Here is a 57,553-nt window from a genome sequence, read left to right as displayed (position 1 = left end):
CGGCGAGGGCCGTCGGAACGGCGAGGCGCCGGCGGTCACCGCCACACGTGCGGCCGGGAGGGACGTCGTCACGGTGCGCGGCAGGCCGGCCGTCGGCATGCCGGACCGGAATGCCCCGGCCGTACCGGCGTCGGGCCGGGCCTCGCCCGGTGCGTCCCGGGCGCCGGCGCGGTCCTGGTGCGCGTCGCGGAGCGGATCGGCCGGGGCCCGCCGACCCGAGATCGCCGTCGCGCCGGGGCGACGCCAGGCCGATCAGCCGCGCGCCCCCAGCGAGCCCCCGTTCATCTACGTGCCCCGGACAAGCGGTACGCGTCCAGGGCCAGGGTCATCTCGATCAGGTCGCGGGGGCGGGCCAGCGAGCGGAACGTAAGCTGCTCCAGCCGCCGCAGCCGGTTGAAGACCGTGTTGCGGTGGCAGTACAGCCGGCTCGCGGCCCGGCCGGCCGAGCCCTCGCAGGACAGCCATACGTCGAGGGTCTCCAGGAGCACGGCCCGGTCGGCGGGCTCCAGTTCGAGGAGCGCGCCGAACACGTCCGCCACCAGCCGGTCGGCGAGCTCCGGCTGACTCACCACCAGCGCCGTCGGCATCCGCTGGTCCAGCCGCACGACCGCGGTCGCGTCCGGCGGGCAGGTGCGCAGCGCCAACTCGGCCAGCCGCCGCGCCCGCCCCAGTTCGGCGAGCCCGGGCACGACCGGGCTGATGCCACCCGGACCCGAGCACCATCCGTCCAGCACACGCGCGACGCCGTCCAGGTCCTGATCGGGTGTGAGCGCCACGACCCCCACCTCACCGTCGGCGCGCATCCGCCAGATGAACCGGAACCCGGCGCCGCGCACCGGCCGTTCGGCCGCCTCCCGCCGCTCGGCCCGCAGCACCACCACCGCGTACGGCCCGTGCTCCGGCAGATCGAGACCCGCGGCCGCGCGGGCCGCCAGCCCGGGCGTGGCCTGCCCCTCCAGCAGCGCGTCGAGCAGTGCCTGCAACTGCTCGTCGGTGCGCCGTCGCAGTTCCGCCTCGGTGGCACGGTAGGCCTCGGACGCCGTCTGGGTCTGCGCGTCCACCGCCGACCACACCATCGTCGTCGAACGCATCAACGCCGCGAGCCGCTCGGGCTCCTGGCCCGCGGCCCCGTCGACGAGGGCGTCCCACAGCAGATAGCCGGCGTTCCGGTAGGCGTGCACCAGCAGGTCGAGCGGCAACCCCTGCCGGGCTCGGCGCCGCCCGGTGTGCTCGGCGTGCTCCAGGTCGCGGCGCGGCGAGTCCCGGGGCGCGTAGAGCGTCTCGATGCCGATCCGCATCGCCTCCTCCGCCTCCCGCCACTGCTGGTCCTGCGGGAGCACCTGCCCGTAGACGGAGGAGTACTCGGTGAGTTGCCGCAGATGCTCGTCGACGAGCAGCGGCAGCCGTTCCAGCAGAGCCTTGCAGGACTCCGCGAGCAGCTTCCAGTCATGACCGGTCCGCGGCCTTCGCCCTCCCATGGCCGGAGGATGCCATTGCAAAGGGGTCCCGCACAGGCCCCTGACACGCGGTCTTGTGCACGCGCACAACGCCCGGCCCGGCCCGCTGGGCACCCGCAGCGATTCCGCCGCGGGCCGTGGACGGGCGCGACCGTCGGTGCTGGGGTGAGCGCCACACCGAGTCGGAACAGGGGGTCGTCCATGGGCGGATCCGGACTGGTCGTCCACGACCTGTCAGTCGGATACGGACCTGTGCGGGCACTGCGCCGGGTGTCCCTCGAGGTGCCCGAGGGGGCGGTGGTGACGGTGCTCGGCGGCAACGGCGCCGGCAAGTCCACCCTGCTCAGGGCGATCAGCCGGACGCTGTCCTTCCACGGCGGCGCGGTGACCGAGGGCGGTGTGCGCCTCGGCGACCGCCGTCTCGACGCGCTGCCCCCGGACCGGGTGGTTGCCGCAGGGGTGTCCCAAGTGCCGGAAGGACGAAGGGTGTTCGCGCGGATGACGGTCGCCGACAATCTGCGCGCGGGCGCCCTCGGCGGAACCCGGTCGGGCCGGGCCGCGGCCCTGGAGCGCGTCCACGAGCTGTTTCCCGTGCTCGCCGAGCGCGCGGGGCAGCGGGCCGGTCTGCTCTCCGGAGGCGAACAGCAGATGCTGGCCGTCGCCCGCGCCCTGATGGCGGGTCCGAAGGTGCTGCTCCTGGACGAGCCGTCCCTCGGCCTCGCCCCCCTCATGGCCCGGCGGATCGCCGACACCGTACGGGAGATCAACGCGCAGGGAACCTCCGTGCTGCTCGTCGAGCAGAACGCCGCCCTCGCCCTGCGGCTCGCCACGCGCGCGTACGTCCTCGAGGTCGGCGAGGTCGCCCTGTCCGGCCCGGCCGACGAGCTGGCCGCCTCCGACGAGGTGCGCCGTCGCTACCTGGGCGTGGTCGACGAGGGCGCGGTCGCGGACGCCGAACAGGCCGGTGGCGCCCGGCGGACGCTGACCCGGTGGCAGGGAGAAGACGCGTGAACGGCCTCGCAGCGGGCGACGGGGCCCTCGAAGTGCGTGATCTCACCGTGCGGTTCGCCGGACTCACCGCGCTGGACGGTGTCGGCTTCACCGTCCGCCCCGGCACGGTGCACGCCCTCATCGGGCCCAACGGGGCGGGCAAGTCCACCTGTTTCAACGTGCTGTCAGGGGTCTACCGGGCGACCGCGGGCAGCGTCCGCTTCGGCACGCACGAGCTGACCGGGATGTCCGCGCACCGCATCGCCGGCCTCGGCGTCGCCCGCATCTTCCAGAACCTCGCGCTGCCACCGCGCGCCTCGGTCGAGGACTGCCTGCTGCTCGGCCGGTACCGGCTGACCCGGACGGGCTTCCTGGCCGCGGGGCTCGGCCTGCCCTCCGCGGCCCGCGAGGAACGGCGGCACCGTGAACGGGTGCGGGAGATCGCGGAGTTCGTCGGTATCGCCGACTGCCTCGGCCGCCCGGTGGGTTCGCTCCCGTACGGGCAGCAGAAACTCGCCGAGCTCGCCCGCGCCCTGTGCATGGAGCCGCGTCTGCTGCTTCTCGACGAGCCGGTCGCGGGCATGACCGCCGACGAACGGCGCCGCACCGCCGCCGTGATCGCGGGCGTCCGGGACGGGCTCGGCATCTCGATCGTGCTGGTGGAACACGACATGGGGGTGGTGATGCGGCTCGCGGACACGGTGACCGTACTGGACTTCGGGCGCCGGATCGCGGACGGCGCCCCCGCCGACGTACAGAACGATCCGGCCGTCGTCCGCGCCTACCTGGGAGCCGGTTCATGAGCACACTCGCCGAAATCCTCCTCAACGGACTCTCGTTGGGGTCCGTCTACGCACTCATCGCGCTCGGCTTCGTGGTCATCTTCCGGGCGACCGAGGTCGTCAACTTCGCCCACGCCTCGCTGCTGCTCGCCGGTGGCTACATCACCGCGACCCTCCACGACGACATCGGTTTCTGGCCCGCGCTCCTCGCCGGGATCGCGGGCGCAGCGCTGGTCGGGGCGGCCGTGGAGTTCCTGGTGATGCGGCGGTATCGGGGCAGCGACCACAGCGTGCTCGCCATCGTCACCATCGGGGTCGACATCCTGCTCACCACCGAACTGACCCGTCGCATCGGCACGGACGTGATCCCGTTGGGTGATCCGTGGGGCGACGCCGTGCTCAGGCTCGGGCCGGTCTCCCTCGCGCACACGCGGATCGCCGCCTTTGTAGCCGCGGTGCTGCTCATCGGCGCCTTCCTGCTCGCGTTCCGCTACACCTCGTGGGGGGTGGCGATGCGCGCGGCGGCGGAGAGCTCGGAGACCGCGGCGCTGATGGGTGTACGGCTCGGGCGGGTCTCGCTGAGCGCCTGGGCCGTGGCGGGGGGCCTGGCCGCCGTGGCCGCGCTGTTCCTCACCGTCTTCCCGACGCCGGGCCTGGAACGGGCCACCTCGCTGGCTGCGCTCAAGGCGTTCCCGGCGGCGATCCTCGGCGGACTCGACTCCACGACGGGCGCGCTGGTGGGCGGCCTGCTGGTAGGTGTCACCGAGTCGCTGGCCACCGGCTACCAGGGCGATCTGACGTTCCTCGGCCGCGGGCTCGGCGATCTCGCCCCCTATCTCGTCATGGTCGCGATTCTGCTCATCCGCCCCGCGGGGCTGTTCGGCACGAAGGAGCTCGCACGTGTCTGAGAACCCGGCCGTGCCGCAGCGGCCGACCGCGCCGGGCGGCCCCTTGCGGCCCGAGTCCGACGAGCCCGCCCCCGCCGGCCCCCGACCCCCGACCGGGACCCGGGTACCCGGCGGGAGGCGCGGTGCGCCCGCCCATCCCGGCCGGCGCGGCGCCCGGTTCACCGACCCCCGCACCTACGTCCGGGCCGTCGGAGTCGTACTGCTGCTCGCGTTCCCGTTCTACCTGGACCGATTCTGGCTCCAGGCGGGCCTGTTCGCGATGGCCGCCGCGATCGGCGCGATCGGCATCAACCTCCTCACCGGTGCGACCGGCCAGCTCTCCATGGGGCACGCCTTCTTCCTCGCCGTCGGCGCCTACGGCTACTGCGTGTTCGCGGCCGACGGGGGCGACGGGCTGACCGGGTTCGGCCTGCCGACCTGGCTCGCGGCCGTGCTCGCGGTGCTCGTCGCGGGTGTCGCGGGCGGCCTGTTCAGCCCCATCTCGGGCCGGCTCAGCGGTGCCTACCTGGGCATCGCCACCCTCGCGCTGGTCTTCATCGGTCAGCACGTCATGTTCAACGCCCATGACCTGACCGGCGGCGCCAACGGCCGTGACGTCCCGGCGCTGAACCTGTTCGGCCTCACCTTCGACGACCGTGAACTCGTCGTCGCCGACGTTCCGTTCGGCTCGGCCGAGAAGCTCTGGTACGCGGGTCTGCTCGCCCTGCTCGTCGGCGCCCTGTTCGCCCGCGGGGTGCTGCGCGGACGCCCGGGCCGGGCCATGAACGCGATCCGCGACCACCGCATCGCCGCGGGCGTGCTCGGCGTGCCCGTGGCCCGGCACCGCGCCGCCGTGTTCGTGCTGTCCTCGATGTACGCGGGCCTCGCGGGCGTTCTGCTCGCGCTGGTCTTCCAGCGGACGGTGCCCGACTACTTCGGCATCACGCTGTCCCTGGACTACCTCGCCATGATCGTCATCGGCGGGCTCGGCTCGGTCTCCGGCGCGGTGGCGGGCGCCGTGTTCGTCTCCCTGCTGCCACAGCTGCTGACCCGCTACAGCGATGCGCTGCCTTTCATCTCCGCCCCCGGCACGGGCGGGATCGCACCGGGCGAGGCGGCCCGGTACCTCTACGGCGCCGCCGTCGTGCTGGTGGTGCTGTTCCTGCCCGGCGGCCTGGCCAGGGTGGCCGCCCGGCGTCGCGTCAGAACCGAACCAGGGGAGCAATGATGAAGAGGACGTATGGGGCCAGGGCGGCGGCGGGTGCCCTCGCGGCACTGCTCGTGCTGGCCGGATGCAGTTCCAAGGCCAAGGACGACGGCGGCGGCGGTGACAAGTCGGCCGGTGGTGTGAAGACCGGGGAGGGCATCTCCGGCAAGACGATCACGCTGGGCGCGCTCACCGACCTGACCGGCGTGTACGCCACTCTCGGCAAGAGCGTCACCCAGGCCCAGCAGTTGTACGTGAAGCAGCTGAACGCGGCCGGCGGGGTCTGCGGCTACAAGGTGGCCCTCACGGTCCGAGACCACGGCTACGACCCGCAGAAGGCCGTCGCCGGGTACACCGAGCTGGAGCCGAAGGTGCTGGGTTTCGCCCAGTTCATCGGCTCCCCGTTCGTCGCCGCGGTCAAGAATCGCATCGACGGGCAGGACAAGGACCTCGTCCTGCCGCAGGCCTGGTCGTCGGCGCTCCTGGGCAGTTCGTACATCCGCGTCATCGGATCCACCTACGACATCGAGACGATCAACGCCGTCGACTTCCTGATCAACAAGAAGGGTCTGAAGAAGGGAGACAAGATCGGCCATGTCTACTTCGAGGGCGACTACGGCGAGAGCGCCCTTGTCGGCTCGAAGCACATCGCGCAGGAAGCGGGTCTGACGGTCGTCGAGCAGAAGATCAAACCGACCGACAACGACATGACGGCCCAGGTCGCCGCCCTCAAGCAGGCCGGTGTCAAGGCGATCGTCGTCAGCGCCGGCCCGCGCCAGGCCGCCTCGCTGGTCGGCGTCGCGGCGGCCGGCGGCTTCGACGTGCCGGTCATCGGCAACAACTCGGCCTTCGCGCCCCAGCTGCTGGCCACCCAGGCGGGCCCTGCCCTGATGAAGAACTACTACGTCGCCTCGCCCTCGCTGCCGATCGGCGCGGACACCCCGGAGGCGAAGAAGCTCGTCGCCAACTACAAGGCGGCCTATCCCTCGGACGCCCTCGACAACGGCATCGTCGCGGGCTGGACCGCCGCGTCGGCCTTCGGCGAGGCCCTGAAGAAGGCCTGCGCGAACAAGGACCTCACCCGGGAAGGGGTCGACAAGGCCCTGCTCACGATCGACTCCTTCGACATCGGCTTCGGCACCGTCCAGAACTTCACCGATCCCGCCGCCCCGTCCTCCCGGGAGAGCGTGATCCTCCAGCCGGACAAGAACGCGACCGGCGGTATGAAGGTCGTACAGGAGGCGGCCGTCTCGAAGGAAGCCGAGGCCTACACGCCTCAAGCCTGAGGAGGCCGGGAAACGGGCGCGACGGCCCGCCCAGGTCCGAGGGCCCGATCCGGAACCGGATCGGGCCCTCGGACGTGCCGCGGCGACAGGTACCACGGCGGCTGCGCCAGGCCGATGTCCCGCGTGGTGTCCGCGATCCGGCCGGCCCCCGGGAAACGGTGGGCGAGCCCGGTGCCTGCGGGGGCCGTGGCTGAAGGCGTGGGCGGTTCCGGACGTTCGTGCGCGGCCTTCCGGGGGCCGGACAGGGCATGGCGGCGGATGCACCCCTTGGTTATGGTCACAGCGGCGCGACCGCCTTGCCGTGCGCAAGGCATCAAGAGCAAGGGGTATGCAGGTGGCGGACGCAGCAGGGAACGACGTTCGGACGGCAGGGCGGGTTCTCGTCGCCGCGGACAAGTTCAAGGGGTCGCTCACGGCCGTGCAGGTCGCGGCACGGGTGACGGCGGGGTTGCGGCGGGTCGTGCCGGATCTCGACGTCGAGTCGCTGCCCGTGGCCGACGGCGGCGACGGGACCGTGGACGCGGCCGTCGCGGCCGGTTTCGAACGGCGCGAGGTGCGGGTCGCGGGTCCTCTCGGGCACGAGGTGACGGCCGCGTTCGCCCTGCGCGGCGACACCGCGGTCGTGGAGATGGCGGAGGCGAGCGGGCTCCAGCGGCTGCCGGACGGGGTCCTCGCGCCGCTGACGGCGTCCACGTACGGCTCGGGTGAGCTGCTGCGCGCCGCGCTGGACGCGGGGGCGCGGACGATCGTGTTCGGGGTCGGTGGAAGCGCGACCACGGACGGGGGCGCGGGCATGCTGTCCGCGCTCGGGGCGCGGTTCCTCGACGGGGCGGGGGATCCTGTACCGCCGGGCGGCGGGGGCCTCGCGGAACTCGCCCGTGCCGATCTCTCTGGACTGGACCCGCGTCTGGCCATGGTGGACCTGGTGCTCGCGAGTGACGTCGACAACCCGCTGACCGGGCCCAAGGGAGCACCGGCGGTGTACGGGCCGCAGAAGGGTGCCTCGCCGGACGACGTGACGGCGCTGGACGCGGCCCTCGTGCACTACGCGAAGGTGCTGGAGCAGGCGATCGGCCCACGGGTGGCGGAGCACGCCGCCTCGCCGGGCGCGGGCGCGGCGGGCGGCATCGGATACGGCGCCCTCGTCCTGGGAGCCCGCTTCCGGCCCGGTATCGAGGTCATGCTGGACGTCCTGGGCTTCGCGCCGGCTCTGGAGCGGGTCTCGCTGGTGATCACAGGTGAGGGTTCGCTGGACACGCAGACGCTGCACGGCAAGGCTCCGGCGGGGGTCGCCGCGGCGGCGAGGGCGGCCGGCAAGGAGGTCGTCGCGGTCTGCGGCCGGCTGGCGCTGCCGCCCGAGACACTGGGCCGCGCGGGGATCCGCAGGGCGTATCCGCTGACGGAGCTCGAGCCGGACGTCGCGAAGTGCATCGCGGACGCGGGACCGATCCTGCAGCGGGTGGCGGAGAACATCGCGCGGGACTTCCTGGTCTGACCCGTCCCATCCCGGCCGCGGGGACCCACGGATGCGGACCCGCGCCCTCGCACCACCACCGAAGCGACCGCGCACCCGCATCACAGGCGAAGGGCCCCGGACCGATCCGGTCCGGGGCCCTTCGTGAGTGTGCTGCCTACGGCAGCTGCGCGGCGCGCGCCTCGCGGCGGTTGTCGCGGAAGTTGTTCACCCGGCGGGCCGTGGCGAACAGCGGGATCACGGCGCCCATCACCAGCTGAAGGGCGCAGCCCGTCTGGAGAAGGAGCTGACCGCTGGGTGCGTCGAAGGCCCAGGCCGCGAGGAGGCCGATCGACAGGACGATCCACGACAGCATGGCCGCCGCCAGACGGCCCCGCGGCTTCGGGTACTCCACGCGGCTCACCATCAGCCACGCCGTGCCCAGGATCGCCAGCAGCGTGGCGAAGAACGGCAGCTCGAGCAGCACGATCGAGACGACCGTGAGCGCACCGAACGGCGAGGGCATGCCCTGGAACATGCCGTTCGTCGGCGTCACGCACGAGAAGCGCGCAAGGCGGAGCACGACCGCCAGCAGCACCACGATCGCTCCGACCGCGGCCACTCTCTGGTGCGCGTCGTCCGCCACCATGCCGTAGACCAGGACGAAGTACGCCGGTGCCAGGCCGAAGCTGATCAGGTCGGAGAGGTTGTCCAGTTCCGCGCCCATGGGGGAGGAGCGCAGTTTCCTGGCGACCAGACCGTCGAACAGGTCGAAGACCGCCGCACACAGCATCAGGATCACGGCCGTGGCCGCGCTGTGCCGGGCCATGCCCGCCGATTCGTCGTTGCCCGTCAGGTGCGGGATCAGAATGCCCGTGGTGGTGAAGTACACCGCCATGAAGCCGCACGTGGCGTTGCCGAGGGTGAGCGTGTCCGCTATTGAGAGGCGGAGCGAGAGGGGCATCTCCTCCTGGTCGTCCACCTCGTCCTCCGGCACCCAGCCGGACTTGGTATCGGGATCAATCACGGTCAAGACGAGTCACCCCAGCCACGGTCTTCTGGCCGACCTCGACCGCGACCTCCACGCCCTCCGGCAGATAGAGGTCGACACGCGAGCCGAAGCGGATCAGCCCGATGCGGTCACCCTGCTCGACCTTCGTGCCCTGCGGGATGTAGGGGACGATGCGGCGGGCCACCGCGCCGGCGATCTGGATCATCTCGATGTCGCCGAGTTCGGTGTCGAAATGCCAGACTACGCGCTCGTTGTTCTCGCTCTCCTTGTTGAAAGCGGGAACAAAGCCGCCCGGGATGTGCTCGACCGACGTGACCGTGCCGGACAGCGGCGCCCGGTTCACATGGACATTGAGCGGGCTCATGAAGATCGCGACGCGGGTGCGTCCGTCCTTCCACGGCATGATGCTCTGCACCACACCGTCGGCGGGCGAGATGACCCGGCCCTGAGCGATCTCGCGCTCGGGGTCGCGGAAGAACCACAGCATGCCCGCCGCCAGCGCGGTGGCGGGCACGGCCACGGCCTTGGCGGCGCCGGAGCGGCGCGCGCGGGCGAGGCTGAGGGCTGCGGTGGCAACGGTCGGGAGTAGCCACGGCGATGCTCCGCGCGCGAGGCGGACCCGGCCGCGTGGTGCAGAGGTTTGGCTGTGGGGCATGGATGACCTTCGTAGCGGATGATGCCGCGCTTCAACGGGGGACGGCGGCTTTCCGGCGATCGTACCGGTCGGGGGCCGCAACTGGGCAAGCCAGGAAGCCGAGTCGGCGGCCCGGGAGCGTTGACGGGGTGTGATCTTCTTCGCGATGAAAACACCCCGTATCAGGATATCTAGCCTTGGAGTCGATACTCTTCGAGCAGCCGGCGACCGATGATCATTTTCTGGATCTCGGCGGTTCCCTCGCCGATCAGCAGCATCGGGGCCTCTCGGTACAGGCGCTCGATCTCGTACTCCTTGGAGAAGCCGTAGCCGCCGTGGATGCGGAAGGCGTCCTCCACGACCTCCTTGCAGTACTCGGAGGCGAGGTACTTCGCCATCCCGGCCTCGAGGTCGTTTCGCTGGCCGGAGTCCTTTTTGCGTGCCGCGTTCACCATCATGGCGTGTGCGGCCTCGACCTTGGTGGCCATTTCGGCCAGTTTGAATTGGATGGCCTGATGCTGGGCGATCGGCCTGCCGAAGGTGTGCCGCTGCTGGGCGTAGGAGACGCCCAGCTCGAAGGCACGCTGAGCGACGCCGCAGCCACGGGCCGCGACGTTCACGCGGCCCACCTCGACTCCGTCCATCATTTGGTAAAACCCTCGGCCGGTGGTCCCGCCGAGCACCCGATCGGCCGGAATGCGCAGTCCGTCCATGATGAGCTCCGTGGTGTCGACCCCCTTGTAGCCCATCTTGTCGATCTTCCCGGGGATGGTGAGCCCGGGGCGCACCTCGCCGAAGCCGGGCTCCTTCTCGACCAGGAAGGTCGTCATCGACCTGTGGGGCGCCGTGCCCTCGGGGTGGCCTTCGTCACTGCGGACGAGCACCGCGACGAGCGTGGACGTGCCGCCGTTGGTCAGCCACATCTTCTGGCCGTTCAGGACGTACTCGTCCCCGTCCCTGACCGCCTTCGACGTGATCGCCGACACGTCGGAGCCGAGACCCGGCTCCGACATCGAGAAGGCGCCGCGGATCTCGCCCAGCGCCATCTTCGGCAGGAAGTAGTCCTTCTGCTCCTGTGTGCCGTGCTGCTTGAGCATGTACGCCACGATGAAGTGCGTGTTGATGATGCCGGACACCGACATCCAGCCGCGCGCGATCTCCTCCACGCACAGCGCGTAGGTCAGCAGCGACTCGCCCAGACCCCCGTACTCCTCGGGGATCATCAGACCGAACAGACCCAGTTCCTTGAGGCCGTCCACGATTCTCTGCGGGTACTCGTCGCGGTGCTCGAGCTCGGTCGCGACCGGGATGATCTCCTTGTCCACGAAGTCGCGGACGGTGGAGAGGATCTCCTGCTGGACGTCTGTCAGACCGTGGGTCTGGGCGAGGCGGCTCATCACTTCTCCTGGGTCCTGAGCTCAGGGCGGCCGGGCTGCTCGCCGCCGCGCTCCTTGATGTACGTCTCGGTGGGGACCATCACCTTGCGGCGGAAGGTGCACACCAGCGTGCCGTCCTGCTTGTAGCCCCTCGTCTCGACATGGACGATGCCGCGGTCGTTCTTCGACTTCGAGGGCCACTTGTCGAGCACGGTCGTCTCGCCGTAGATCGTGTCCCCGTGGAACGTGGGCGCCACGTGCTTGAGCGACTCGATCTCCAGGTTGGCGATCGCCTTGCCGGAGACGTCCGGCACGGACATGCCGAGCAGCAGTGAGTAGATGTAGTTGCCCACGACGACGTTCCTGCCGAAGTCCGTCGTGCTCTCCGCATAGTTCGCGTCCATGTGGAGCGGGTGGTGGTTCATGGTGAGGAGGCAGAACAGGTGGTCGTCGTACTCCGTGACCGTCTTGCCGGGCCAGTGCTTGTACGTCGCCCCGACCTCGAACTCCTCGTAGGTGCGTCCGAACTGCATGGCGCTCAGGCCTCCGGGATCTCGAACGAGCTGGTGCGCTGCATGCCGGCGGCCCGGCCCTTGCCCGCGATGACCAGGGCCATCTTGCGGCTGGCCTCGTCGATCATCTCGTCGCCGAGCATCGCGGAGCCCTTCTTGCCGCCCGCCTCGGACGTGCAGTACTCGTACGCGTCCAGGATCAGCTCCGCGTGGTCGTAGTCCTCCTGGGAGGGCGAGAACACCTCGTTCGCGGCGTCCACCTGACCCGGGTGCAGCACCCACTTGCCGTCGAAGCCCAGCGCTGCGGCCCGGCCCGCCACCTCGCGGAAGCCGTCGACGTTGCGGATCTGCAGGTAGGGCCCGTCGATCGCCTGGAGGTTGTTGGCGCGGGCGGCCATCAGGATCTTCATCAGGATGTAGTGGTAGGCGTCCGCCGGATAGCCGGGCGGCTGCTCGCCCACGACCAGCGACTTCATGTTGATGGAGGCCATGAAGTCGGCCGGGCCGAAGATGATCGTCTCGACGCGCGGGGAGGCCTGCGCGATCTCGTTGACGTTGTTGAGCCCCTGGGCGTTCTCGATCTGCGCCTCGATGCCGATACGCCCGACCTCGAAGCCCATGGTCTTCTCGATCTGGGTCAGGAGCAGGTCCAGCGCCACGATCTGCCGGGCGTCCTGCACCTTGGGCAGCATGATGCAGTCGAGGTTCGGACCAGCGCCCTCGACCACCGTCACGACGTCGCGGTACGTCCACTCGGTCGTCCAGTCGTTGACGCGCACGACCCGCGTCTTGCCCGTCCAGTCGCCCTCGTTCAGGAACTTGACGATGGTGTGCCGCGCCTCGGGCTTGGCCAGCGGCGCACATGCGTCCTCCAGGTCCAGGAAGACCTGGTCCGCGGGGAGGCCCTGTGCCTTCTCCAGGAAGCGGGGGTTGCTCCCGGGGACCGCGAGGCAGGAGCGCCGCGGACGAAGGCGGTCGACAGCAGGAAGGGGCGCGGCGGAGCCGCTCGCTGCGAGGGTGGCGGCGGGCGACGGATGGGCGGTCATGCGGGGACCTCCAGAGGGTCGAGCTTGTTCGCTGTGCGGATCTCGTCGACGATACGGCCGATGATCCCGGTGATGTCGAAGTCCTTCGGGGTGAAGACGGCGGCCACTCCAGCGGCCCTGAGCTGCTCGGCGTCGCCGCTCGGGATGATGCCGCCGGCGATCACCGGGATGTCGTTGGCACCGGCCTCGCGCAGCCGCTCCAGCACGTCGGGCACCAGCTGCGCGTGCGAACCGGACAGGATGGACAGACCGACAGCGTGCACGTCCTCGGCGAGAGCCGCGTCCACGATCTGTTCGGGCGTCAGCCGGATGCCCTGGTAGACCACCTCGAAGCCGGCGTCCCGGGCTCGTACGGCGATCTGCTCGGCGCCGTTGGAGTGCCCGTCGAGGCCCGGCTTGCCCACGAGGAAGCGGAGCTTGCCGACGCCGAGGTCGCGGGCCGTCAGATCCACCTTGCGGCGCACCCGGGCCAGCGCCGTGCCCTCCTCGGCGGTCACCGCGACGGGCGCGGACGACACGCCCGTGGGCGCACGGAACTCGCCGAACACCTCGCGCAGGGCCCCGGCCCACTCGCCGGTGGTGACCCCGGCGCGGGCACACTCCAGCGTGGCCTCCATGAGGTTGCCGGTGCCCTTGGCGGCCTCCTTCAGCCGCTCCAGGGCCTTGCAGGGGCGCGGATGGTTGAACGGCGGCTGGTAGCGGGTGTCGCGCCAGTTCCGCAGTGAGGCGACGACGCGCGCCTCGACCTCCGGGTCGACCGTCTGGATCGCGGTGTCCAGGTCGGCGGTGAGCGGGTTGGGCTCGGTCGTCTCGAAGATGTTGACGCCGACGATCTTCTCCTCGCCGGACTCGATGCGCGCCCGGCGTTCGGCGTGGGACGCGACGAGCTGCGACTTCAGGTAGCCGGACTCGACGGCCGCCATGGCGCCGCCCATCTCCTGGATCCGCTCGATCTCGGCGAGCGACTCGTCGACCAGCCGGCCCACCTCGGCCTCGACGACCTTCGAGCCCTCGAAGATGTCGTCGTACTCGAGCAGGTCGCTCTCGTGTGCGAGCACCTGCTGGATACGCAGTGACCACTGCTGGTCCCAGGGCCGGGGCAGGCCCAGCGCCTCGTTCCAGGCCGGGAGCTGCACGGCGCGCGCGCGTGCGTCCTTGGAGAGGGTCACGGCCAGCATCTCGAGCACGATGCGCTGGACGTTGTTCTCCGGCTGGGCCTCCGTCAGCCCGAGGGAGTTGACCTGGACGCCGTAGCGGAAGCGGCGGTGCTTGGGGTTCTCGATGCCGTACCGCTCGCGGGTGATCCGGTCCCAGATCCGGCCGAACGCCCGCATCTTGCACATCTCCTCGACGAAGCGGACGCCCGCGTTCACGAAGAAGGAGATACGGCCGACGACATCACCCATGCGCTCCTGCGGCACCTGGCCGCCGGCGCGGACCGCGTCGAGGACGGCGATCGCCGTGGACATCGCGTACGCGATCTCCTGCACCGGCGTGGCGCCCGCCTCCTGAAGGTGGTAGCTGCAGATGTTGATGGGGTTCCACTTGGGCAGGTGGGACACGGTGTACGCGATCATGTCCGTCGTCAGCCGGAGCGAGGGTCCCGGCGGGAAGACGTGCGTGCCGCGCGACAGGTACTCCTTGACGATGTCGTTCTGGGTGGTGCCCTGGAGCTTGGTGATGTCGGCGCCCTGCTCCTCCGCGACGACCTGGTAGAGCGCCAGCAGCCACATGGCGGTGGCGTTGATGGTCATCGAGGTGTTCATCTGCTCCAGGGGTATGTCCTGGAACAGCCGGCGCATGTCACCGAGGTGCGCGACCGGCACACCGACCCGGCCGACCTCGCCGCGGGCGAGGACGTGGTCGGAGTCGTACCCGGTCTGCGTCGGCAGGTCGAACGCCACCGACAGGCCCGTCTGGCCCTTGGCGAGATTGCGCCGGTACAGCTCGTTGGACGCCTCGGCCGTGGAGTGACCGGCGTACGTGCGCATGAGCCACGGCCGGTCCTTCTGCCTCCGGTCCCCGGAGGGCTGACGCTCAGTCATCTATGACCTCCGGTGCCTCAGATGTTCCGGAACCGGTTGATGGCGTCGACGTGCTCGGCGCGCTTCTCCTTGTCGCGCACACCCAGGCCCTCCTGGGGGGCGAGGCACAGCACACCGACCTTGCCCTGGTGGAGGTTGCGATGGACGTCGTAGGCGGCCTGGCCGGTCTCCTCCAGCGGGTAGACCTTCGACAGCGTCGGGTGGATCTTGCCCTTCGCGATGAGCCGGTTGGCCTCCCAGGCCTCGCGGTAGTTGGCGAAGTGCGAGCCGATGATCCGCTTCAGCGACATCCACAGGTAGCGGTTGTCGTACTCGTGGTTGTAGCCGGAGGTCGAGGCGCAGGTGACGATGGTGCCGCCCTTGCGCGTGACGTACACGGAGGCGCCGAAGGTCTCGCGGCCCGGGTGCTCGAAGACGATGTCCACGTCCTCGCCGTCGGTCAGTTCGCGGATGCGCTTGCCGAAGCGCTTCCACTCCTTCGGGTCCTGGGTGTGCTCGTCCTTCCAGAACTTGTAGTCCTCGGCGGTGCGGTCGATGATCGCCTCGGCGCCCATCGCGCGGCAGATCTCCGCCTTGGCGGGCGAGGAGACGACACAGATGGGGTTGGCGCCGCCGGCGAGCGCGAACTGGGTGGCGTACGAGCCGAGTCCGCCGCTCGCGCCCCAGATGAGCACGTTGTCGCCCTGCTTCATCTGGGCGCCGTTGCGGGAGACGAGCTGCCGGTAGGCGGTGGAGTTGACCAGGCCGGGGGCGGCGGCCTCCTCCCAGCTGAGGTGGCCCGGCTTGGGCATCAGCTGGTTGGACTTGACGAGGGCGATCTCCGCCAGGCCGCCGAAGTTGGTCTCGAAGCCCCAGATGCGCTGCTCGGGGTCGAGCATCGTGTCGTTGTGGCCGTCGGAGGACTCCAGCTCCACCGAGAGGCAGTGGGCGACGACCTCGTCGCCCGGCCTCCAGGCGTTGACGCCGGGGCCGGTGCGCAGGACCACGCCGGCGAGGTCGGAGCCGATGATGTGGTACGGCAGGTCGTGGCGCCTGGTGAGCTCGGAGAGCTTGCCGTAGCGCTCGAGGAACCCGAAGGTCGACAGCGGCTCGAAGATCGAGGTCCACACCGAGTTGTAGTTGACCGAGGATGCCATGACGGCCACGAGGGCCTCGCCCGGACCGAGCTCGGGCAGAGGCACGTCGTCGACGTGCAGGGACTTGCGGGGGTCCTTGTCGCGGGTGGTGAGACCGGCGAATATCTCCGTCTCGTCCTTGTGCACGGTGACCGCGCGGTACGACTCGGGGAGCGGAAGAGCGGCGAAATCGGCGGACGTTGCCGTCCCCGACTGAATCGCGTCCAGGATGTCCTTCACGGTGTTGCCTCCGGCGAATGGCGTCTTGAGGGCAGACGCTGAGGGTCACGTCGGTGTGCTGCTGGTGTGAGGGGTGCCGTCGGTTCGGCTCAGTGGTGCTCTGGCAGCGCTTTGTGGCGCGGGAGGGTGCCTGTGACGCAGGCGTCCGGGCGCGCTCGTCCGAGAAGGGCTTGCGGGGACAGCCGGCGTGCGCGTTGGTCTCCGCACGCCGGCCGCCCGGACATGAACAACGTATGGCACGGCGTGTCACCTTGCAAGGCACTGGGTGCCAGATATTGCTCTCAGATGAAATCTTTACGTAACAAATGAGCGATGATCGATCAAAGTTGCCGATGGAACGGCCGCAAACGGAAGCGGGCCGGCGGCGGCACTGAGTGCCGCCGCCGGCCCGCGATGATGGGTCCGATCGGGTGAACGGCTAGGAGCGCTCCTTGAGCGCCTGTTCGATGGTGCGCATGACCTCGTCCAGGGGCATGTCGGTCCTGGCGACCGTCACCAGCACCTCGCCCTGGGTGGTCACGGCGGCCGGCGCGGTCCGGGGCGCGGCCCCGCGCCCGGCCCCGATACCCGTGCCGAAGGTCCTCCGTACGATTGCGAAGGCGTGGTCGAGCTGCGTCTCGACGTCTCCCTGTCCTCCGGCCCTGAGCCAGCGCCGCAGGACGTGGTTGTGTGCGGTGACGACCGCGGAGGCGGCGACCTCGGCGAGCAGCGGATCGTCGTTCGCGTCGTCGTCGTGCGCGTGCTCGTCGAAGTGGCCGAGCAGATAGCGGGTGAAGAGCCGCTCGTAGCGGGCGACCGAGGCGATCTCCGCCTCGCGCAGCGTCGGCACCTCGCGCGTCAGCTTGTAGCGCTGGACCGAGATCTCCGGCTGGGCCGCGTACATCCGCATGACTTCCTTGATGCCGCGGCACACGGTGTCCAGTGGATGCTCGTGTGCGGGAGCTGCGTTGAGCACCGCCTCGGCCCGCACGAGGGTGTCGTCGTGGTCCGGGAAGATCGCCTCTTCCTTGGAGCGGAAGTGGCGGAAGAACGTGCGCCGGGCGACCCCGGCGGCCGCCGCGATCTCGTCGACCGTGGTCGCTTCGTAGCCTTTCGTGGCGAACAGCTCCATCGCCGCGGCCGCCAGTTCCCGGCGCATCTTGAGCCGCTGGGCGGCGGCGCGACTGCCCGCGGCGCTCTCGGGCGGGTCGGTCGCGGCTGGTGTACGTGAGGACTTGGCGGGCTGGGACATGACCCGAACGTACTGCATGTCCGCAGGATGATGCGCATGTCCCGGATCACCCCCGCCCCGGGAGGGCGGGGGGGCGCCGGTCGGATCGAGCAGTCCGCCCCAGCCGGCGCCGCCGGGAAGCCGGCCGCCGCGTCGGTCAGCGCTTGGCATATTCGCGGAAGCCGCGGCCGGTCTTACGGCCGAGGCAGCCCGCGGCCACCAGGTGTTCCAGGAGCGGTGCGGGGGCCAGGCCCGGGTCGCGGAACTCCCGGTGCAGGACCTTCTCGATGGCCAGGGAGACGTCCAGGCCGACGACGTCCAGCAGTTCGAACGGCCCCACCGGGTAGCCGCCGCCCAGCTTCATCGCCGCGTCGATGTCGTCGAGGGACGCGTAGTGCTCCTGCACCATCTTGACCGCGTTGTTGAGGTACGGGAACAGCAGGGCGTTCACGATGAACCCGGCGCGGTCGCCGCAGTCGACGGGGTGCTTCCTGACCGACGCGCACACCTCACGGACCGTCGCGTGCACATCGTCCCCGGTCAGCACCGTGCGCACGACCTCGACCAGCTTCATGGCCGGTGCCGGGTTGAAGAAGTGCATGCCGATCACGTCCTGCGGGCGCATGGTGGCCCGGGCGCAGGCGACGACCGGCAGCGAGGAGGTGGTGGTGGCGAGGACGGCACCGGGCTTGCAGACCTTGTCGAACGTGGCGAACAGCTGCTGCTTGACCTCCAGGTCCTCGGCCACGGCCTCCAGCGCCAGGTCGACGTCGGCGAAGTCGTCGTAGGAGCCCGTCGGGCGGATCCGGTCCAGCGCCTGGGCGGCCGCCTCCGTCGTCATCCGGCCCTTGTCGACCGAGCGCGCGAGCGACTTTCCGATCCGGGCCTTCGCGCCCCGGGCCTTCTCCTCGGTGCGGGCGGCGATGACGACCTCGTACCCGGCCTTGGCGAAGACCTCGGCGATACCGGAGGCCATGGTGCCCGATCCGGCGACGCCGACCGAGCGGACGGGCCGGCCGGAGACCGGTCCGGCGTCCTCCGGCGGCGTGGCCGCGTCCCGCACGACGACCGGGCTGCCCGGCGCCTCGTAGGTGTAGAAGCCGCGCCCCGACTTGCGGCCGGTCAGACCCGCCTCGCTGAGCTGCTTGAGGATCGGTGCGGGCGCGTGGAGCCGGTCGTGGGAGGCGGCGTACATGGCCTCCAGGACCGTGCGGGCGGTGTCGATGCCGATCAGGTCCAGCAGGGCGAGCGGCCCCATGGGCAGCCCGCAGCCCAGCCTCATCGCGGCGTCGATGTCCTCGCGCGAGGCGTACTTCGCCTCGTACATCGCGGCGGCCTGGTTGAGGTAGCCGAACAGCAGCCCGTCGGCGACGAAGCCGGGGCGGTCGCCCACGGCGACGGGCTCCTTGCCGAGGTCGAGGGCGAGGTTGGTGACGGCGGTGACGGCGGCGGGGGCGGTCAGCACGGACGAGACCACCTCGACCAGCTTCATGGCCGGTGCCGGGTTGAAGAAGTGCAGTCCGAGGACCCGTTCGGGGCGGGCCGAGTCGGCCGCGAGCCGGGTGACGGAGAGGGCGTTGGTGCCGGTGGCGAGGACGGTGTCCGGGCGCACTATGCCGTCGAGGGCCCGGAGGACCTGCTGCTTGATGTCGTACGACTCCGGCACCACCTCGATGACGAGATCGGCGTCGGCCGCGGCCCGCAGGTCGGTGAAGGTGCGGAAACGGGCCAGGGTGTCGTCGCGCTCCTGCTCGGTCAGGCGTCCCCGGTCCACCGCGCGGGCGGTGGCGGCGTCCAGGGCGGCGACGGCCTTGGTGGCCGCGGCTTCGTCGATGTCGATGCCGACGACCTCGCGGCCGGCCCGGGCCAGCACTTCGGCGATGCCGGTGCCCATGGTGCCGAGGCCGACGACGGCAATGGTCTTGAGCGGGGACAGAGAGGTGTCGGAGAGGGGAGCGGCCATCGCGGACTCCAGAAATGAGGTGACGACTGAGGGGCGGGCCGGGATACGCCGACGGGCGCACACGGCGCGGAGGTTGCGGGTGTCTGCCGGGCTGACGAGCGCACACGCCCGGTGCCGTCCGCAGACGTGCATACGTCCGCCGAACGGTGATCCGACCGGCCCTGTCCCGGAGCCGGGTCGTGCTGAGGTACTCGATGTACCGAACCGACCGGCGCCCCACTGCCTTACGGGGTGGGAGCCCCTTGCGACGGCTGCGTCACCAGGCCGCCGCAAGTCAGTGCGAGTGGGTAACTCGCTCGATTGAGCTTAACCGGCCGGTAACGAGCGCGCCAGTCCCCAGGTTTGTGATGTAGGTCCCCGGGCTCCGCACGGGCCCTTAGTCTCGGCGCCATGAACGAAGCGTTGCGATTGCTCACGGAGCGTTTGCGGGACGAGTCCGGAGGCTCTCCGGAGTGCGAGCGGCTGCTGACGACGGACGATCTTGACGAGCTGGCCGGTGTGCTGGCGGAGCCCGGCCGGCCCCTGTGGGCGCGGGAGGCGGCGGCCTTCCGGCTGGGGGCGGCGGGGGACCGGCGGGCGTTCGAGGCGCTTGTGCTGCTGCTCAACCACCGCGATCCGCAACGCTGCGCGTCCGCCGCGCACGCCCTGGCCCGGCTCGGCGACCCGCGCACCGCCCGGGCCGCGGCCGCCCTCGCCACGAACGAACTCCGAGTCGCCTACGCCCTCCACCCCGTCCGCCTGCTCGTCGAGCTGCGGGCCCCCGAGGCCGTACCCGCGCTGATCACCACGTTGCAGCGCAGACTGCGGCCGCACGATCCCTACCACAGGGTGGCGCTCGCCTGTGTGGAGGGGCTCGGGGCGCTCGGCGACAAACGCGCAGGGCCCGTGCTCAACGAGGCTCTGGCGCACCCGGCGCTCGCGGAGGCGGCCGTACACGCGCTGGCGCGCCTTCCCGGGCCCCGTTGAGCTCTCAGGAGGTCAGGTCCTTCACGTACCGCACCTCGGGCACGGCGACCCCGTCCACGTCGAAGGGCTCCTCGGCGCCGTCCGCGCGGAACCCCGCACGCTCGTAGAACCGCCGGGCGCGGACGTTCTCCTCCAGGACCCAGAGGAACATGCGTGCGTGCATCGGTGCGCACTGCTGCACCGCTTCCTCCAGCAGCGCCCGCCCGATCCCGCTGCCGACGTGCGCGGGATCGATGTAGATCGCGTACAACTCGGAGTCGGAGGTGCGTACTTCGCCGTCGCGGTACGGGCCGTGCGCCGCCCAGCCGACGATCTCGCCGTCCCGCTCGGCCACCAGGTTCACCACGCGGGTGTCACCGCCGTGGAAACGGGCGCGACGTCGCTCGGCGTCCTCGGCGACGCTGAGTGCGTCGAGGTAGGGCTGCGGCATGAGCCCGCGGTAGGCGCTCTGCCAGCCCCGGATGCGGATCTCCGAGACACGGCCGCAGTCGGCCAGGGTCATCAGGCGTATGTGGGGTGATCGGTGGTCCATGGCGGAACCTTAGGCAGGATTGGGCGGGGACGGCTTCCGGATTATCCGCCCACGACCGCGTACGCCTCGATCTCCATGAGGAACTCCGGGCGCACGAGCGCCGCCACCTGCACCGCCGAGGCGGCCGTCAACCGGTCGTCCGGTATGTGCTCGGCGCGGGCCGCGCGGATCGCCGGCATGTGCGCCATGTCCGTGACGAAGAAGGTCAGTTTGACGACGTGGTCGAAGGTCGCCCCGGCGGCGGCCAGACAGCGGCGGAGATTCTCGAAGACCTGCCGGGCCTGTGCCGCCGGGTCGCCCGCGCCGACGAGACGCCCGTCCTCGTCCAGCGCGAGCTGGCCGGAGATCGCGACGAAGCGGCCCGTGCCCATGACGACATGGGTGTAGGCGGTGGCGGGGGCGACCCCGTCGGGGGCGGGAATCCTGGTCGGCTCACTCATGGGTCCATGGTGGACCACGGGTGTGACAGCGCCCCCGACGGGCCGGAGGGGTCGCTCAGCCGCGGGAGCCGAGCAGACCGTGCAGCGTCGCGCCGCGGTCCTCGACCGACGCCGACTTGGTCTTCGCCGGTGTGGGGTCGGGCAGTTTCGGGCACACGGCGTCGATGTCGCCGGTGCCGTGCGGCACGGTGCCCTTGTCCAGATAGGCCACCAGGTACTTGTCCAGGCAGGCGTTGCCGCTCAGCGAGATGCCGTGATTGCCTCCGCCGTCCTCCACCACCAGGCTCGAGCCGCGCAGCAGATGATGGACCGTCACTCCGCCCTGGTACGGGGTGGCGGCGTCGTCGGTCGCCTGGAACAGCAGGGCCGGGGGCAGCGCGTCGTTCGACACGTCGACCGGCCGCAGGGAGGACGTGGGCCAGAAGGCGCACGGTGCGTTGTACCAGGCGTTGCTCCAGACCATGAACGGTGCCTTCGCGTAGGCCGCCCAGTTGTCCTTGCGCCACTGGGCCCAGTCGCGCGGCCAGGAGGCGTCACGGCACTGCACCGCGGCGTAGATGCTGTAGCCGTTGTCCCCGGAGGCGTCGACCGCGCCGAGGGCCTTGTACGCCGCCACGAGAGGGCCGGAGTTCCCGTTGTTCGCATACGCGGCGAACGCCTCCGCGAGCCGGGGCCAGCGGCCGTTGTAGTAGCCGCCGGGGATGTAGGTGTCCTCCAGTTCGGAGGCGCCCACCGTCTTCTGGGCGGGCCGCTTGGCCAGCGCCGACCGCATCGCGTACCACTTGGCCTCGACCAGGGCCGGGTCGGTGCCGAGCCGGTACGTCGCGTCGTGCTCGGCGACCCAGGCGAGGAACGCCCGGTGCCGGTCGTTGAAGGCGTAGTCCTGCTGGATGTTGTCCTCGTACCAGACGCCCGTGGGGTCGACCATGGAGTCGAGCACCAGACGGCGCACCCGCTGCGGGAACAGCTTCGCGTAGACGGCGCCGAGGTAGGTGCCGTACGAGTAGCTGTAGTAGTTGAGCCGCTGGGCACCGAGCGCCTGACGGATCGCGTCCATGTCGCGCACGGCGCTGACCGTGTCGATGAACGGCAGCACGCCCGCGTACTTGGCGGCGCACGCCTTGGCGAACGAGGCGACGCGGGAGAGGTTGGCCCTCTCCAGGGACGGCAGGCGGGGCACCGTGTCCGGGCGGACCGGTTCGAAGTACCCGGGCTTGCAGTTCAGGGCGGGCTTGCTCTTGCCAACGCCCCGCGGATCGAAGCCGATCACGTCGTACTGCGACGCCACCGCCTTGGGCAGCGCGGAGGCGACGAATCCGGCGAGCGTCAGACCGCTTCCGCCGGGCCCGCCCGGGTTGACCAGCAGCGGCCCCTGATAGGTCGGCGCGGTGTGGGGGACCCGGGACAGCGCCAGCGTGATCTGCTGTCCGCGCGGGTTCGCGTAGTCGAGCGGCACCGTCACGGACCCGCACTGGAGCGTCGGGTACTTGGTGGTGCCGCATTTCTTCCAGATGGGCTGCGCCCCTTGTGCGGTGTGCGATGCGCTGGCGTCGGCCGGGACGGCGGTGAGCATCCCGGCCACCACGACGGCGGCGCCGCACAGCACGGCTGCGCGTTGTCTCATGTCAGGCCTCCCAGGACGGATGGGATAGGACCACGAATGCCTGGTCCCTGCCGCATCGTCCCGGATTGCCCGGCAGAAAGAACATGATCGGGCAAGAGTTGACCCGATTGGGCCGCGTGATGCGCTCGCATGCCCCTGAAGCACCGTCAGGAGCCGTGCGGCCGCGCGAGCGTACGGTCGCGTCCCTACGTCCGCCGCGCACGGGTGGGCCGGACGTCAGATGAGCGACAACTGGGTGGGCCCTGGCTGCATCACCGCTTCCGGCGCGAGGGGTTCGGGCTCGGGTCGGCTGATCCTGCGCGGCATCCCGGGGCGCGTCGGTCCGATGCCGTACTCCTGGGCCAGTTCGTGCACCTGGCGGGTGACTCGGCGCTGGTACCACTTCGGCGCGTATGCGCCCTCCGCGTACAGCCGTTCGTAGCGGCGCACGAGGTAGGGGTGGTGCTGTTCGAGCCAGGCCATGAACCACTCGCGTGCTCCCGGGCGCAGATGGAGCACCAGCGGGGTCACCGAGGTCGCCCCGGCGGCGGCGATCGCCCGTACCGTGGCGCGCAGTTGGGCCGGCTCGTCGCCGAGGAACGGAATCACCGGGGCCATCAGGACACCGCAGCCGATGCCCTGATCGGCCAGGGCGCGCACGACGTCCAGCCGGCGCTCCGGTGCCGGGGTGCCCGGTTCGACGGTGCGCCACAACTCGTGGTCGACGAAGCCGACGGAGACGGAGATGCCGACGTCCGTGACCTGTGAGGCCTGTTTCAGCAGGTCGAGGTCGCGCAGGATCAGCGTGCCCTTGGTGAGGATGGAGAACGGATTCGCGTGGTCGCGCAGGGCCGAGATGATGCCGGGCATCAGCCGGTAGCGGCCCTCGGCCCGCTGGTAGCAGTCGACGTTGGTGCCCATCGCGATGTGCTCTCCGTGCCAGCGCCGGGAGCCGAGGTGGGAACGCAGCAACTCCGGTGCGTTGACCTTCACCACGATCTGGGAGTCGAAGCCGAGTCCCGTGTCGAGGTCCAGGTAGCTGTGCGTCTTGCGTGCGAAGCAGTACACGCACGCGTGCGTGCAGCCCCGATAGGGGTTGACCGTCCATTCGAACGGCATACGCGAGGCTCCCGGTACCCGGTTCACGATCGAGCGGGCTCTGACCTCGTGGAAGGTGATGCCGCGGAACTCCGGCGTGTCGAAGGTGCGGGTCGTCACCGCGTCCGCGTCGAACAGTGCGGCGTTGCGGGCCGCGGCGGGGTTCTCGGCCAGATGGTCCCAGCGCATGGGGCGCCTCCTCGGTAGCACTGGACTCAGAATAGAACACCTGTTCCCTTGATCGCGATGTGGATTCGGTTACTCGTTCGATTTTATGGAGAGTCGCGCCTGACCTGCGTCTCCTCGTCCGTCCGGTCTGTGCTCCGAGCGGTGTGCTCGAGAGCCGGGGGGTCGGCGCGTCCGGCGCCGTCACGCCGGCCTGTGGGACATAAAGGATGTATGCGACCCAGCAGAGTGGTGGAGCAACCGAAACCGCCGCAACCCCTGTCCGCGGGGGTGCGCCGACTGACCCTTCAGGCCGGGGACGTGACCCTGTCCTGTCTGCTCGCCGAGCCGCCGGACGGGCGGCCGCGCGCCACCGTGGTCGCCCTGCACGGTGGCGGCATGTCGGCCGGGTACTTCGACGGTCAGGCCCATCCCGACCTGTCCCTGCTCACGCTGGGGGCACGCCTGGGCTTCACGGTGCTCGCCGTGGACCGACCCGGCTACGGACTGTCCGCGGAGCAGCTGCCCGGCGGGCAGACCCTCGCCGAGCAGGCCGACGTGCTGGAGTCGGCCATGGAGCGGTTCGCCGGGCAGCACGCCACGGGAGCCGGCTTCTTCCTGCTGGCGCACTCCTACGGGGGCAAGCTGGCCCTGGTGGCGGCCGCACGCGGGGCCGGTCCGCTCGCCCTGGACGTGTCCGGCTGCGGGCACCGCTACGACCCGGGGGCGGCCGGACTGCTGCGGATGCCGACCAGCGCCGACCGGCACCGCAACTGGGGGCCGCTGCGGCTGTATCCGCCGGACACCTTCCGTTCGATCGGCTCGACGGTGGTACCCATGCCGGAACGTGAGGCGGCCGAAGTCGCCCGCTGGCCGGGGACGTTCGACGAACTCGCGCCGCGGGTGCGGGTCCCGGTCCGGCTGACCTTCGCCGAGCACGAGGCGTGGTGGCGGCACGACGAGAGCGACATCGCCGATCTCACCGCACGCCTGACGGCGGCCCCCGTCGTCCGTGTCGAGCGTCAACCGGACGCGGGCCACAACATCAGCCTGGGCCGGACGGCGCGTGCCTACCACCTGCGCGCCCTCGCCTTCTTCGAGGAACGGCTCGCCCTTCAGGCGGGTTCTCCCAGGCAATGAGCGGTACCGGCCGGGGAGTGCGCCTCCCGGAGCGGATGTCCCGTCAGAAGCCGTGTGCCGGGTGTGATGGGATGGCGCACGCCCCCCATCACACGTACAGGAAGAGGAAAGTCATGGCGCAGGTCGAGGCCACGACGGAGCGGATCATCGCGGCGGACGCCGAGACGGTGTTCGACGCACTCGCCGACTACAGCGGCACCCGCTCGAAGCTGCTCCCCGAGCAGTTCAGCGAGTACGAGGTGCGCGAGGGCGGCGACGGCGAGGGCACCCTCGTGCACTGGAAGCTCCAGGCCACCAGCAAGCGCGTCCGTGACTGCCTTCTGGAGGTGACCGAGCCGACCGAGGGCGAACTCGTCGAAAAGGACCGCAACTCCTCCATGGTCACCACCTGGCGGGTCACCCCGGCCGGCGAGGGCCGGTCCCGTGTCGTCGCGACCAGCACCTGGAAGGGTGCGGGCGGCATCGGCGGCTTCTTCGAGAAGACCTTCGCGCCCAAGGGCCTCGGCCGGATCTACGGCGCGGTGCTCGCCAGGCTGGCCACCGAAGTGGAGAAGTGACACCCGGGAGGGCGCCGGCCGCTCACGGCACGGAGCCGTGGGCGCCGTCATGACTCCCTGCGCGCTCCGGGGCGCGGAACTCGCGTTCCGAGCCTCCGGGGCGCGTTTCCGCGGTCGCCGGGCTGACGTCCGCGCTCACCGTTTCGAGTGGTTTTCCGTGTGACGCGGTTGTACGCCGTAGGGCTTCCGACCGGCGGATACCCGTTCACGACGCACCTCACGGGTGACTCGTCGCGCTTGATCCCAGTTGTTGCGCAATGCGAGAAATGGGCGGCGCAGGCGCGACGAGGGGAGCGGTTAGGTGGGCGGGACGACTGCGGTGCACGTGGACAGCGAACGGGTCGTACGGCCCGTGGTCCCGGACGCGCCCCGTGCTCCGGTCGAGGCATCACCCGTGGGACCCGTGGAGGCGCTCAGCCCTCGCCGGGTGCGGCTGGTGTTCGTCGGGCTCATGCTCGCACTGCTGCTGGCCGCCCTCGACCAGATGATCGTGGCCACCGCCCTCCCGAAGATCGTCGGTGAGCTGCACGGCCTCGACCGGATGTCCTGGGCGATCACCGCGTACCTGCTGACCTCCACCGTGGGGCTGCCGGTCTACGGCAAGTGCGGCGACCTCTTCGGCCGCAAGGGGGTCTTCCAGTTCGCGATCGGCGTCTTCGTCGTCGGCTCGGCACTCGCGGGGCGGGCGCAGAGCATGGATCAGCTGATCGCCTTCCGCGCCGTCCAGGGTGTCGGCGCGGGGGGACTGATGATCGGCGTGCAGGCGATCATGGCCGACATCGTGCCGCCCCGCGAACGCGGCCGCTTCATGGGCATCATCGGTGCGGCCTTCGGTCTCGCGTCCGTGGCCGGGCCCCTTCTCGGCGGCTACTTCACCGACCACCTCTCATGGCGCTGGTGCTTCTACGTCAACGTGCCCTTCGGCCTTGTCACCCTGGCCGTGGTCGCCGTCGTGCTGAGACTGCCGAAACCCACCACGAAGGCCCGTCTCGACATCATCGGCACACTGCTGCTGGCCGCCGCCTCGACCTGTCTGGTGCTGCTGAGCAGCTGGGGCGGGACCGAGTATGCCTGGGGGTCCCGGGTCATCCTGGGTCTGGGCGCCGGTGCGGCCCTCGCGAGCGTCCTCTTCCTGATCACCGAGAGGTTCGCCGTCGAACCCCTCATCCCGCTGCGGCTGTTCCGGGACTCCGTCTTCAACATCACCGCCCTGGTGGGGTTGGTCGTCGGCGTCGCGCTGTTCGGCGCGGCCAGTTATCTGCCCACCTTCCTGCAGATGGTCGACGGGGCGAGCGCCACCGAGTCCGGGCTGCTGATGCTGCCGATGATGGCCGGGATCGTCGGGGCCTCGATCGTCTGCGGCCAACTCATCAGCCGCACCGGCCGCTACAGGGTGTTCCCGCTCCTCGGCAGCGCCCTGGCCGCCGTCGGCATGTGGCTGCTGTCCCTGCTGGAGATCGGCACACCGCGCTGGCAGTACAGCATCTGGATGGCGGTCCTCGGCACCGGCATCGGCATGGTGATGCCGGTGCTGATCCTCGCCGTGCAGAACTCCGTGAGTCCCGCCGACCTCGGCACCGCGACCAGCGCCAACAACTACTTCCGGCAGATCGGCGGCAGTGTCGGTGCCGCCGTCTTCGGCACCCTGTTCGCGGGCCGACTCTCCGACGCGCTGGAGGACCGCCTCACTCCGCGGGCCGGGGCGGGGCTGCCCGATCCCGACTCCATCACCCCGCAGCTCGTCCACGCACTCCCGCCGGCCGTGCGCGACGTGTACATCGCCGCATACGCCGACGCCATGCCGAGGATCTTCCTCTACCTCGTGCCGGTGATCGTCCTCGGCCTGCTCATCGCCTTCTTCCTCAAGGAGAAACCACTGGTGTCCCACAACGCCCCCGCCGACCAGCAGCCCGCGGCCCAGGTCCCGCAGGCACGTTCGCCGTACGCCGCCGGAGTGCCCGTGTGCGGCACGGTCCAGCACCCCGACGGCACCGTCGTGCCGCGCGCCGCGCTCACTCTCATCGACGTCGCGGGAGTGCAGATCGGACGCGGTGCGAGCGGCGAGGACGGCCGGTACGCGCTGTCCACGCCCGGAGCGGGCTCGTACGTCCTGATCGCGGCCGCGGGCGGCCACCAGCCGCAGGCGGTCTCCGTGACCGTCGGGGAGCGCCCGGTCGAACTGGACGTCGTGCTCGGTGGCGCGGGACGGCTCGCGGGCAGTGTGCTCACGGCCGACGGCTCGCCCGTGCGCGATGCCGCGGTCACGCTCACCAACGTGCACGGAGAGGTGGTCGCGAGCACCCGCAGCGGGCGTGAGGGCGGGTACGTCATCAGCGAGCTGGTGGCCGGCGAGTACACCCTCGCCGCCAGCGCGCCCGCGTTCCGCCCGGCCGCGCTGCCCGTCACCGTGCAGGCCTCGCGCGAGACCCGGCAGGACGTCGAACTCGCGGGCGGCGCCGTGCTGCGCGGCACGGTACGGGCGGGAGACGGGCGGCCGGTCGAGGACGCCCGGGTGACCCTGCTGGACGCGGCGGGCAACGTCGTCGACACGATGACGACCGGAGCCGACGGGACGTTCCGTTTTGTCGATCTGTCGTCCGGTGAGTACACGGTGATCGCCGCGGGCTATCCGCCGGTGGCCACGGTGTTGCAGGTCGCCGGGGGCGGTCGCACCGAGCGGGACCTCCAGCTGGGCCACGAGGACTGAGGGCCACGAGGACCGAGGGGCGCGGGCGGCGGGACCGGGCGACGGCGACCGGTCCCGCCGCCCGGTGCCTCCGAGCGCGCCCCGCTCCCGCGCCCCCTCGAACGCGCCCGCGGCGCCCGGCTTCAATTCGCGCAATGCCACACATCGCAACCGGACTGCGCCGTACCGTGGTCGGGCGGTACAGATCTTGCGGACGCGGGGGAGAGAGGGCGCGGGCCATGGACCACGGCGCCGACACGGATGCGGTTCCCGTCCCGCCGGCCGGGGACGAGGCGGCGGAGCACGCCGCACCCGGCCGAATACCCCTGGCCGTGGTCGTGGTGGACCGCGAAGGCCTCGTGTCGCACTGGAGCCGTGGTGCCCGGCGGTTGTTCGGCACGGCCCGGCAGGACGCGGTCGGGCGGCCCGCCGTCGATCTGCTCCCCGTCTCCGGCGCCCTGCCCGAGACCGGCGGGAGAGACGCGTACACGGCGTACGACGGACTCGATCCCGGCCTCGAGGCATCGCTCGACGGGCGGCTGTCCTACCCGGCCGCGGGACGGGCCCGCCTCTTCGTGCCCGAGGGCGGGCGAAGCGCCACGGAGACCCGGCCCGGCGCGGGACGGGACCGAGCGGATGTGCTGTGGTGGGCCTACCCGTTGGTGGGGCCAGGACCCGAACGGCTCTTGGTGCTGGCCGCCGACGCGGACGCGCTGCACCAGGAAGGCGGAGCGGCGGTCGAGTCCATCGCCCCGGGATTCGCCCTGCACACCGAGTTCCCCGGTGCCGAGGAACTCGCCCGCAGACTGCCCGAGATCATGCCCAGCATGAGCGTCGGCGAGAGCGCCCGCATCGTCGCCCAGGTCCTCGAACTGGGCTACCCGGTGCTGGAGTTCAGCAGGCACGACCGGGTGCCCGTCACCCCCGACTGGGGTGTGCCCCGGCGCGCGGAGCGCAGGGCGCGCCGTGCGGAGGCCGCCCGCGTCGCGGCGTCCGGGCGGCCGGTACCGGAGGATCTTCTGCACGACGGCGAGGATCTCGAGTACGTCGCGGTGCGCGAGCGCCTCGAGTTCCTCAACGAGGTCAGCGGGCGAATAGGCACCTCGCTCGATCTGGCGCAGACGATCACCGAGGTCAGCAGGGCCGTCGTGCCCCGCTTCACCGATGTGGCGGGCACGTATCTGAGAGAACAGGTCGTCGCCGGCGAGGGGTTCGCCGAGGGAGTGCCGGACACGACCACCATGTGGCACCGGGTCGCCGTGGAGCACACCGACGAGCCGGGCCGCTGGGACGACGTCGTGCCGGTCGGCGAGGCCATGCCGTTCCCGGCGCACACACCCTTCTTCCAGTGCATGACCACCGGCGAGCCCGTCCTCGTGCCGCGTATCGGCGAGGAACTGGGCCATGCAATCGCCGCGCAGTTCGAGAAGCGCGACATACGCCCCCTCATCACCGGCCGCTCCATGCTGGTCGTGCCGCTCAAGGCACGCCATGTGGTGCTCGGCTTCATGATCCTGCTGCGTCATCCCGAGCGCGCCGAGTTCAACGACATGGACCGGGTGACCGGGGCCGAACTCGCCGCCCGGGCCGGCCTCGTACTCGACAACGCGCGTATGTACACGTACCAGGAGAGCGTCGCCGAGACCCTCCAGGACAGCATGCTGCCCCACATCGCGCCGCACATGGCCGGCTGCGACATCGCCACCCGGTATCTGCCCGGCACCCTGCTCGGACGGGTCGGGGGCGACTGGTTCGACTCGGTGAAGCTCCCCGGTGCCCGTACCGCGCTGGTCGTCGGGGACGTGATGGGTCACGGTCTCAACTCGGCCGCCATGATGGGCCAGTTGCGAACGGCCGTGCAGACCATGGCGGCCCTCGACCTGCCGCCGGCCCAGCTGCTGCGCAATCTCGACGACCTCGCCCAGCGGCTCGGCGACACCTATCTCGCGACCTGTCTGTACGCCGTCTACGACCCGATCGCGAGCGAACTGCACATCGCCAACGCCGGCCACATCCCACCGGTGCTCGTCCGTGCCGTCGACGGACGCAGCGAACTGCTCGAACTGCCGACTGGCGCCCCGATCGGGGTCGGTGGGGTGCCGTTCGAGTCCGCCCGCGTACCGGTGGCCCCCGGTGATCGGCTGGTGATGTGCACCGACGGCCTGGTCGAGGTGCGCGGCGAGGACATCGGGGTCGGCCTCGCCACGCTGTGCGAGTCCGCCGCACACCCCGCCGCCTCCATGGACGACGCCTGCGACACGATCATCCGCGCCCTCAACACCTGCGGCGGCCGCAAGGACGACGTGGCACTGCTGATGGCCCGGCTCAACGGCATAGCCCCGCGGGACGTCGCCGTGTGGGGGTTCGCCGCCGAACCCGCCGAGGCGGGCAGGGCCCGTGCGGTGGTCCGGGAACAGCTCCACGAGTGGCGGCTCGACGGGCTGGCGGACCACGTCGAGCTGCTGGCCGACGAACTCGTCACCAACGCCGTGCGGCACGCCCGCGGCCGGCGCATCCAACTGCGTCTGGTGCGCGGCGACACGCTGCTGTGCGAGGTCGACGACGACGATCCCACCCTGCCCACGCTGCTCGGCGTGGGAGCCGACGACGAGTTCGGACGCGGGCTGCGGGTGGTGAGCACGCTGGCCCGGGAGTGGGGGACCACGCGTACCGGCCCGGGCAAGACGGTGTGGTTCGAACTGACACTGCCACGCCGCTGAGCCGCCGGGGCGGTCTGCCCGGGCGTGGTGCGGGCGGGACCCGAGCGCGCAGACGACTCGAAGGCGCGGTGAAGGAAGGCGCCGCACGCTTGTCCCCGGGCTCCGGGCGCGGTAGACCGATCTCGCCCGTCGTCGCGGCGGGTTGCACGTCGTACCCGGGAGTTGGTCATGAGCGTGACGAGTCGGTACAGACAGGCCTGGGAGGACTTCTGGCGGGAGGCCCCCGACGAACCGGGCGCGGTCTTCTGGGATGCCGAACCGGCCCTGACCGCCGGCGTCCACCTCACCCTGTTCGCACCGCTGCTGGCCGACCCCGCCCTGCCCGTCGTCGACCTCGGCTGCGGCAACGGCACTCAGACGCGTTTCCTGGCGGACCACTTCCGTCATGTCGTCGGCGCCGACCTGTCGCCCTCGGCGCTCGATCACGCCCGCCGTGCCGACCCCGCGGGCCAGGCCGGCTACCGCCTGCTGGACGCCGCCGAGAAGAGCGAGACGGAGACGTTGCACGCCGAACTCGGCGACACCAACGTCTATGTGCGTGGTGTCCTCCACCAGTGCGAGCCCGACGACCGGCAGTCGCTCGTGGACGGCATCGCGACCCTGGTGGGGGAGCGCGGCCGGGTCTTCCTCGTCGAACTCGCCGAAGCGGCCGGACATGTGCTCAAGGGTCTGGCCCGGAGCGCCGAGGGGCCGCCCGCCAAGCTCGCCCCCGTCTTCCGGCACGGCATCGCGCCCGGAGAGGTGGCCGATGCGGCGGTGCCGGAGTATCTGCGCTCGGCCGGTCTCGATGTTCTGGCGAGCGGTGACCTTCCGCTGGTCACCACGGAGCGCTCGGGAGACGGCACACGCATCGAGCTGCCGTCGAAGTGGATCGTCGCGGGTCGGCAGGCCTGAGCCGGGGAGCTGCCGACCGGACACGGCGTCCGGGACAAGGCGGAGGGGCCACGCAGCGCCCACCCCGCCCGCGGGCTTCGTCAGGCCCCCGTCCCCGGTGCCGCCGTCGTGCCCCTGATCTCCAGGGAGGGGGGCCTGAGCACCAGTTCGGCCGGGCGTGCGGGGTCGGTGATGCGGTCGAGCAGGCACTGGGCGGCGCGGCGCCCGACGTCGTGACTGCCGTTGTCCACCGTGGTGAGCCACAGGTGGCGCAGGCGGGAGAGATAGGTGTTGTCGTACCCGACGAGGGAGAGGTCGCGCGGTACCCGGAGTCCGAGCTCCTCGGCGGCGGACAGGGCGCCGACACACGCTATGTCGTTGAACGCGAGGACGGCGGTGGGGCGTTCACGGCCGCCGAGGAGGCGCACCGCGGCCCGGTAGCCGCCCTCCTCCGTCAGATCGCCCTGCTCGACCACGGCCGTGTCCGCGAGACCGTGCTCACGCATGACACCCTCGAAGCCGCGCCGCCGCAGTGCGCCGACCACCCCCTGCCCGGCGATGTGCGCGATCCGGCGGTGCCCGAGGCCGATGAGGTGCTCGGTGGCGAGACGGGCGCCGCGCTCGTCGTCGCCCGCGACGATGTCGACCGACGGCAGCTCCGGCTCGCGGGCGCCCGCGACGACCGTGGGGACACGGGCCGCCGCCGTGCGCAGTGCCTCGGAGGGCGGGAGCGTGCCGACGGCGATCAGTCCGTCGACCCTCAGGTCGGTGAAGGTGCGGGTGAGGTCCTCGCCGAGACGCCGGTTGAGATGCCCGTCGGCCAGCAGGGTGTGCAGACCGGAGTCGTGCAGCAGGGAGTTGAGGCCGTCGAGCAGTTCCACGAACCAGGGGTTGCGCATGTCGTTCAGCAGGACGCCGACGGTGCGGGTGCGCCGTTCGCTGAGGCTGCGCGCGGCGGCGTTGGGGCGGTAGCCCAGTTCCTCGACGGCGGCCAGCACGGCCCGCCGCTTCTCCGGGCGTACCTGGTCGGAGCCGCGCAGCACCAGGGAGACCAGCGACTTGGACACCCCGGCCCGTTCGGCCACATCGCGGATGGTCGGCGGTCTCATTTCTGGACCGTTCCATATGGCTCCTGTGCTTGTCAAAGGCGTTGACAAGTGCAGAGATGGCCACCAGTGTGAGGGAATAGGTTCCTGGACCGGTCCAAAGAAGGGCAGTCATGGTGAGCAGGCTCGGCGTCGCCGTCGTGGGATTCGGCTGGATGGGGCGGGTGCACACCCAGGCCTACGTCCGTGTGCCGCACCACTTCCCGCAGCTGTCCCTGCGGCCCGAACTGGTCGCCGTCGCCGACGACGTGCCCGGTCGCGCCGAGGAGGCCGCCGGCCGCTACGGCTTCGCGACGGCCGTCCGGGACTGGCGCGAGATCGCCGCCGACCCGCGGGTGCATGCGGTGAGCATCGCCGCGCCGAACTTCCTGCACCGCGAGATCGGCGTCGCCATGGCCGAGGCCGGCAAGCACATCTGGATCGAGAAGCCCGTCGGCCTCACCGTCGAGGACGCCCGCGCCGTCGCGGGCGCCGTGACGAAGGCCGGTGTCCGGGGCACGGTGGGCTTCAACTACCGCAATGCGCCGGCCGTCGCCGCCGCTCGCGAGCTGATCGCCTCCGGTGACATCGGCACCGTCACCCATGTGCGCATCCGTCTCCTCAGCGACTACGCGGCACACCCCGAGGGTGCCCTGACCTGGCGTTACGAGCGCGAGCGCGGCGGTGGCGGGGTCCTTGGCGACCTCGCTTCGCACGGGGTGGACCTGGCCCGGTTCCTGGTCGGCGAGATCGAGTCGCTGGCCACGGACACCGCCGTCTTCATTCCCGAACGCGCCCGCCCCACGAGCGCCACCGCGGGCCACACCCGGGCCACCGGTGGGGCCCCGGGACCTGTGGAGAACGAGGACTACGTCAACTGCCTGCTGCGCTTCGCCTCCGGCGCCCGCGGTGTCCTGGAGGCCTGCCGGGTCTCGGTCGGCGAGCAGAACAACTACGGCTTCGAGATCCACGGCACCCGCGGCGCGGTGTTCTGGGACTTCCGGCGCATGGGGGAACTCCGCATCAGCCGCGGCACCACCTATCAGGACCAGCCCGTCAGCACCCTCCACGTCGGGCCGGGCCACGGTGAGTACGCCGCTTTCCAGCCCGGCGCGGCGAACGCGATGGGCTACGACGACCTGAAGGTCATCGAGGCGTACCACTTCCTGCGGTCGGTCGAGGAGGGCACCGCGTACGGTCCGACCCTCGACGACGCCGTGCACAGCGCCGCGGCGCTGGACGCCATGAGCGGTTCGGCCGAGCGGCGCGGGTGGGTCAGTCCGGTGGTGTGAACGGGTGTGTGCGCCCGCTCCGGGAACCGGCCCGGCGGGACGATGACCCGCCGGGCCGCTGCCGGGTTGGCGGGAGCCCCCGTGCGCCCGGCGTCTTCCCGCCCGGCGCACGCTGTCAGGGCCTGACGAGGAGCTGGAAGTCGAAGGCGTAGCGCGAGGCGCGGTAGATGTGGGTGCCGTACTCGACGGCCCGGCCCGTGTCGTCGTAGGCCGTGCGCTGCATGGTGAGCAGGGCGGCGCCCTCCGGTTCGCCCAGTCGCTCGGCCTCCTCGGGTGTGGCGCAGCGGGCGCCGACGGACTGCCTGGCGCTGTGCAGGGTGATGCCGACGCCACGCATCATGCGGTATAGGCCCGTCGCCTCCAGCCTCTCCGTGTCGAGGTCCAGAAGGGCCACCGGCACGTAATTGGACAGATAGGCCATCGGCTGGCCGTGGGCCAGCCGAAGCCGCTCGATATGGCGTACGTCGTCGCCCTCGGCGATGCCCAGAGCGGCGGCGACCTCCGCCGACGCCTGCACCACCTCGTTGCGCACCACCCGTGTCGCGGGCTTCTGCCCGGCGGACTCGAGGTCGTCGTAGAGGCTGCTGAGTTCCAGCGGGCGCTTGACCTGGCTGTGCACGACCTGGGTGCCCACGCCCCGGCGGCGGACCAGCAGCCCCTTGTCCACCAGCGACTGGATGGCCTGGCGGACCGTGGGGCGGGAGAGCCCCAGCCGCCCGGCGAGCTCGATCTCGTTGCCCAGCAGGCTGCCCGGGCCCAGTGCGCCGTGCTCGATCGCCGCCTCGAGCTGCTGGGCCAGCTGGTAGTAGAGCGGGACCGGGCTGCTGCGGTCGAGGGTGAAGTCGAGGGTCGCGGGGCTGGAAGTGCTCACGGGGAGAGGATAGGCGGGGGACTGGTTGACAGGAACCCTTGTCATCACATTGTCCTGACAATAGATCCGGAGGTGGCCGGTGAGGGAGGGTGTACCGCCCTTCCCGCACCGGCCACCGCATGCCTCAGGAGTTGCTCGGGAAGCCGAGGTTGATACCGCCGTCGGCCGGGTCGGGCCACCGTGTGGTGATCACCTTGCCCTGGGTGTAGAAGGCGATGCCGTCGTTGCCGTAGACGTGCAGATCGCCGAAGAGCGAGTTCTTCCAGCCGCCGAAGGAGTGGTAGCCGACGGGCACCGGGATCGGCACGTTGACGCCGACCATGCCCGCCTGGACCTCCAGCTGGAAGCGGCGCGCGGCGCCGCCGTCCCTGGTGAAGATCGCGGTGCCGTTGCCCCAGCGGGAGGCGTTGATCAGCTCGACGGCGGCGTCGTAGGTCTCGGCGCGCACCACGCACAGCACCGGGCCGAAGATCTCGTCCCGGTACGCGTCCGCCGTCACCGGCACCCTGTCCAGCAGCGAGACGCCGATGAAGAAGCCGTCCTCGTGGCCCTGAACCGAGTAGCCCGTGCCGTCGACCACGACCTCGGCCCCCTGATCGGCCGCGCTCGCCACGTACGAGGCCACCTTGTCGCGGTGCTCACGCGTGATGAGAGGGCCCATCTCCGACGCCGGGTCGTCTCCGGGGCCGATGCGCAGGCTCTTCGCCCGCTCGGCGATCCTGCCGACCAGCTCGTCACCGGTGTCTCCGACCGCCACCACGACCGAGACGGCCATGCAGCGCTCGCCGGCCGAACCGTAGGCAGCGTTGATGGCCTGGTCGGCCGCGAAGTCCAGGTCGGCGTCCGGCAGGACCAGCATGTGGTTCTTGGCGCCGCCGAGGGCCTGCACGCGCTTGTCGTGCTCGACCGCCTTGAGCTGGATGTACTTGGCGATCGGGGTGGAGCCGACGAAGGAGACCGCGGCCACGTCCGGGTGCTCGAGGAGCCGGTCGACGGCCACCTTGTCACCCTGCACGATGTTGAAGACCCCGTCCGGCAGGCCCGCCTCGGCCAGCAGCTCGGCGAGCCGGAAGGAGGCGGACGGGTCCTTCTCGCTGGGCTTCAGCACGAAGGTGTTGCCGGTCGCGATGGCCAGCGGGAACATCCACATCGGCACCATCGCGGGGAAGTTGAACGGCGTGATGCCCGCGACCACGCCGAGTGGCTGGCGGATCGAGGCGACGTCCACACGGGTGGAGACCTGGGTGGACAGCTCGCCCTTCAGCTTCTCGGAGATTCCGCAGGCCAGTTCGACGATCTCCATGCCCCGCGCGACCTCGCCGAGAGCGTCCGAGTGCACCTTGCCGTGCTCGGCCGTGATCAGCTCGGCGATCTCGTCGCGGTGCGCGTCCAGCAGTTCGCGGAACTTGAACAGGATCGCCGTGCGCTTGGCGAGCGAGGACTGTCCCCAGCTCTCGAAGGCCGCCCTCGCGGCGGCGACGGCGGCGTCGACCTCGTCCACGGTGGCGAAGGCGATCTGCTTCTCCCGGGCGCCGGTGGCCGGGTTGTAGACGGGACCGAAGCGGTCCGAGGTGCCCTCGACGGGCTTGCCGCCGATCCAGTGGCTGATGGTCTTCATGGTGCGGGGGCCTTTCGTGAGCGGGGGTCAGAGGTGGTGCCGGCGGCCGGCGGTGTGCCGGTCGTACCGCTCGCGGGCGGCCAGGGCGGCCGGGCGGGAGGCGACCTCGGCGACGGGCACGTCCCACCAGGCCTCGGCGCCGGGCGCGGTGGGCGCCGGGTCGGTCTCGACGTAGACACAGGTGGGCCGGTCGGATGCGCGCGCCGCGGCCAGCGCGTCACGCAGTTCCCGCACGGTCTTGGCACGCAGCACGTCCATACCGAGGCTTCCGGCGTTGGCGGCGAGGTCCACCGGCAGCGGGGCCCCGGTGAAGGTCCCGTCGGCGGCGCGGTGGCGATAGGCGGTTCCGAAGCGTTCGCCGCCTGTCTCCTCGGACAGGCCCCCGATGGAGGCGTAGCCGTGGTTCTGGATGAGGACCAGATTGACCGGCAGGCCCTCCTGGACGGCGGTGACGATCTCGGTGGGCATCATCAGATAGGTGCCGTCGCCGACCAGCGACCACACCGGCGTACCCGGCGCGGCCTGCTGGACACCGATCCCGGCCGGGATCTCGTAACCCATGCAGGAGTAGCCGTACTCGAGGTGGTACTGGCGGGGCGAGCGGGCCCGCCACAGCTTGTGCAGGTCGCCGGGGAGCGAGCCGGCCGCGTTGATCACCACGTCGTCGTCGCCCACGACCGAGTCCAGGGCGCCGAGGACCTGGGTCTGGGTCGGTACGGCGTTGTCGTCGTCCGCGCGGAAGGCGGCCTCTACGACCTGTTCCCAGCGCTCCTTGCCCGCACGGTACTCGGCCACGTACGCGTCGCTCACGTGATGGCCGGCAAGGCCGTCGGACAGTGCCTCCAGACCCGACCGTGCGTCGGCCACCAGGGTGCGGCCGGCGAGCTTGTGGGCGTCGAAGGCGGTGATGTTGAGGTTGACGAACCGGACGCCGGGGTTCTGGAACAGCGTGCGGGACGCGGTGGTGAAGTCGCTGTAGCGGGTGCCGACCCCGATGACCAGGTCGGCGGTGCGCGCGAGGTCGTCGCAGACGGCGGTGCCGGTGTGCCCGATGCCGCCGAGGTCGGCCGGGTGGTCGTGGCGCAGCGAACCCTTGCCCGCCTGGGTGGAGGCGACCGGGATGCCGGTGGCGTCCACCAGCGACTTCAGCGCCTCCTCGGCCTCGCTGTGGTGGACGCCGCCGCCTGCCACGATCAACGGCCGTTCGGCCGCGCGGATCGCGCGGACGGCCTCCGTCAGCTCCGTGCGGTCGGGTGCGGGACGGCGCACGTGCCAGACGCGCTCGGCGAAGAACTCCTCCGGCCAGTCGTACCCCTCCGCCTGCACGTCCTGCGGCAGGGCGAGGGTGACCGCGCCGGTCTCGGCCGGGTCGGTCAGCACCCTCATGGCGTTCAGCGCCGACGGGATCAGCATCTCGGGGCGCGTGATCCGGTCGAAGCAGCGGGAGACGGGGCGGAGCGTGTCGTTGACGGACACGTCTGCCTCGACGGGGTGTTCCAGTTGCTGGAGCAGCGGGTCGGCCGGGCGCGCGGCGAAGTAGTCGCCGGGCAGCAGCAGGACCGGGAGACGGTTGATGGTGGCGAGCGCGGCTCCGGTGACCAGGTTGGTGGCGCCGGGCCCGATGGAGGTGGTGACGGCCTGCGTGGAGAGCCGGCCCCGCTGGCGGGCGTAGCCGACGGCGGCGTGCACCATCGCCTGTTCGTTGCGGCCCTGGTGGAAGGGCATGGCCTCCTCGCCGGCCTCGAGCAGCGCCTGGCCGATCCCGGCGACGTTCCCGTGGCCGAAGATGCCCCAGGTGCCGGCGATCAGCCGGTGCCGTACGCCGTCGCGCTCGCTGTACTGCGCGGACAGGAACTGCACCAGTGCCTGGGCGACGGTCAGGCGGCGCACTGACTGGTTCGGGTGGCTCATCGGGACCTCATTCGGACGGCTTCGTACGCGAAGGACTTCACTGGGCGGGGGCGGCGTAGAGCGGGAGGCGGGGGTCGACGGGCTGCTCGGGCCAGGTGTCGCGGATCCATGCGTGGTCGGGGTGGTCGCAGATCAGCCAGGCGCGGTCGGGGTCGGGTCCGGCCATGACGTTCAGGTAGTACATGTCGTGGCCGGGCACGGCCATCGACGGGCCGTGCCAGCCGTCCGGGATGAGGACGACGTCACCGTCACGCACCTCCGCCAGCACGTCCGTCCCCCCGGCGTGACCGGAGGGGGAGACCCGCTGGTAGCCGAGCCCGGGTGTGCCGTCGTGGGCGGCGAACTCGAAGTAGTAGATCTCCTCCAGTTCGGACTCCTCCCCGGGCCGGCGCTCGTCGTGCTTGTGCGGCGGGAAGGAGGACCAGTTGCCGCCCGGTGTGATCACCTCGACGGCGATCAGCCGGTCGCACTCGAACACCCCGGCGGCTCCGAAGTTGTTGACCTGGCGCGAGCAGTTGCCGGTGCCGCGCAGTTCGACCGGGACGGAGGAGGCGGGGCCGTAGCGCGCGGGCAGCCGGCGCTCGCAGCGGGCGCCGGTGAGCGCGAACCGGCCGCCCTCGTGGGTCGTGATCGCCACCTGTGCGTCGCGCGGCACATAGGCGAAGTCGCTGACGCCGCTGAACACGCTCGCGCGGCCGTGCAGCCGGAAGGTGTCGTCACCGACGGCCACGGTGCAGGAGCCCGACAGGGGGAGCACGATCCACTCGCTGTCGCCGGTGTCGAAGGAGTGCCGGCCCTCCGGCGGCAGTTCGAGCACCCGCAGGCTGGAGTAGCCCCATCCGGCGGATTCGGGGGAGACGTCGACGGTGTGGTCGCCGGTGGCGGCCCTGCCCGCGGGAAGGTGGTGCGTGGTGGTCATGATGCCCTTCGTCGTTGCGGTGTCACAGCAGGCCGACCGCGGTGTCGACCGCGGTCTCCACACTGCCCTCGGCGGGATACAGCAGGGATCGGCCGACGACCATGCCCTGCACGGTGGGCAGGCGCAGCGCCTTGCGCCACTTCTCGTACGCACCCTCCTGGTCCTTGCCGACCTCGCCGCCGAGCAGCACGGCGGGCAGGGTGGACGTCTCCAGAGCCTCCGCGGTCTCGTCGGGGTCGTCGGTGACGGGCAGCTTGAGCCAGGTGTAGGCGGAGGTGCCGCCGAGCCCCGAGGCGATGGCTATGGAGCGGGACACGGCCTCGGCGCCCAGGTCGTTGCGCACCCTGCCGTCGATCCTGCGGGACAGGAACGGCTCGACGAACAGCGGCAGCCTCCGCGCGGCCATGTCGTCGACCGCGCGGGCGGCGGACTCCAGGGTGCGCAGGGAGCCGGGGTCCTCGTAGTCGATGCGCAGCAGTAGTTTTCCGGCGTCGAAGCGCAGCCGCTCGATGTCCTCGGGGCGGTGGCCGGTGAAGCGGTCGTCCATCTCGAAGGCGGCGCCCGCGAGTCCGCCGCGGTTCATGGAACCCATGACGACCTTGTCGTCCAGAACGCCGAGGAGCAGGAGGTCCTCCAGGATGTCGGCCGTGGCCAGCACCCCGTCCACACCGGGCCGGGCCAGCGCGACGCACAGGCGCTCCAGCAGATCGGCCCGGTTGGCCATGGCCAACCGGTGGTCTCCGACGCCGAGAGCCCCACGGGCCGGATGGTCGGCGGCCACGATCATGATCCGGCCGCTGTCGCCGATCAGCGGTCTGCGCACCCGGCGTGCCGCGGCCTCGGCGATGGCCTCCGGGTGACGGGCGCGCACCGTGGCGAGGTCGGGGATGCTGATGGTCAAGACAGGCTCCGTTCAGGGGTGGCGGCCGTCGGCCGCGTGCGAGAGGCCTCGGCGGGACGGTCAGTCGCGTGCGAGGAGGCCGGCGACCTCCGGTTCGGTCGGCATCGCGGAGGAGCAGGCGAGACGGGAGGCGACCAGCGCCCCGGCCGCGTTGGCGTGGCGCATGGTCTTCTCCAACGGCCAGCCCGAGAGCAGTCCGTGGCAGAGCGAGCCGCCGAACGCGTCACCGGCGCCGAGTCCGTTGACCACCTCGACGGGTACGGGCGGCACCTCGGCCGTCGTGCCGTCGCGGTGCACGGCGAGCACACCCTTGGGTCCCTGCTTGACGACCGCCAGTTCCACGCCGGCGTCCAGCAGCGCCCGCGCACAGGCCTGCGGTTCGCGTACGCCGGTTGCGATCTCGCATTCGTCGAGGTTGCCGACGGCCACGGTGGCGTGGCGCAGTGCCTGCGCGTAGTAGGGCCGCGCCGAGGCGGGGTCGCTCCAGAACATGGGGCGCCAGTCGAGGTCGAAGACCGTGATGCCGGCCTTGTCCCGGGCCGCGAGGGCGGCGAGCGTGGCCGAACGGCTCGGCTCCTCGCTCAGACCGGTGCCGGTCATCCAGAAGATGCGGGTCGAACGGATGGCGTCGAAGTCCAGTTCGTCGGCGTGGATCTCGAGGTCGGGTGCCTTGGGCCGGCGGTAGAAGTACAGGGGGAAGTCGTCCGGCGGGAAGATCTCGCAGAACGTGATCGGGGTCGGATGGGCCGCCACGGGTGTGACGAACCGGTCGTCCACGCCGAACTCCCCCAGCTGCTGGTGCAGATAGGTCCCGAAGGGGTCGTCGCCGGTCCGGGTGATCACCGCCGTGTTGCGGCCGAGCCGCGCCGCCGCCACCGCCACGTTGGCCGCGGAGCCGCCGAGGAACTTTCCGAAGGATTCGACCTGGGGGAGCGGCACACCGGTCTGCAGCGGGTAGAGATCCACACCTATGCGCCCCATGGTGATGAGATCGAAATGTTCGGCAGGCTCAGGCATGAGCGTCGCTCCTCGTACAGGGATGCGGGGTCGGATGTCCGCAAGGCGGGACATCGGGGCCCGGATGCCTCACAGGTGTAGGCCGCACGGGTTGCCCCTGTCAAGACTTTGTTCTTACATTCGGACCTGCTTCTGAAATGATGTCTTAACAAAGTATTGACAGGCGGGTGTCGCAGGGGTTTGTATCCCGTCCCAGCGAATCCGCCGGTTCACCCGGTACCTACCCGGACATCCCGTCCGGACCCGGGCGGGACATCCCGTCCGGCGTCGTCCCTCCCGTCCCCTTTCCCCCCGGTCGCACAGTGAGGTGCAGGAAAGATGGATCGCACGTTTCACCCCCGCCGTTCCCTCAGGGTCGCCCCGCTCGTCGCGATAGCGGCGGCGTCGGCGCTGCTCGTCGCCGGCTGCTCCAGCAGCTCGGGTGGAAAGAAGGCGGAGGAAAGCAGCTCCGGCGCCGCCGCGGGCAAGGCGGACACACCCCGTATGACGGTCGCGCTGGTCACCCACCAGGCGCCGGGCGACACCTTCTGGGACATCGTCCGCAAGGGCGCCGAGGCGGCCGCCGCCAAGGACAACATCAAGCTCGTCTACTCCGCCGACCCGAACGCCGGCAACCAGGCCAACCTGGTCCAGAACGCGGTCGACCAGAAGGTCGACGGCATCGCGATCACCCTGGCCAAGCCGGACGCGATGAAGGACGTCGTGGGCAAGGCCAAGTCCGCGGGCATCCCGGTCGTGGGCCTCAACTCGGGGGTGAGCGACTGGCAGAAGCTCGGCCTGATGGAGTTCTTCGGGCAGGACGAGAGCGTGGCGGGCGAGGCGCTCGGCAAGAAGCTGAACGAGGTCGGCGCGAAGAGCACCGTCTGCGTGATCCAGGAGCAGGGCAACATCGGGCTCTCCCAGCGCTGCGACGGTGTGAAGAAGACGTTCAGCGGCAAGACCCAGATCCTCTACGTCAACGGCACCGACATGCCGTCGGTGAAGTCGACGATCACGGCAAAGCTCAAGCAGGACAGCTCGGTCGACTACGTCGTCACGCTCGGCGCGCCGTTCGCGCTGACGGCTGTGCAGTCGCTGGCCGACGCGGGCAGCAAGGCGAAGGTCGCCACGTTCGACCTCAACAAGGACCTGACCAGCGCCATCAAGAAGGGCGACATCCAGTTCGCCGTCGACCAGCAGCCCTACCTCCAGGGTTACCTCGCGGTCGACTCCCTGTGGCTGTACAAGAACAACGGCAACTACAGCGGCGGCGGTGAGCAGCCGGTGCTGACCGGCCCGGCCTTCGTCGACAAGTCGAACGTCGACACCATCGCCACCTTCGCCGCGAAGGGCACCAGGTGATGACCATGTCCCAGCAGGCTGCGCCGGCGGTGACCTCACCGCCGGCCTCCGGCCCCAAGGAGCGCGACGGCCGGACGGCACAGCGCTCCCTCGTGCTGCGGCTGCTGGCCCGGCCCGAGGTCGGCGTCTTCCTCGGCGCCGTCGCGGTGTTCGTCTTCTTCTTCGCCATGGCACCCACGTTCCGCTCGGGCAGCGCCATGGCCACCGTCCTCTACCAGTCGTCCACCATCGGGATCATGGCGCTGCCCGTGGCCCTGCTGATGATCGGCGGCGAGTTCGACCTGTCGGCCGGCGTCGCGGTGATCACCTCCGCGCTGACCGCCAGCATGGTGAGCTTCCAACTCACCATGAACGTCTGGGTGGGCGTGATCGTCGCGCTCGTCGTCTCGCTCGCCGTCGGAGCGTTCAACGGGTGGATGATGGTGCGCACCGGGCTGCCCAGCTTCCTGGTCACCCTCGGCACCTTCCTGGGTCTGCAGGGCATCAACCTCGCGGTCACCAAGCTGATCACGGGCAATGTGGCGACCGACGACATCAGCGACATGGACGGCTTCGACCAGGCCAAGGCGGTCTTCTCGTCGTCGTTCACCGTCGGGGGCGTCCAGTTCAAGGTCACCGTCCTGTGGTGGCTGTTCTTCGCGGCCCTGGCGACCTGGGTGCTGCTGCGCACCAAGTACGGCAACTGGATCTTCGCGGTGGGCGGCAACAAGGACAGCGCACGGGCCGTCGGCGTGCCCGTGAAGTTCACCAAGATCTCGCTGTTCATGCTGGTCGGCTTCGGCGCCTGGTTCGTGGGCATGCACCAGCTGTTCGCCTTCAACACCGTGCAGTCGGGTGAGGGCGTCGGCCAGGAGCTGATCTACATCGCCGCCGCGGTGATCGGCGGCTGTCTGCTGACCGGTGGTTACGGCTCCGCGATCGGCCCGGTGTTCGGCGCCTTCATGTTCGGCATGGTGAGCCAGGGCATCGTCTACGCCGGCTGGAACCCCGACTGGTTCAAGGCCTTCCTCGGCGTGATGCTCCTCGGCGCCACGCTCATCAATCTGTGGGTCCAGAAGTCTGCGACCCGGAGGTGACCCCCATGACGACCGCTGACACCGGCAAGAACAACGACCAGGCCACCGCGGCCGACGGGACTCCCGTCGTCGAACTGCGCGGCACGGGCAAGTCGTACGGCAACATCCGCGCCCTGCACGGAGTCGACCTCGCCGTCCACCCCGGCAAGGTCACCTGCGTCCTCGGCGACAACGGCGCCGGCAAGTCCACCCTGATCAAGATCATTTCCGGTCTGCACCAGCACACCGAGGGCGAGTTCCTCGTCGACGGCGAGGCCGTGCGCTTCAGCACCCCGCGCGAGGCCCTGGACCGGGGCATCGCCACCGTCTACCAGGACCTGGCCACCGTGCCGCTCATGCCGGTCTGGCGCAACTTCTTCCTCGGCTCCGAGATGACGAAGGGCCCCTGGCCGGTCCGCCGTCTCGACATCGCCCGGATGAAAAAGACCGCGGACGAAGAGCTGCGGAACATGGGGATCGTGCTGGACGACCTCGAACAGCCCATCGGGACGCTGTCCGGCGGCCAGCGCCAGTGCGTCGCCATCGCACGCGCCGTCTACTTCGGTGCTCGTGTCCTGATCCTCGACGAGCCCACGGCCGCGCTCGGGGTCAAGCAGTCCGGTGTCGTCCTGAAGTACATCGCCGCCGCCCGCGACCGCGGCCTCGGCGTCATCTTCATCACCCACAACCCCCACCACGCATACATGGTCGGCGACCACTTCAACGTACTGCGCCTCGGCACCCTTGAACTCAGCGCCGACCGCAGCGAGGTCAGCCTAGAGGAGCTGACCAACCACATGGCAGGCGGCGCCGAACTCGCCGCCCTCAAGCACGAGTTGGCGCAGGTCCGCGGCGTCGACGTCGAGGAGCTCCCCGAAGCGAAGGACCTCCAGGCACCCATGGCGGCATCCTCCGAAGGGAATTCCTGACATGACGCAAGCCCTGGACCGCATCCGGGTCGGCTCGGCACCCGACTCCTGGGGCGTCTGGTTCCCCGACGACCCGCAGCAGGTGCCCTGGGAACGCTTCCTGGACGAGGTCGCCGACGCCGGGTACTCCTGGATCGAGCTCGGCCCGTACGGCTACCTGCCGACCGACCCGGCACGTCTGACGGACGAGGTGGCCAAGCGGGACCTGAAGGTGTCGGCCGGCACGGTCTTCACCTCCCTGCACCGCGGACCGTCCGTGTGGGAGTCCACCTGGAAGCACGTCGGCCAGGTCGCCGCGCTCACCCAGGCGATGGGCGCGAAACACCTCGTGGTCATCCCCTCCTTCTGGCGGGACGACAAGACCGCCGAGATCATCGAGCCGTCGGAGCTCACCACCGAGCAGTGGGCACACCTCACCAAGGGCATGGAACGGCTCGGTCACGAGGTCAAGGAGACCTTCGGCCTGGACATCGTCGTGCACCCGCACGCCGACACCCACATCGACACCGAGGCCCACGTCGAGCGCTTCCTCGACTCGACCGACTCCGACCTCGTCAACCTCTGCCTGGACACCGGGCACTACGCCTACTGCGGCGGCGACAGCGTCAAGCTCATCGAGACCTACGGCGAGCGCATCGGCTATCTGCACCTCAAGCAGGTGGACCCGGAGATCCTCGCCGACGTCGTCTCGAACGGAGTGCCCTTCGGCCCCGCCGTCCAGCGCGGAGTGATGTGCGAGCCCCCCGCGGGCGTTCCGGCGCTCGAGCCCGTCCTCGCCGCCGCCCAGGGACTCGGCGTCGACCTCTTCGCCATCGTCGAGCAGGACATGTACCCCTGCGCGCCGGACAAGCCGCTGCCCATCGCCGTACGCACCCGCGCGTTCCTCCGCTCCTGCGGCGCCTGATCACCCCCGAAGGGACGAACGACCACCATGACCCAGCGTGGAACGCTCGGAGTCGCCGTCATCGGTACCGGGCGGATGGGCGCCGACCATGTGCGCCGCATCAGCGAGGTGATCAGCGGGGCCCGGGTGGCCGCCGTCGTGGACGTGGACGCGGAACGCGCCAAGAACGTCGCGGCGGGCGTCGAGGGCTGCACGGCCTACACCGAACCGGCCGCGGCGATGGCCGCCGCCGACGTCGACGCGGTACTGATCGCCTCTCCCGGCCCCGCGCACGAGTCGGCGCTGCTCGCCGCCTTCGAACGCGACCTGCCCGTCCTGTGCGAGAAGCCGCTCACCCCCGACGCGGCCTCCGCGCTCAGAGTCCTCGAGGCCGAGCAACGGCTTGGCCACCGCCGGGTCCAGGTGGGCTTCATGCGGCGCTACGACGCCGAGTACGTGAAGCTCAAGGCGCTGCTGGACAGCGGACAGCTGGGCCGCCCGCTCATGCTGCACAACCGGCACCGCAACGCGTCGAGCCCGCCCGGCTTCACGGACGCGATGCTCATCAACGACTCCGTCGTGCACGAGATGGACGTCACGCGCTGGCTGCTCGGGCAGGAGATCACGGCGGTGACGGTGCTGCGCCCGACACCCTCGGACGTCGCTCCGGAGGGCCTCGCCGACCCGCAGTTCGTCGTCCTGGAGACCGACGGCGGCGCCCTCGTCGACGTCGAGATCTTCGTCAACTGCGGCTTCGGCTACCAGGTGCAGGCCGAGGCGGTCTGCGAGCGCGGCACCGCCCGGATCGGGGACGGGCACGCCATGGTCACCAACGCGGCGGGGCGCTGGGGCGGGACCATCGCCCAGGACTTCGTGGAGCGCTTCGAGGAGGCGTACGACCGCGAGGTGCAGGCCTGGGTCGACGCCACCCGGCGCGGTGAGGTGACCGGGCCCGGCGTCTGGGACGGTTACGCCGCGGCGGCGGTCTGCGAGGCGGGGGTGCGCGCCCAGACGGAGGGGCGCCGCACGGAGGTCGAACTGATCGAGCGCCCTGCGCTGTACCGCTGAGACGTGCGTCGTGCGCGGCCGGTCGCGGACCGGTCGTGCACGACGTCCCCCGAGGCATCGCGGCAGACGGGCGGCGGTGGCGGGACACTTTTCCACAGGGCTGGGCGCGCGTCGTCGCGAGCGCGTAAGTTGCCTGGCATGAAGATCCTCATCAGCGCCGACATGGAGGGCGCCACCGGTGTGACCTGGCCGGCCGACGTGCTGCCCGGGACGCCGCAGTGGGAGCGATGCCGGTCGATGTTCACCTCGGACGTGAACGCCGCCGTGCTCGGCTTCCTCGACGGCGGCGCCGACGAGGTGCTGATCAACGAGGCCCACTGGAGCATGCGCAATCTGCTCCTCGAGCGGCTGGACGAGCGGGCGCAGATGCTCACCGGCCGGCACAAGTCCCTGTCCATGGTGGAGGGCGTGCAGCACGGGGACGTGGACGGCGTCGCGTTCATCGGCTACCACGCGGGCGCCGGCACGGAGGGTGTACTGGCGCACACCTACCTCGCGAACTCGATCACCGGGGTCTGGCTGAACGGCGTCCGCGCCAGCGAGGGCCTGCTGAACGCGCACGTGGTCGCCGAGTACGGGGTGCCGGTCGTCCTCGTCACCGGCGACGACGTCGCCTGCGAGGACGCACTCGGATACGCGCCGGAGGCGCTCAAGGTCGCCGTGAAGGACCATGTCTCGCGGTACGCGGCCGTGTGCCGCACCCCGGCCAGGACCGCCGCCGACATCCGCGCGGCCGCCAAGGAGGCGACCCTGCTGGCGGTGCGTCACGATCCGGTGAGAGGCGGGCCGTTCACCGTGACACTGGAGTTCGACGCGGAGCATCTGGCCATGGCCGCCACCGTCGTGCCGGGCGTGGACCGCGTCGGCGAGCGAAAGGTGGCGTACACGAGCGAGACCATGTACGAGGGGATCCGGACCTTCAAGGCGGTCACCACGATCGTCTCGGCCGCGGTGGAGGAGCAGTATGGCTGACGAGCAGGCACTCGAGGAGGTCGTGCGCTTCACGTCCGACCTCATCCGCATCGACACCACGAACCGCGGTGGCGGCGACTGCCGGGAGCGGCCCGCCGCCGAGTACGCGGCGGCGTCGCTGGCCGAGGCGGGCCTGGAACCCACCCTGCTGGAGCGCACCGAGGGCCGGACGAACGTCGTCGCCCGTATCGAGGGCACCGATCCCTCGGCAGACGCCCTTCTCGTGCACGGCCATCTCGACGTGGTGCCGGCGGAGGCCGCCGACTGGAGCGTGCACCCGTTCTCCGGCGAGGTCCGCGACGGCGTCGTCTGGGGCCGGGGCGCGGTCGACATGAAGAACATGGACGCGATGATCCTGGCGGTCGTGCGCTCATGGGCGCGCTCGGGCGTACGCCCGCGCCGCGACCTCGTCATCGCCTTCACCGCCGACGAGGAGGCGAGCGCCCAGGACGGCTCCGGCTTCCTCGCGGACCGGCACGCCGACCTCTTCGAAGGATGCACCGAGGGGCTCAGCGAGTCGGGCGCGTTCACCTTCCACGACGGCGCCGGGCGGCAGATCTATCCGATCGCCGCGGGTGAGCGGGGCACCGGCTGGCTCAAGCTCACCGCCCACGGCCGCGCCGGTCACGGCTCCAAGATCAACCGTGACAACGCGGTCACCCGGCTCTCCGCGGCCGTCGCGCGCATCGGCGCGCACGAGTGGCCCCTCAGACTGACACCGACGGCGCGCGCGGCGCTCGTCGAACTCGCCGCCCTGTACGGCCTCGACGCCGACCTGGACGATGTGGACGGCCTGCTGGACAAGCTCGGGCCGGCCGCCGCTCTGGTGGCGCCGACCGTCCGCAACAGCGCCAACCCGACCATGCTCGACGCCGGATACAAGGTCAATGTGATCCCGGGAGAGGCCGTCGCCCATGTCGACGGACGCTATCTCCCGGGCGGCGAGGACGAGTTCCGCACGACCCTCGACGAGCTCACCGGCCCCGACGTGGACTGGGAGTTCCACCATCACGAGGTGGCACTCCAGGCACCGTTGGACTCACCGACGTACGCCCGGATGCGCGCCGCGGTGGAGGAGTTCGCGCCCGAGGGGCACGTGGTGCCGTACTGCATGTCCGGCGGCACGGACGCCAAGCAGTTCTCGCGCCTCGGCATCACCGGCTACGGGTTCGCGCCGCTGAAGCTTCCCGAGGGCTTCGACTACCAGGCGCTGTTCCACGGAGTCGACGAGCGCGTGCCGGTCGAGGCGCTGCGCTTCGGCGTCCGGGTCCTGGACCGCTTTCTGCGCACGGCATGAGGGACGTGGGGGAGAAGACGATGAGCGAAACGGGGGAGACGACGATGCGGACACTGCCGTACGGGGCCTGGCCCTCGGCCATCGACGCGGCGCTCGCCGCCGCGCACGACGGACAGCCCGAGGCCGTGGACTTCGTGGGCGAGGAGGCGTGGTGGACCGAGCCGCGCCCGGCCGAGGGCGGACGCCGCACACTCGTGCGCCGCACGGCGGACGGCACGCAGGAGTCGGTGCTCCCCCCTCCGTGGAACGTGCGCAGCCGGGTCATGGAGTACGGCGGCCGGCCCTGGGCCGCGGTATCGGGTCCGGACGGGCCACTGGTGGTGTTCGTGAACTTCGCCGACCAGCGGCTGTACGCGTACGAGCCCACGGCAGGCGGTGCCGAGCCGCGCCCGCTCAGCCCCCTGTCACCGGTGGGCGGCGGACTGCGCTGGGTCGACCCGCGGCTGCATCCGGAACGCGGTGAAGTCTGGTGCGTCCTCGAGGAGTTCACCGGTGACGGGCCGACGGACGTACGGCGGGTGGCCGTCGCGGTGCCGCTGGACGGTTCGGCGGCCAGGGACCGGGACGCCGTGCGTGAACTCACCGACGCTCACCACCGTTTCGTCACCGGGCCCCGGCTCTCGCCGGACGGCCGGCGCGCGGCCTGGCTCGCCTGGGACCATCCGCGCATGCCGTGGGACGGCACCGAGCTGATCGTCGCCGAGGTGGCCGAGGACGGGACCCTGCGCAAGCCGCACACCGTCGCCGGAGGCCCCGAGGAGTCGATCGCCCAGGCCGAGTGGGCGCCCGACGGCTCCCTGCTGTACGCCAGTGACCGCACCGGCTGGTGGAATCTGTACCGCGACGGCGAGCCGCTGTGCCCCCGCGAGGAGGAGTTCGCAGGGCCGTTGTGGAAGGTCGGGCAACGCTGGTTCGCCCCGCTGGAGAACGGGCTGATCGCCGTCGTGCACGGCCGCGGCGCCGGCCGGCTGGGCATCCTCGACCCGGAGAGCGGCGAAGTGGTCGACGCGGCCGGGCCGTGGACCGAGTTCGCCGCCACGCTCGCCGTGCACGGCAGCCGCGTCGTCGCCGTCGGTGCCAGTCCGCGCAGCTTCCCCGAGGTCGTCGAGCTGGACCTGCCGGCGCAGGACCGTACGGACGCGCGTCCTGGTGCCCCCACCGGTCCTCCCCGGGTCATCGGCGCGGCCCACCGGGACCCGGTGGATCCCGCCCACTACCCGGAACCGCAGATCCGCACCTTCGCCGGCCCGGGCGGCCGCGAGATCCACGCCCACATCTATCCGCCGCACCACCCCGGCCACATCGCGCCCGCCGACGAGCTGCCGCCGTACGTGGTGTGGGCACACGGCGGTCCGACCGGTCGTGCGTCACTCGTCCTCGATCTGGAGATCGCCTACTTCACTTCGCGTGGCATCGGCGTCGCCGAGGTCAACTACGGCGGCTCCACCGGATACGGCCGGGAGTACCGCAACCGTCTGCGCGAACAGTGGGGCGTCGTCGACGTCGAGGACTGCGCCGCCGTCGCACTCGCCCTCGCCGACGAGGGCACCGCGGACCGTGACCGGCTCGCCGTGCGCGGTGGCAGCGCGGGCGGCTGGACCACGGCCGTCTCCCTGACCACGACGGACGTCTACGCCTGCGGCACGATCATCTACCCCGTCCTCGACCTGGTGAACTGGGGCAGCGGGGGGACCCACGACTTCGAGTCGCGGTATCTGGACTCGCTCGTCGGGCCGTACGCGCAGGTACCCGCCCGCTACGCCGAACGGTCGCCGCTCGAGCACGCCGACCGGATCACCGCGCCCTTCCTGCTGCTTCAGGGACTGGACGACGCCATCTGCCCGCCCGTGCAGTGCGAGCGGTTCCTGGACCGGCTCGCGGGACGGTCGGTCCCGCACGCCTACATCGCCTTCGAGGGCGAGGGGCACGGCTTCCGGCGGGCCGAGACCATGGTGCGCGCCCTGGAGGCCGAGCTGTCGCTGTACGCACAGGTCTTCGGACTGAACCCACCCGGCATTCCCCTTCTGGAGCTCACCACGTGACCCCTCTCGTACGACCGCCCAGACTCGGCCCCGGTGCCCGTGTGGCCGTCGTCGCACCGAGCGGGCCGGTGCGCGAGGAGCGGCTCGCCGCCGGGCTGGACATCCTGCGCGCCTGGGAACTGGACCCCGTCGTGGCCCCTCACGTGCTCGACCGGCACCCCGACTTCCCCTATCTCGCGGGCACGGACGCCGACCGGGCCGCCGACTTCCAGGCCGCATGGTGCGATCCGGACGTGTCCGCGGTGCTGTGCGCCCGCGGCGGGTACGGGGCTCAGCGGATGGTCGAGCTGCTCGACTGGGACGCGCTGCGCGCCGCCGGCCCCAAGGTGCTGGTCGGCTTCAGCGACATCACCGCACTGCACGAGGCGTGTGCGTCCCGGCTCGGCCTGGTGACCCTGCACGGGCCGATGGCGTCCGCCGTGGACTTCATCAAGAACACACGGGCGCAGGACCACCTGCGTGCGACGCTGTTCGAGCCGGAGAGCGTGCGGACCATCGCGTCGCCGGGCTCCGCGCTTGTGCCCGGCCGCGCTCGCGGCGTCACCCTGGGCGGCTGTCTGAGCATGCTCGCCTCCGAACTGGGAACCCCCGGCGCCCGGTCCGGGGCCCGGGGCGGGCTGCTGCTGATCGAGGACGTGGCCGAGGAGGCGTACCGCATCGACCGGATCCTCACCCAGCTGCTGCGCTCCGGCTGGCTGGACGGGGTCGCCGGGATCGCACTCGGGTCGTGGGAGCGCTGCGGGCCGTACGAACTGCTGCGCACGGTACTGGTCGACCGGCTCGGCGGTCTCGGCGTGCCGGTCGTGGAGGAGTTCGGGTTCGGTCATGGTGAGGGCGCGCTGACGATTCCGTTCGGCGTCGGCGCCGAGCTGGACGCGGAGGCGGGGACGCTGACCCTGGACGTGCCGGCCCTGGCATAGCGGGGGCGCGACCGAAGCGTGCGCTCCGGGAACGGTCACCCGTCCGGCCCATCGGCCGGCGCCGCCGTCCACCCGGTTCGTCCTGCCTCGCAGGCCTTTGCCGGCGCCGGTCCGGCCCTGCCGTGTACCGGAGCCCGCCGCGGCCGACCCCGCTTCGCATAGGGTGTCGAGGTGCCTGACACCCCTGGATATCTCGCCGAAGGCCCCCGCGTGGGCATACGTCACTTCGCCCAGGAGGACGCCGCCGAGTTCACCGCCCGGGCCCGGGAGAGCAAGGACCACCACCATCCGTGGCTGTTCCTGCCGACCAGCGCCCAGGCGTACGCCGCCTACGCGGGGCGGCTGATCGAGGACCCGACAAGAGCGGGGTTCCTGGTCTGCGAGAGGGACAACGGGAGCATCGCCGGGTTCATCAACATCAACAACATCGTCGAAGGCGGCTTCCTGAGCGGGGCCCTCGGGTACGGCGTCTTCGCGCACGCCGCAGGACGCGGGCTGATGACGGAGGCCCTGGACCTCGTGGTGGGCCACGCCTTCGGACCCATGGGGCTGCACCGACTGGAGATCAACGTCCAGCCCGGCAACACCGCCTCGATCGCCCTGGCCCGGCGCAGCGGATTCCGTCTCGAGGGCTTCTCACCCGACATGCTCTACATCGACGGGGCGTGGCGCGACCACGAACGCTGGGCGATCACGGCCGAGATGGTCGCTTCCCGGCGTTCGGCGCACGACGCCGGATGAGCCCTCTGCGCCTGGCGGGCGCCGTTGTGTCCGCCTTTGCGGAATCCTGACCGGCAGGGCCTCTGGTCGGCTCGCCGGAGGGCGGGTTCCATGGAGATCGTGACGACGATACGACGGGACACAATGACGGTGCCCGCCGCGGCACTGGGAGCGGACAACCCGCTGCCCCCGCTGCGGCCCCTCGACGAGGTGCACCGCATCGAGGACCGCGACAGGGAGGACCTGCCGCGCGACATGGCCCGGCAGATCGGCTGGGAGCCGCTGCACAGTCTGCTGCCCGTGCGGGTGAGGGACGGTTACGGCAGATCGCGCGCACCCATGGACATCGACACCGTCGTGATCGAGAACGACAGGCTGCGCGCCACCGTCCTGCCCGGCCTCGGTGGGCGGATAGCCTCGCTGTTCCACAAGCCGACGGGCCGTGAACTCCTCTACCGCAACCCGGTGTTCCAGCCCGCCTGTTTCGCGCTCAACGGTGCCTGGTTCTCCGGCGGCATCGAGTGGAACATCGGTGCCACGGGCCACACCACCCTTTCCTGCTCTCCTCTGCACGCGGCCCGTGTCACCGCGCCCGACGGCGGGGAGATGCTGCGCCTGTGGGAGTGGGAGCGCCTGCGCGACCTGCCGTTCCAGGTGGACCTCTGGCTGCCGGAGGGCTCCGACTTCCTGTACGTCGGCGTCCGGATCCGCAATCCGCACGAGAGGCCGGCGCCGACCTACTGGTGGTCCAACATCGCGGTGCCCGAGGAGTGCCGGGTGCTCGCCCCCGCCGAGGAGGCCTATCGCTTCGGCTACGAACGCCGGCTGCACCGGGTGCCGGTGCCGACGTACGACGGTGCCGACCGCACCTACCCCATGAACGGCGCCCATCCCGCCGACTACTTCTACGACGTGCCCGACGGGCGGCGCCGCTGGATCGCCGCGCTCGACGAGGACCGGCGCGGACTGGTGCAGACGTCGACCGATGTGCTGCGCGGCAGAAAGCTCTTCGTGTGGGGCACGGGCACCGGCGGGCGCCGCTGGCAGTCGTGGCTCACCCAACCGGGCACGGGCGGCTACTGCGAGATCCAGGCCGGTCTCGCCCGCACCCAGTTGGAGCATGTACGGCTGGAGCCGGCGAGCGAGGTGTCGTGGCTGGAGGCGTACGGGCCGCTCGAGGCCGAGCGGGAGGGGGATTGGACCACCGTGGTGAGCGGGGCCGAGGCCCGGCTCGACGGGGCCCTGCCGCGTCCGGTGGTCGACGCCGCGTACGAGGCGTGGCTGCCGTACGCGGACGCGGACCCCGGCGAGACGCTCGCCGTCGGCTCTGGCTGGGGCGCGCTCGAACTGCTGCGGTCCGGCGGCAAGCTGCCGGGCACGCCGTTCGAGGAGACGACGCTCGGCGAAGCGCAGGCGCCGTGGCGGGAGTTGCTGCTCACCGGCTCCCTTCCCGAGCCGCGTCGGGTGGCGCCGCCCGGTGAGACTCTGGTGGCACCGCACTGGCGGGACATGCTGGAGACCGCGCCGGCCCGGCCGCTGACGGAGTATCACCTGGGGGTGGCCCAGTGGCATGCGGGCGATCGGGCCCAGGCGGTGCGCAGTTGGGAGCGGGCCCTCGAACTGGCTCCTTCTCTGTGGCCGTTGCTGCGCTGTCTCGCCGTTGCCGACCAGGAGGCCGGTAACCGGGAACGCTCGGCCGACCGGTACGCCGAAGCCTTCGACGATCTGTGCCGGGAGCGCCGCGACGACGGGGAGAGCTGGACGGCCGCCACGGCGGCGCTCGGCCGCGAGGCGCTCGAGACCCTGCTGGCCGTGCACCGCGTGGCAGCGGCACGCGCGGTGTGGAACCGTCTGCATCCCGCGACGCGCGAGCGCGGGCGGTTCCGGCTGCTCGGTGCCCGGCTGCTGCTCGCGGAGGGCGACCGGGCGGGCGCCCGGTCCGTCTTCGACGCCGGGTTCGAGGTCGCGGACCTCCGGGAGGGCGCCGAGACCATCGGTGAGCTGTGGGCCGAGCTCACCGACGAGCCGCTGCCCGCCCGGTACGACTTCCGGATGCGTCCCGGCGACCCCGGAGCCGCAGGCCCGCAGTGACGTGGGGTGCCGCCGGCCGTCAGTCGGCCGGCCGGCGGTCCGCGTACTCGTACACCGAACCGTCCGGGTGCACGGCGATCAGGTTGCGGCCGACGGGCGTGGCCACCGGCCCCGCCAGGACGCGGGCGCCCGAGCCGGTCAGGACCCGGTGCGCCTCGTCGACGTCCTCCACCGCGATCGTCGCCGAGACCTTGCGCAGGATCTCGAGTTCGGACTCGGGTCCGCTCATCAGCAGGAAGCAGCCGATCGCGGCCACCGAGACTCCGCCGCGCTCGAAACGGAGGGCGGGACCGCCCGCCAGTCTCTCGTAGAACGGGACCGAAGCCTCCAGGTCGTCGACGCAGATCCGCAGCGTGGCTCCCAGAATCTCCATGTGCACGAGCCTAGTTGGGCCCGGGCGGGGAGGAGATCGTTTCGGACGGATCGCGGGCCTCCCGGCCGGCGGGCACGGGCGGTGCGAGGCCGGGTGCGCGGCGTTACCCGGTGCCGGGTCCGGGTACCCGGCGGGCATGAATCGATTGGATCATCTGGAACATCTGGACAAGGACCTGGTCGACGAGCTGGCGCAGGTGGCCCGTGAGGCCGTACGCGACGAACTGCGCGAGCAGACGCGCAAGCAGCGTCGTACGGCCGCGCTGTACGCCGCCTCCGGCGCCGTCGGTCTGTACGCGGGTGCCGCGCTGGCACTCGCCCTCGGCCTGGTGCTCGCGCTGGGTCTGCCCGGCTGGGCCGCAGCGCTGATCATGGCGGCGGTGCTCGGTGTCGCGGCCTATCTGCTGCGCGGGGCGGCCCGTTCCGGCAGCGGCCACGGCACGATGGCCTCGCCGGGCGACGGCGCGGCCATCGGAGGTACGGCCCCCTCCGCGCCGCCGAGCGGGCGCGGGATGCCCTACCCGCCGACGCCCCCCACCGCGCCCGGCGTTCCGGGTGCGGGTGTCCCCGAGCCGGGAACCGGGGGTCCCGGACCGGATCCCGAGGCGCCGCATCACCGAGCGCGGTGAGCGACGGCGGCAGCCCCGTCGGACGCCCCACCAAGGATCGCGGGGCGCGCGTGGTGACCGGCCGCCGGTCGGCCCGGACCACGCCGCCCCCGTCCCCGTCGCCCTCGGCGACCGGGACGCGAAGGGGGTCCGACCCCGGGAGGCGTGTTCCGGCGCCCAGGGGTCCACGGAGGCCGGAACCGCCCGTCGGGGCCGCCCTCGCCCGGTGCCGTCCGATCCACGGGACCGGACCGCACCGGTGAGGAAGCACCCCCATGGAGAACAGCCGGACCCCGTCACGGGTCCCTTCGCACGGGCATCGCGCCGGTACCCGGCCGGACCATGACGGCGGCGGGTGCGAATCGCCCGTTCCACGGCGTTTGGGCGCCCGGACCAGGGGGACGCGGAAGGTCTCGCAAGGGCGGCATCCGTGCGCCCGCCAGCCATACGCAGACGTACGCGCGACCACGCCGGAGGCGAATCGTGAGTCGACCCCGCATCCTGATCGTCGGTGCCGGATTCGCCGGCTACCGGACGGCCCGCACCCTGTCGCGACTGACCCGGGACAGGGCCGACATCACCCTGCTCAACCCGACCGACTACTTTCTGTATCTCCCGCTGCTGCCCCAGGTCGCCGCGGGCATCCTGGAACCCCGGCGCGTCACGGTCTCCCTCTCGGGCACCCTGCGCCATGTGCGGCTGGTGCTGGGCGAGGCCGACGGCATCGATCTCGACGCGCGCACCGTGCACTACACCGGCCCCGAGGGCCAGGGCGGCACACTCGGCTACGACCGGCTGGTGCTGGCCGTCGGCAGCGTCAACAAGCTCCTGCCCATCCCCGGCGTCGCCGAGTACGCGCACGGCTTCCGCGGGCTGCCCGAAGCGCTGTATCTGCGGGACCACGTGACCCGCCAGATCGAACTGGCAGCCGCGGCCGAGGACTCCGAGAGCTGCTCCGAACGCTGCACCTTCGTGGTGGTCGGCGCCGGCTACACCGGTACCGAGGTCGCCGCGCAGGGCCAACTGCTCACCGACGCGCTCGTGCGCGAGCAATCGCTGCGCCAGGGCATGAGGCCGCGCTGGCTGCTGCTCGACGTCGCGCCGCGTGTGATGCCGGAGATGGACGAGCGGTTCTCCCGCACCGCGGACCGTGTGCTGCGGCGACGCGGCGTCGACGTGCGGATGGGCACCTCCGTGAAGGAGGCGACGCACGACGGAGTCCTGCTGACCGACGGGGAGTTCGTCGCGACCCGCACGCTGGTGTGGTGCGTCGGCGTACGCCCCGATCCACTCGTCGAGAGCATCGACCGCCCCCTGGAGCGCGGACGGCTGCTCGTCGATCCGTATCTCCAGGTACCGGGCCATCCCGAGGTGTTCGCCTGCGGGGACGCGGCCGCCGTGCCCGATCTGGAGAAGCCGGGCCAGTACACCCCGATGACCGCGCAGCACGCCTGGCGGCACGGCAAGGTCTGCGCCCACAACGTCGCCGCGTCCCTCGGGTTCGGTTCCCGGCGCGTGTATCGCCACCGCGACCTGGGCTTCGTCGTGGACCTCGGCGGGGTGCAGGCCGCCGCCAACCCCCTCGGCATCCCGATGTCCGGACTGCTCGCCGGGGCCGTCGCTCGCGGATACCACCTCGCGGCCAT

Annotated in this window: 48 protein-coding genes (1 of these 48 running past the window's edge); 26 read left to right on the top strand and 22 right to left on the bottom strand. The window is 71.2% G+C overall.

The features are described 5' to 3' along the window. Positions 1 to 281: 281 nt before the first annotated feature. On the bottom strand, positions 282 to 1,478 hold the full coding sequence (locus RCR19_RS08235) for a helix-turn-helix domain-containing protein (RefSeq protein ID WP_331264530.1): 1,197 nt from the start codon (positions 1,476 to 1,478) through the stop codon (positions 282 to 284). 180 nt (positions 1,479 to 1,658) lie between these two features. On the opposite strand from RCR19_RS08235, the gene RCR19_RS08230 reads away from it, so the two are divergent. From RCR19_RS08230 to RCR19_RS08205, 6 genes are all read left to right on the top strand, one after another. Continuing rightward, positions 1,659 to 2,468 (top strand): ABC transporter ATP-binding protein, encoded by an 810-nt coding sequence (locus RCR19_RS08230; RefSeq protein WP_331264529.1) that lies wholly within the window; start codon positions 1,659 to 1,661, stop codon positions 2,466 to 2,468. Beyond that, a complete protein-coding gene (locus RCR19_RS08225; RefSeq protein WP_331264528.1) occupies positions 2,465 to 3,250 on the top strand; it encodes an ABC transporter ATP-binding protein in 786 nt (261 codons plus the stop codon). The genes RCR19_RS08230 and RCR19_RS08225 overlap by 4 nt, the downstream gene beginning before the upstream one ends. Further along, positions 3,247 to 4,137, top strand: coding sequence for a branched-chain amino acid ABC transporter permease (locus RCR19_RS08220; protein WP_331264527.1), 891 nt, complete (start codon positions 3,247 to 3,249; stop codon positions 4,135 to 4,137). The genes RCR19_RS08225 and RCR19_RS08220 overlap by 4 nt, the downstream gene beginning before the upstream one ends. After that, positions 4,130 to 5,344, top strand: a complete 1,215-nt coding sequence (locus tag RCR19_RS08215) for a branched-chain amino acid ABC transporter permease (protein WP_331264526.1) — start codon at positions 4,130 to 4,132, stop codon at positions 5,342 to 5,344. The genes RCR19_RS08220 and RCR19_RS08215 overlap by 8 nt, the downstream gene beginning before the upstream one ends. Beyond that, positions 5,344 to 6,609, top strand: a complete 1,266-nt coding sequence (locus tag RCR19_RS08210; protein ID WP_331264525.1) for an ABC transporter substrate-binding protein — start codon at positions 5,344 to 5,346, stop codon at positions 6,607 to 6,609. Before RCR19_RS08215 ends, RCR19_RS08210 begins: the two co-directional genes overlap by 1 nt. A gap of 334 nt (positions 6,610 to 6,943) precedes the next feature. Next, on the top strand, positions 6,944 to 8,104 hold the full coding sequence (locus RCR19_RS08205) for a glycerate kinase (RefSeq protein WP_331264524.1): 1,161 nt from the start codon (positions 6,944 to 6,946) through the stop codon (positions 8,102 to 8,104). A gap of 136 nt (positions 8,105 to 8,240) precedes the next feature. On the opposite strand, the gene pssA is transcribed toward RCR19_RS08205, so the two are convergent. From pssA to RCR19_RS08160, 9 genes are all read right to left on the bottom strand, one after another. Continuing rightward, positions 8,241 to 9,059: a CDP-diacylglycerol--serine O-phosphatidyltransferase gene (gene pssA / locus RCR19_RS08200; protein WP_331269379.1), complete on the bottom strand. Its 819-nt coding sequence runs from the start codon at positions 9,057 to 9,059 to the stop codon at positions 8,241 to 8,243. 22 nt (positions 9,060 to 9,081) lie between these two features. Next, a complete protein-coding gene (locus RCR19_RS08195; protein WP_220296381.1) occupies positions 9,082 to 9,729 on the bottom strand; it encodes a phosphatidylserine decarboxylase in 648 nt (215 codons plus the stop codon). Positions 9,730 to 9,899: 170 nt separating this feature from the next. Beyond that, positions 9,900 to 11,105, bottom strand: coding sequence for an acyl-CoA dehydrogenase family protein (locus tag RCR19_RS08190; RefSeq protein ID WP_331264523.1), 1,206 nt, complete (start codon positions 11,103 to 11,105; stop codon positions 9,900 to 9,902). Beyond that, the gene (locus tag RCR19_RS08185) at positions 11,105 to 11,617 is read right to left on the bottom strand and encodes a MaoC family dehydratase (protein WP_331264522.1); all 513 of its coding nucleotides are present in this window, start codon (positions 11,615 to 11,617) and stop codon (positions 11,105 to 11,107) included. Before RCR19_RS08185 ends, RCR19_RS08190 begins: the two co-directional genes overlap by 1 nt. Positions 11,618 to 11,622: 5 nt before the next feature. Beyond that, positions 11,623 to 12,642, bottom strand: coding sequence for a CoA ester lyase (locus RCR19_RS08180; RefSeq protein ID WP_331264521.1), 1,020 nt, complete (start codon positions 12,640 to 12,642; stop codon positions 11,623 to 11,625). Then, entirely contained in the window at positions 12,639 to 14,687 is a 2,049-nt protein-coding gene (locus tag RCR19_RS08175; protein WP_331264520.1) for a protein meaA, read from the bottom strand. Before RCR19_RS08175 ends, RCR19_RS08180 begins: the two co-directional genes overlap by 4 nt. Positions 14,688 to 14,704: 17 nt before the next feature. Next, entirely contained in the window at positions 14,705 to 16,042 is a 1,338-nt protein-coding gene (gene ccrA / locus RCR19_RS08170) for a crotonyl-CoA carboxylase/reductase (protein WP_059129425.1), read from the bottom strand. Positions 16,043 to 16,460: 418 nt separating this feature from the next. Continuing rightward, positions 16,461 to 17,273, bottom strand: coding sequence for a TetR family transcriptional regulator (locus tag RCR19_RS08165; protein WP_331264519.1), 813 nt, complete (start codon positions 17,271 to 17,273; stop codon positions 16,461 to 16,463). A gap of 136 nt (positions 17,274 to 17,409) precedes the next feature. Continuing rightward, on the bottom strand, positions 17,410 to 19,215 hold the full coding sequence (locus tag RCR19_RS08160; protein WP_331264518.1) for a 3-hydroxybutyryl-CoA dehydrogenase: 1,806 nt from the start codon (positions 19,213 to 19,215) through the stop codon (positions 17,410 to 17,412). 390 nt (positions 19,216 to 19,605) lie between these two features. On the opposite strand from RCR19_RS08160, the gene RCR19_RS08155 reads away from it, so the two are divergent. After that, positions 19,606 to 20,181 (top strand): adenylosuccinate lyase, encoded by a 576-nt coding sequence (locus RCR19_RS08155; protein ID WP_331264517.1) that lies wholly within the window; start codon positions 19,606 to 19,608, stop codon positions 20,179 to 20,181. A gap of 4 nt (positions 20,182 to 20,185) precedes the next feature. Here RCR19_RS08155 and RCR19_RS08150 read toward each other — a convergent pair whose 3' ends face one another. From RCR19_RS08150 to RCR19_RS08135, 4 genes are all read right to left on the bottom strand, one after another. Further along, positions 20,186 to 20,713, bottom strand: a complete 528-nt coding sequence (locus RCR19_RS08150; RefSeq protein ID WP_331264516.1) for a GNAT family N-acetyltransferase — start codon at positions 20,711 to 20,713, stop codon at positions 20,186 to 20,188. 41 nt (positions 20,714 to 20,754) lie between these two features. Next, positions 20,755 to 21,153 (bottom strand): RidA family protein, encoded by a 399-nt coding sequence (locus RCR19_RS08145; protein ID WP_331264515.1) that lies wholly within the window; start codon positions 21,151 to 21,153, stop codon positions 20,755 to 20,757. Between the two features lie 55 nt (positions 21,154 to 21,208). Next, complete coding sequence (locus RCR19_RS08140) at positions 21,209 to 22,777, bottom strand: alpha/beta hydrolase (protein WP_331264514.1); 1,569 nt, start codon at positions 22,775 to 22,777, stop codon at positions 21,209 to 21,211. Positions 22,778 to 22,993: 216 nt separating this feature from the next. Continuing rightward, positions 22,994 to 24,043: an Rv2578c family radical SAM protein gene (locus RCR19_RS08135; RefSeq protein ID WP_331264513.1), complete on the bottom strand. Its 1,050-nt coding sequence runs from the start codon at positions 24,041 to 24,043 to the stop codon at positions 22,994 to 22,996. 210 nt (positions 24,044 to 24,253) lie between these two features. Here RCR19_RS08135 and RCR19_RS08130 point away from each other — a divergent pair, with 210 nt between their 5' ends. The 5 genes from RCR19_RS08130 (at position 24,254) to RCR19_RS08110 (ending at position 32,016) form a co-directional block, all read left to right on the top strand. After that, positions 24,254 to 25,159, top strand: a complete 906-nt coding sequence (locus RCR19_RS08130) for an alpha/beta hydrolase (protein ID WP_331264512.1) — start codon at positions 24,254 to 24,256, stop codon at positions 25,157 to 25,159. A gap of 113 nt (positions 25,160 to 25,272) precedes the next feature. Next, positions 25,273 to 25,716, top strand: a complete 444-nt coding sequence (locus RCR19_RS08125) for an SRPBCC family protein (protein ID WP_331264511.1) — start codon at positions 25,273 to 25,275, stop codon at positions 25,714 to 25,716. Between the two features lie 352 nt (positions 25,717 to 26,068). Beyond that, positions 26,069 to 28,423 carry an MFS transporter gene (locus tag RCR19_RS08120; RefSeq protein ID WP_331269378.1) on the top strand — a complete coding sequence of 785 codons (2,355 nt, stop codon included), beginning with the start codon at positions 26,069 to 26,071 and terminating at the stop codon, positions 28,421 to 28,423. 218 nt (positions 28,424 to 28,641) lie between these two features. Further along, a complete protein-coding gene (locus RCR19_RS08115) occupies positions 28,642 to 31,122 on the top strand; it encodes a SpoIIE family protein phosphatase (RefSeq protein ID WP_331264510.1) in 2,481 nt (826 codons plus the stop codon). A gap of 168 nt (positions 31,123 to 31,290) precedes the next feature. Beyond that, positions 31,291 to 32,016 (top strand): class I SAM-dependent methyltransferase, encoded by a 726-nt coding sequence (locus RCR19_RS08110; protein WP_331264509.1) that lies wholly within the window; start codon positions 31,291 to 31,293, stop codon positions 32,014 to 32,016. 80 nt (positions 32,017 to 32,096) lie between these two features. Here RCR19_RS08110 and RCR19_RS08105 read toward each other — a convergent pair whose 3' ends face one another. Next, positions 32,097 to 33,104 carry a LacI family DNA-binding transcriptional regulator gene (locus RCR19_RS08105; RefSeq protein ID WP_331264508.1) on the bottom strand — a complete coding sequence of 336 codons (1,008 nt, stop codon included), beginning with the start codon at positions 33,102 to 33,104 and terminating at the stop codon, positions 32,097 to 32,099. Positions 33,105 to 33,214: 110 nt separating this feature from the next. On the opposite strand from RCR19_RS08105, the gene RCR19_RS08100 reads away from it, so the two are divergent. Continuing rightward, positions 33,215 to 34,372, top strand: a complete 1,158-nt coding sequence (locus tag RCR19_RS08100) for a Gfo/Idh/MocA family oxidoreductase (RefSeq protein ID WP_331264507.1) — start codon at positions 33,215 to 33,217, stop codon at positions 34,370 to 34,372. Positions 34,373 to 34,487: 115 nt separating this feature from the next. Here RCR19_RS08100 and RCR19_RS08095 read toward each other — a convergent pair whose 3' ends face one another. From RCR19_RS08095 to iolC, 6 genes are all read right to left on the bottom strand, one after another. Further along, positions 34,488 to 35,243 carry a GntR family transcriptional regulator gene (locus tag RCR19_RS08095; RefSeq protein ID WP_331264506.1) on the bottom strand — a complete coding sequence of 252 codons (756 nt, stop codon included), beginning with the start codon at positions 35,241 to 35,243 and terminating at the stop codon, positions 34,488 to 34,490. A 124-nt stretch (positions 35,244 to 35,367) separates the two neighbouring features. Next, positions 35,368 to 36,861: a CoA-acylating methylmalonate-semialdehyde dehydrogenase gene (locus RCR19_RS08090; protein ID WP_331264505.1), complete on the bottom strand. Its 1,494-nt coding sequence runs from the start codon at positions 36,859 to 36,861 to the stop codon at positions 35,368 to 35,370. Positions 36,862 to 36,888: 27 nt separating this feature from the next. Beyond that, positions 36,889 to 38,772, bottom strand: a complete 1,884-nt coding sequence (gene iolD / locus RCR19_RS08085) for a 3D-(3,5/4)-trihydroxycyclohexane-1,2-dione acylhydrolase (decyclizing) (RefSeq protein ID WP_331264504.1) — start codon at positions 38,770 to 38,772, stop codon at positions 36,889 to 36,891. Positions 38,773 to 38,809: 37 nt separating this feature from the next. Further along, entirely contained in the window at positions 38,810 to 39,691 is an 882-nt protein-coding gene (iolB, locus tag RCR19_RS08080) for a 5-deoxy-glucuronate isomerase (RefSeq protein WP_331264503.1), read from the bottom strand. Positions 39,692 to 39,713: 22 nt separating this feature from the next. Further along, the gene (locus RCR19_RS08075) at positions 39,714 to 40,592 is read right to left on the bottom strand and encodes a deoxyribose-phosphate aldolase (RefSeq protein ID WP_331264502.1); all 879 of its coding nucleotides are present in this window, start codon (positions 40,590 to 40,592) and stop codon (positions 39,714 to 39,716) included. A gap of 60 nt (positions 40,593 to 40,652) precedes the next feature. After that, a complete protein-coding gene (gene iolC, locus RCR19_RS08070; RefSeq protein WP_331264501.1) occupies positions 40,653 to 41,609 on the bottom strand; it encodes a 5-dehydro-2-deoxygluconokinase in 957 nt (318 codons plus the stop codon). 318 nt (positions 41,610 to 41,927) lie between these two features. Between iolC and RCR19_RS08065 the strand changes: the two genes are divergently transcribed. From RCR19_RS08065 to RCR19_RS08015, 11 genes are all read left to right on the top strand, one after another. Then, positions 41,928 to 42,950, top strand: coding sequence for a sugar ABC transporter substrate-binding protein (locus tag RCR19_RS08065; protein ID WP_331264500.1), 1,023 nt, complete (start codon positions 41,928 to 41,930; stop codon positions 42,948 to 42,950). Further along, positions 42,950 to 44,026 (top strand): ABC transporter permease, encoded by a 1,077-nt coding sequence (locus RCR19_RS08060; RefSeq protein WP_331264499.1) that lies wholly within the window; start codon positions 42,950 to 42,952, stop codon positions 44,024 to 44,026. Before RCR19_RS08065 ends, RCR19_RS08060 begins: the two co-directional genes overlap by 1 nt. A 5-nt stretch (positions 44,027 to 44,031) precedes the next feature. Further along, positions 44,032 to 44,934: an ATP-binding cassette domain-containing protein gene (locus RCR19_RS08055; protein WP_331264498.1), complete on the top strand. Its 903-nt coding sequence runs from the start codon at positions 44,032 to 44,034 to the stop codon at positions 44,932 to 44,934. A 1-nt stretch (position 44,935) separates the two neighbouring features. Further along, positions 44,936 to 45,838: a sugar phosphate isomerase/epimerase gene (locus RCR19_RS08050; protein WP_331264497.1), complete on the top strand. Its 903-nt coding sequence runs from the start codon at positions 44,936 to 44,938 to the stop codon at positions 45,836 to 45,838. Between the two features lie 27 nt (positions 45,839 to 45,865). Beyond that, positions 45,866 to 46,885 (top strand): Gfo/Idh/MocA family oxidoreductase, encoded by a 1,020-nt coding sequence (locus RCR19_RS08045; RefSeq protein WP_331264496.1) that lies wholly within the window; start codon positions 45,866 to 45,868, stop codon positions 46,883 to 46,885. Between the two features lie 138 nt (positions 46,886 to 47,023). Continuing rightward, positions 47,024 to 47,857: a M55 family metallopeptidase gene (locus RCR19_RS08040; RefSeq protein WP_331264495.1), complete on the top strand. Its 834-nt coding sequence runs from the start codon at positions 47,024 to 47,026 to the stop codon at positions 47,855 to 47,857. Then, on the top strand, positions 47,850 to 49,154 hold the full coding sequence (locus tag RCR19_RS08035; RefSeq protein ID WP_331264494.1) for a M20/M25/M40 family metallo-hydrolase: 1,305 nt from the start codon (positions 47,850 to 47,852) through the stop codon (positions 49,152 to 49,154). Before RCR19_RS08040 ends, RCR19_RS08035 begins: the two co-directional genes overlap by 8 nt. A 44-nt stretch (positions 49,155 to 49,198) precedes the next feature. Further along, complete coding sequence (locus RCR19_RS08030) at positions 49,199 to 51,196, top strand: prolyl oligopeptidase family serine peptidase (RefSeq protein WP_331269377.1); 1,998 nt, start codon at positions 49,199 to 49,201, stop codon at positions 51,194 to 51,196. Further along, the gene (locus RCR19_RS08025) at positions 51,193 to 52,116 is read left to right on the top strand and encodes an LD-carboxypeptidase (protein ID WP_331264493.1); all 924 of its coding nucleotides are present in this window, start codon (positions 51,193 to 51,195) and stop codon (positions 52,114 to 52,116) included. Before RCR19_RS08030 ends, RCR19_RS08025 begins: the two co-directional genes overlap by 4 nt. Positions 52,117 to 52,287: 171 nt before the next feature. After that, positions 52,288 to 52,857, top strand: coding sequence for a GNAT family protein (locus tag RCR19_RS08020; RefSeq protein ID WP_331264492.1), 570 nt, complete (start codon positions 52,288 to 52,290; stop codon positions 52,855 to 52,857). 90 nt (positions 52,858 to 52,947) lie between these two features. After that, positions 52,948 to 54,927: a DUF5107 domain-containing protein gene (locus tag RCR19_RS08015; protein WP_331264491.1), complete on the top strand. Its 1,980-nt coding sequence runs from the start codon at positions 52,948 to 52,950 to the stop codon at positions 54,925 to 54,927. 19 nt (positions 54,928 to 54,946) lie between these two features. Here the strand turns inward: RCR19_RS08015 and RCR19_RS08010 are convergent, their stop codons facing one another. Continuing rightward, a complete protein-coding gene (locus RCR19_RS08010; protein WP_331264490.1) occupies positions 54,947 to 55,300 on the bottom strand; it encodes a VOC family protein in 354 nt (117 codons plus the stop codon). Between the two features lie 136 nt (positions 55,301 to 55,436). On the opposite strand from RCR19_RS08010, the gene RCR19_RS08005 reads away from it, so the two are divergent. After that, on the top strand, positions 55,437 to 55,928 hold the full coding sequence (locus tag RCR19_RS08005; RefSeq protein ID WP_331264489.1) for a phage holin family protein: 492 nt from the start codon (positions 55,437 to 55,439) through the stop codon (positions 55,926 to 55,928). Positions 55,929 to 56,390: 462 nt separating this feature from the next. After that, a protein-coding gene (locus RCR19_RS08000) for an NAD(P)/FAD-dependent oxidoreductase (RefSeq protein WP_331264488.1) crosses the window boundary here: on the top strand, positions 56,391 to 57,553 show its 5' portion. 178 nt of this gene lie beyond the right edge of the window; the window shows 1,163 of its 1,341 coding nt (coding positions 1-1,163); it begins with the start codon at positions 56,391 to 56,393; the stop codon falls past the right edge of the window.

It is taken from the genome of Streptomyces sp. WAC07094, from assembly GCF_036320405.1.
In the GTDB taxonomy this organism is placed as follows: Bacteria; Actinomycetota; Actinomycetes; order Streptomycetales; family Streptomycetaceae; genus Streptomyces; species Streptomyces lannensis.
This window is presented reverse-complemented; position numbering and strand designations above follow the sequence as displayed.

Bases quoted from the DNA above. Each gene is read 5' to 3' on its own strand.
- RCR19_RS08235 (WP_331264530.1), bottom strand. From the start codon at position 1,478: ATGGGAGGGCGAAGGCCGCGGACCGGTCATGACTGGAAGCTGCTCGCG.
- RCR19_RS08230 (WP_331264529.1), top strand. From the start codon at position 1,659: ATGGGCGGATCCGGACTGGTCGTCCACGACCTGTCAGTCGGATACGGA.
- RCR19_RS08220 (WP_331264527.1), top strand. From the start codon at position 3,247: ATGAGCACACTCGCCGAAATCCTCCTCAACGGACTCTCGTTGGGGTCC.
- RCR19_RS08210 (WP_331264525.1), top strand. From the start codon at position 5,344: ATGAAGAGGACGTATGGGGCCAGGGCGGCGGCGGGTGCCCTCGCGGCA.
- RCR19_RS08195 (WP_220296381.1), bottom strand. From the start codon at position 9,729: ATGCCCCACAGCCAAACCTCTGCACCACGCGGCCGGGTCCGCCTCGCG.
- RCR19_RS08190 (WP_331264523.1), bottom strand. From the start codon at position 11,105: ATGAGCCGCCTCGCCCAGACCCACGGTCTGACAGACGTCCAGCAGGAG.
- RCR19_RS08185 (WP_331264522.1), bottom strand. From the start codon at position 11,617: ATGCAGTTCGGACGCACCTACGAGGAGTTCGAGGTCGGGGCGACGTAC.
- RCR19_RS08180 (WP_331264521.1), bottom strand. From the start codon at position 12,642: ATGACCGCCCATCCGTCGCCCGCCGCCACCCTCGCAGCGAGCGGCTCC.
- RCR19_RS08175 (WP_331264520.1), bottom strand. From the start codon at position 14,687: ATGACTGAGCGTCAGCCCTCCGGGGACCGGAGGCAGAAGGACCGGCCG.
- RCR19_RS08165 (WP_331264519.1), bottom strand. From the start codon at position 17,273: ATGTCCCAGCCCGCCAAGTCCTCACGTACACCAGCCGCGACCGACCCG.
- RCR19_RS08160 (WP_331264518.1), bottom strand. From the start codon at position 19,215: ATGGCCGCTCCCCTCTCCGACACCTCTCTGTCCCCGCTCAAGACCATT.
- RCR19_RS08155 (WP_331264517.1), top strand. From the start codon at position 19,606: ATGAACGAAGCGTTGCGATTGCTCACGGAGCGTTTGCGGGACGAGTCC.
- RCR19_RS08150 (WP_331264516.1), bottom strand. From the start codon at position 20,713: ATGGACCACCGATCACCCCACATACGCCTGATGACCCTGGCCGACTGC.
- RCR19_RS08145 (WP_331264515.1), bottom strand. From the start codon at position 21,153: ATGAGTGAGCCGACCAGGATTCCCGCCCCCGACGGGGTCGCCCCCGCC.
- RCR19_RS08140 (WP_331264514.1), bottom strand. From the start codon at position 22,777: ATGAGACAACGCGCAGCCGTGCTGTGCGGCGCCGCCGTCGTGGTGGCC.
- RCR19_RS08135 (WP_331264513.1), bottom strand. From the start codon at position 24,043: ATGCGCTGGGACCATCTGGCCGAGAACCCCGCCGCGGCCCGCAACGCC.
- RCR19_RS08130 (WP_331264512.1), top strand. From the start codon at position 24,254: ATGCGACCCAGCAGAGTGGTGGAGCAACCGAAACCGCCGCAACCCCTG.
- RCR19_RS08125 (WP_331264511.1), top strand. From the start codon at position 25,273: ATGGCGCAGGTCGAGGCCACGACGGAGCGGATCATCGCGGCGGACGCC.
- RCR19_RS08115 (WP_331264510.1), top strand. From the start codon at position 28,642: ATGGACCACGGCGCCGACACGGATGCGGTTCCCGTCCCGCCGGCCGGG.
- RCR19_RS08110 (WP_331264509.1), top strand. From the start codon at position 31,291: ATGAGCGTGACGAGTCGGTACAGACAGGCCTGGGAGGACTTCTGGCGG.
- RCR19_RS08105 (WP_331264508.1), bottom strand. From the start codon at position 33,104: ATGAGACCGCCGACCATCCGCGATGTGGCCGAACGGGCCGGGGTGTCC.
- RCR19_RS08100 (WP_331264507.1), top strand. From the start codon at position 33,215: ATGGTGAGCAGGCTCGGCGTCGCCGTCGTGGGATTCGGCTGGATGGGG.
- RCR19_RS08090 (WP_331264505.1), bottom strand. From the start codon at position 36,861: ATGAAGACCATCAGCCACTGGATCGGCGGCAAGCCCGTCGAGGGCACC.
- iolD (WP_331264504.1), bottom strand. From the start codon at position 38,772: ATGAGCCACCCGAACCAGTCAGTGCGCCGCCTGACCGTCGCCCAGGCA.
- iolB (WP_331264503.1), bottom strand. From the start codon at position 39,691: ATGACCACCACGCACCACCTTCCCGCGGGCAGGGCCGCCACCGGCGAC.
- iolC (WP_331264501.1), bottom strand. From the start codon at position 41,609: ATGCCTGAGCCTGCCGAACATTTCGATCTCATCACCATGGGGCGCATA.
- RCR19_RS08065 (WP_331264500.1), top strand. From the start codon at position 41,928: ATGGATCGCACGTTTCACCCCCGCCGTTCCCTCAGGGTCGCCCCGCTC.
- RCR19_RS08060 (WP_331264499.1), top strand. From the start codon at position 42,950: ATGACCATGTCCCAGCAGGCTGCGCCGGCGGTGACCTCACCGCCGGCC.
- RCR19_RS08055 (WP_331264498.1), top strand. From the start codon at position 44,032: ATGACGACCGCTGACACCGGCAAGAACAACGACCAGGCCACCGCGGCC.
- RCR19_RS08050 (WP_331264497.1), top strand. From the start codon at position 44,936: ATGACGCAAGCCCTGGACCGCATCCGGGTCGGCTCGGCACCCGACTCC.
- RCR19_RS08045 (WP_331264496.1), top strand. From the start codon at position 45,866: ATGACCCAGCGTGGAACGCTCGGAGTCGCCGTCATCGGTACCGGGCGG.
- RCR19_RS08040 (WP_331264495.1), top strand. From the start codon at position 47,024: ATGAAGATCCTCATCAGCGCCGACATGGAGGGCGCCACCGGTGTGACC.
- RCR19_RS08035 (WP_331264494.1), top strand. From the start codon at position 47,850: ATGGCTGACGAGCAGGCACTCGAGGAGGTCGTGCGCTTCACGTCCGAC.
- RCR19_RS08030 (WP_331269377.1), top strand. From the start codon at position 49,199: ATGCGGACACTGCCGTACGGGGCCTGGCCCTCGGCCATCGACGCGGCG.
- RCR19_RS08015 (WP_331264491.1), top strand. From the start codon at position 52,948: ATGGAGATCGTGACGACGATACGACGGGACACAATGACGGTGCCCGCC.
- RCR19_RS08010 (WP_331264490.1), bottom strand. From the start codon at position 55,300: ATGGAGATTCTGGGAGCCACGCTGCGGATCTGCGTCGACGACCTGGAG.
- RCR19_RS08005 (WP_331264489.1), top strand. From the start codon at position 55,437: ATGAATCGATTGGATCATCTGGAACATCTGGACAAGGACCTGGTCGAC.